This is a genomic window from Microbacterium sp. EB106-03-03-XG65, assembly GCF_058791955.1.
In genome coordinates, this window is sequence record NZ_JBYTEB010000001.1 from 1102324 (window position 1) to 1159631 (window position 57308).

The window sequence follows — 57308 nt, forward strand, 5'->3', positions numbered from 1 at the left end:
CGCCAGGTGCCAGGGGGCCGGCTCAACGGATCGCGCGTGGGTGCATCGCTGCCGGCGGCGCTCTGTGTCGGCACATTACCGTCCGCATGGTGCCCGAGACGCGCGCGCGGATACCGTGAGACCGCATCCCCGCAGAGTCCACGTCCATCCCGAATCGGACTGCTCCGGGTCGATCACAGCAGTGCCGAAGACCCCGCCCGCCTCGCCTCGCAGGAGCCAACGACATGTCAGAGCAGAGCCAGACCCAGAACGAGATCGACGCGCACCTGTCGAAGCAGAAGTCGCGGCGCAAGCTGTGGATCATCGGGGCGTCGGTCGCCGTCGTGGCGGTCGCCGCTGCGATCACCATCCCGATCGTCGTGCAGAACACGACGTCGCCCACGGCGGGCACGGGCGACGAGCTGATCCCGCTGACGATCGCCGACACCGCTCAGAGCGACTTCCAGGACGCCATCGTCGAGGTCGGTCGCGAGAACGGACTGGATCTGACGTTCGTGAACTTCGATGACCCGTACCTCCCCAACACCGCACTGATCGAGGGCGAGGTCGACGGGAACTCGTTCCAGCACGTCGCGTGGCTGAGCCAGTTCAACAAGGAGAACGAGGCGGACATCACTCCCGTCTTCTCGACCGTGATCTCTTCCTGGGGTCTCTTTTCCGACGACCTCGAGTCCGCTGACGATCTGCCGCAGGGCGCTCGTGTCGCCGTGCCGGATGATCCTGCCAACTTCTCGCGTGCGCTGTTCATCCTGCAGACCGCCGGAGTCATCGAGGTCGACGAGAACGCGGGTGTCTTCCCCACCGAAGAGGACATCACCTCCAACCCTCTCGACATCGAGCTGGTGCGACTGGCGCACGAGTCCGTGCAGACCGGGTACAGCGACCCGACGATCCAGGCGGTCGTGATCGCGACCGACGACTTCGATCCCGCGCTGGGCATCACGAGCGACGATGCGCTGGTCCTCGAGGACTCGCAGGCGACGACGTCGAGTCCCTACGTCATCGTCGTCGCGACCACGCCGGATCGTGCTGACGACCCGGCCTGGGGGCTTCTCGAGAAGACCTACCGCGACGAGCGCGTCGTGACCGCGCTCGAAGAGGAGAAGCGCGGCGAGGCCACGATCGTCGAGCTGCCCGTCGACGACCTGCGCGGCGCGCTCGAAGAGCTCACCGCCCAGTGATCGTGTGTCGCGCGGCGGAGTCCGCGCGCTCAGCGTGAGGTTCGAATGACAGATCGCATCCAGCTCGTCGGAGTGTCGAAGGACTATCCCACCGCGGGCAGGGGAGAGCCCGTCCGCGTACTGCGGGACGTGGACGTCTCTGTGCGCGCCGGTGAGGTGTACGGCCTCATCGGCCGTTCGGGAGCGGGCAAGTCGACGCTGCTGCGGATGATCAACGGGCTCGAGGCCCCGACCGAGGGGCGTGTGCTCGTCGACGGCGTCGACGTGCACGGGCTCGCGCCGGCCGAGCTGCGCACCCTGCGACACAGCGTGGGCATGGTGTTCCAGCAGTTCAACCTGTGGAACTCGCGGACGGTCTTCAGCAACATCGCGACACCGCTCAAACTGGCCGGCTGGGACGACGCCGCCATCTCGCGGCGCGTGGGTGAGCTGCTCGACTTCGTCGGACTCGGCGGCAAGGCGTTCGCGCGGCCCCGCCGGCTCTCCGGCGGGCAGAAGCAGCGGGTGGGCATCGCGCGGGCGATCGCGGCGAAGCCCTCGGTGCTCCTCGCCGATGAGGCGACGAGTGCTCTGGACCCCCAGACGACGACGGAGATCGTCGATCTGCTGAAGTCCGTGAACGCCGAGTTCGGCATCACGATCGTCGTCGTGACGCACGAGATGGACGTGATCAGCCGCCTCGCCGACCGCGTCTCGATCCTCAGTGACGGAGAGGTCGTGGAATCGGGTGACATCCATCAGATCCTCGCGCGCCCCGAGCACCCGGTGACCGCGGGACTCGTGGGCTCCTACACTCGCACTCGCCTGACCGATGTCGAGCGAGCGGCACTCGCGGCACGATTCACGGGACGACGCATCTCGGTGTCGATGGACGGAGAAGCGGCGGACGGGCCCCTTCTCTCGACGCTCGCCCGAGCGCACGAGGTCGACTTCTCGATCATCCAGGGAGGTGTGGCCCGGGTGAAAGACCTGCCGTACGGCCAGATCAGCCTCGCGCTGCACGGAGAGGATGCCGCTGTCGAGCGCTTCCTCCACGCGCTCGCACAGCGGACGGCGGTGTCGGAATGGTGACCTTCGACGTGCTCGAGCTGGATGTCGTGATCCCCAAGGTCGCACGAGCGCTGGGCGAGACCCTGTTCATGGTGACGGTCGCGTTCTTCCTCGCGTCGATCATCGGACTCATCCTCGGCATCTTCCTGTACGCGACGCGACCGGGCCAGCTGCTGCACAGCCGCGTCGTGCACACCGTGCTCAACATCATCGTGAACACCCTGCGGCCGATCCCGTTCATCATCCTCCTGATCGCGCTGACGCCACTCACGCGCGCACTGATCGGCACCAGCATCGGTCCCGCGGCGGCGATCCTGCCCCTCACGATCGCCGCGTCGGTCGGCATCGCGCGAGTGGCAGAGACCAATCTCGTGGCGGTGGATCCGGGGGTGATCGAGGCCGCGAAGGCCGTGGGCGCCCCACCCCTGCACATCCTGTTCGGATTCGTGGTCCGCGAGGCCTTCGGCCCGCTCCTGCTCTCACTCACCTTCATCTTCGTGGCGCTGATCGACGCGACGGCGGTGGCCGGCGCGGTCGGCGGCGGCGGCCTCGGAAACCTCGCGCTCACCTACGGGTACCAGAGGTTCGACTACGCCGTGATGATCCTGATCATCATCGTGCTGATCGGACTCGTGCAGCTCGTGCAGTTCATCGGCAACCGCATCGCGCGGCACTTCATCGACGGATGACGGCTCGATCTGCGGGGGCCGGTCGTCGCATCGCCGTGATCGGTGCGGGCGTCGTCGGCGTCGCGATCGCCGCACGGATCGCCGAGAGGGGCGACGACGTGGTGCTCGTGTCGGCGGACCCGCTCAACAGCACGCCGGTGTCTCGGGCGAGCTTCGCCTGGGCGAACGCGCACGACAAGACACCTGAGTCGTACCGGCGGTTCAGCGAGGAAGGGATCAGCCGCCACGCCGAGCTGTCGTCCCGGCATCCGACGCCGTGGTTCGTGCGCACAGGGGCCGAGACCGATCAGGCCCTGTACCGCGCGGACGGATATGTCGACGTCGAGGCCCTCATCGGCGCTCATCTGCAGGATCTCGTCCGCGCCGGTGCGCTCATCGAGGGACAGGTGCGCATCGCAAGCCTCGACGATGTGCGCAGGAGGTACGGACCGATCGACGTGATCGTGGTCGCCGCCGGCACCGCGACCGCAGAGCTCGTCGTCGCGGACGGCCATCGGCCCGCCCGGCTGCCGTCGTCGACCGGACCGGACGGCTTTCTCGTCCGCATCGACGTCGACGATCACCCCATCGACCGGGTGCGCTCGGTCGCAGGGCTGCAGGTGCGACCCGACGGTGACGGCCGGGTCGCGGCGCAGAGCCTCGACATCGAGGAGGCCCTCCGACGCGACGGCACCCCTGCCTCGCTCGAGAACGTCTGGCCCGCGCTGCGCGCCGAAATCGCGAGGCGCCTCGACTGGATCGTCCCCGACGACGCCGTCGTGCGGATCGACCACGCCCCGAGACCCCGCGCGCCTGACGGCCTGCCCGTCGTCGGACGTGTGGGCGAGGATGTCTATGTCGCCCTCACCCACAGCGGCGTGACGCTCTCGGTGCTGCTCGCCGAACTCGTCGCCCGGGACCTGCACGGCGACGCAGACCCTCGACTCCACCCCTTCCGCCCCGACCGATCGGACGAATCATGACGACCGCCACCGCCACCACGCCGAGCGCTCTGCTGGCCGGACTCCCGGCGCGGCAGGGGTTCGGCGACGCGACCCTCATCCGGCTCGCGCCCGGATCGATCGATCTCGGCGGAGGCAACCCCGCGACGGACCTGCTGCCGATCGACGTCTACCAGGACGCCTTCCGCGAGGTCACGCACGGGTCGGAGTTCCCCTCCCTGCTGAAGTACACCCCGGCCGCGGGGCTGCCTTCGCTGCGAGCCGCGATCGCGGCGCGGGAAGGCGTGTCGGCCGACCGCATCCTGATCACGAACGGAGGGGCGCACGGGCTGGCGCTGGCTGTGCTCGCGACTCTCGACCCCGGCGATGTCATCGTGGTCGACGACCCGGTGTACCCGCTCTTCCTGCGCGTGCTCGATCTGATCGGCGTCTCGGTGGAGGCGGTGTCGGTGGCCTCCGACGGCATCGACACCGACGACCTCGAACGCCGGCTGCGCGAGGGGCTGCGCCCGAAGGCCCTGTTCACGGTGCCCACGTTCCAGAACCCGTCGGGCGTCACGCTGAGCTCCGAGCGCGAGGCCGCTCTCGTGGCACTCGCCGAGAAGTACGGCTTCACGATCATCGCGGACGACCCGTATCGGGCGATCGCCTTTCCCGGCACCGTGGTCCCCGACCGTTCCGCCTTCCGAGGCTCGGATCATGTGCTCGCAGTCAACACGTTCTCCAAGACGCTCGGACCGGGGCTCCGCCTCGGGTGGATCGTGCTCCCGGCAGGCGCGTCGGAGGGGTACACCCGCCTGCGCAACCGCCTGGACGGCCAGACCAGCGGCATCGCGCAGGCCGTCGTCGAGCGGATGCTGCAGGACGAGCGCCTCGATCCGTCGATCGTCGCTGCCGGGGAGGCGTATGCGCTCAAGGCGGCTGCCCTCACCGGAGCCCTTCGAGACGAGTTCGGCGAGGCTGTGCAGGTCGCCGGCCCCGCGGGCGGCTTCTTCGCCTGGGCGCGCTTCGGAGGGGACGTCGATTTCGCGGCGCTGTTCGAGGCGGCACAGGATCGGGGCGTCACCTATCAGCGCGGCGAGTGGTTCGCCGCCGCCGGGGAAGGGTTCTCCGGCTTCGCTCGACTGTCGTTCTCGGAGGTGAGCGCGGAGGAGCTTCGCGAGGGCGTGTCGAGGCTCAGCCACGCGTGGCGCTCGCTGGTCGGACGCGGCTGACGCGCCCGGCGCGCACCATAGACTTGGTGGATGATCGACCTCGCACTCCTCCGCGACAATCCGGAGATCGTCCGCCGCTCTCAGGCCGCCCGTGGCAATGACCAGGGCACCGTCGACACCGCACTCGAGGCCGACCGATCGCGCAGAGCAGCGCTCGCCGCATTCGAAGAGCTAAGGGCCGAGCAGAACGCCTTCGGCAAGCAGGTCGCGAAGGCGCCCAAGGAGGAGAAGGCGGCCCTCGTCGCGCAGGTGAAGGACCTCGCCGAGCGGGTCAAGCAGGCGCAGCAGGTTGCGAACGAGGCCGCCGCCACGGCATCCGCCGCGCTCGCGCGCATCGAGAACGTCGTCGTCGACGGCGTGCCCGCGGGTGGCGAGGCGGACTTCGTCGAACTGCGGCGCGTGGGCGAGGTGCCCTCGTTCGGGTTCGAGCCGCGCGACCACCTCGAGATCGGCGAGATCCTCGGCGCGATCGACATGGAGCGCGGGGCGAAGGTGTCGGGTGCGCGCTTCTACTTCCTCCGCGGCATCGGAGCGCGCCTTGAGATCGCCCTCATGAACCTCGCGCTCGACAAGGCGCTGCAGAACGGCTTCGTCCCCCTGATCACGCCGACCCTGGTGCGGCCGGAGATCATGCAGGGCACCGGATTCCTCGGAGAGCACGCCGACGAGGTCTACCACCTCGACAAGGATGACGACCTGTACCTGGTCGGCACGAGCGAGGTCGCACTCGCCGGGTATCACAAGGACGAGATCCTCGATCTCGCAGGCGGTGCGCTGCGGTACGCCGGCTGGTCGACCTGCTACCGCCGCGAGGCCGGATCCCACGGCAAGGACACTCGGGGGATCATCCGGGTGCACCAGTTCAACAAGCTCGAGATGTTCGTGTACACGACGCCGGAGGATGCCGAGGCTGAGCACCTGCGCCTGGTGGCACTGCAGGAGGAGATGCTGACCTCGCTCGGTCTCGCCTACCGCGTGATCGACGTGGCCGCCGGAGACCTCGGATCCAGTGCCGCGCGCAAGTACGACATCGAGGCCTGGGTGCCCACGCAGGGTGCATTCCGCGAGCTGACGTCGACGTCGAACTGCACGACCTACCAGGCCCGTCGTCTCGACATCCGGCATCGTCCCGAGGCTCATGACGGTCAGACCGCCAAGACGCAGCCCGTGGCGACCCTGAACGGCACGCTCGCCACGACCCGCTGGATCGTGGCCCTGCTCGAGACGCACCAGCAGGCCGACGGCTCGGTGCGCGTGCCCGAGGTGCTGCGACCGTACCTGGGCGGCCTCGAGGTGCTGGAGCCGACGGCATGACCGAAGCCTGGCTCGTCGGCCTCGACGTCGACGGCACGATCCTGCTGCAGGACGAGACGATGAGCCCCGGCGTGCCGGAGGCCGTCGCGCGAGTGCGCGATGCGGGCCACGAGGTGACGATCGCCACCGGTCGCAGCTGGATGGCGACCCGGCGCTACGTCGAGCAGCTCGAGCTGACCGCGGAGTTCGTCGTGTGCTCGAACGGCGCCGTCACCATGCGTCGCGTCGGTGACGAGTGGGAGCGGTGGCACATCGAGACGTTCGATCCCTCACCCGTGCTCGCACTGCTGCGTGATCGGCTGCCCGACGCGCGGTACATGGTCGAGCTCGGAGACGGCAAGCGCCTCTACACCCAGCACCTGGACGACTGGACCCTCGACGGCGGACGCCAGGTCGACTTCGACGAGCTCTCCGCCGAACCGGTGTCGCGCATCGTCGTGGTCTCGCCCGGCCACGATGAGGAGGACTTCCATCGTCTCGTCGCGGACGCGGGTCTCAACGAGGTCTCGTACGCGATCGGCTGGACCGCGTGGCTCGACATCGCTCCTCAGGGCGTCGACAAGGGAACCGCTCTCGAGCGCGTGCGCAACGAACTCGGGTTCGAACGGGGCCGAGTGCTCGTGGCCGGAGACGGACGCAACGACATCGGCATGTTCGGGTGGGCACTCGGCCTCGATGGACGCGCCGTCGCGATGGGGCAGGCCCCGGACGAGGTCAAAGCCGCGGCGGGTGAGGTGACCGCGGATGTCGAGGCAGGCGGCCTCGCGATCGCGCTCGACACGCTTCCAGCAGCCGCCCAGGTCAGCGCGGGAGAATAGAACTCGGCTAGACTCACGGCTTGTCGGCAGATTCGTCTGTCGGGAGGGTTGTCCGAGCGGCCGATGGAGCTGGTCTTGAAAACCAGTGGGCAGAGATGTCTCGTGGGTTCGAATCCCACACCCTCCGCTTCTTGAGCACGGTGTCCCCACACCGGAACGCCGAACCGAAAGGCCCCGAGTGAGTCAGAACACCCGCCGCCGCCGCACCGTCGCCCGCCACGGGCAGCAGAAGACCCCCGGTGCCGTCAGCCAGCTTCTGAAATTCATCGCGATCGGCCTCGCGGTCGTGCTCGTGAGCGGATTCGGCGTCGCCGCGTACATCGTCTACGACCTGTCGAGCACGGTCTCGGCCAATGCCGTCGACCTCGACGGCCAGGAGGAGCTGCCGCCGGACATCAGCGCCTACGAGGGCGGATTCAATCTGCTGCTCACCGGTGTGGATGCCTGTGAAGAGGACTACGCGCAGTACTTCGGTGACCGTTGCAGCGACGGCGAGTCCGAGGCCACGCTCAACGACGTGAACCTGCTCATGCACGTCTCGGAGGAGCCGCGTCGCATCACCGTCGTGAGCTTCCCGCGCGACATGATGATCCCGATTCCGGAGTGCGAGGATGCCAAGGGCAACGTGCACTCGGCGATGAGCAAGCAGCAGCTGAACGTCGCCTACACCGACGGCGGCCTGAACTGCGTCGCGAAGACCATCACGGATCTCACCGACCAGGAGGTGCAGTTCGCGGCGTCGGTCACCTTCGGCGGAGTCATCGAGATCACCAATGCCATCGGCGGCGTCGAGGTCTGCCTCGCCTCTCCCATCAAGGACCGCCACACGAGTCTGGACCTGCCGGCGGGCAACCATGTCATCGAGGGCATCACCGCCCTGCAGTTCCTGCGCACCCGTCACGGTGTCGGCGACGGCAGCGACCTCGGCCGCATCGGCAACCAGCAGCAGTACATGTCGAGCCTGGCGCGCAAGCTGATCAGCGGCGAGACGCTGGGCAACGTGCCGATGATGCTCAAGCTCGCGACGACCGGTCTCGACAACGTCGAGGCGAGCACGTCGCTGGCCGATCCGATGAAGATCGTGCAGATCGCGCTCGCGGTGAAGTCCGTGCCGTTCGAGGACATCGTGTTCCTGCAGTACCCCACGTTCACGGATCCGGACAACCCCAACCGCGTGGTGCCCGACAAGGAGTCGGCCCAGACGATGTGGGACGCGATCAACGCGAACGCGCAGCTGGAGGTCACGCACGAGAACACCGCGAACGACGGCGTGATCCTGCTGGACCCGAACACGGGTGAGGCCGTCGAGACCCCGGCTGAGGGAACGCCGACCGAAGAGGTCCCGGATCCGGCCGCGACCACTCCCGGCGTCGTCGCGCTGCCGAACTCGATCAAGGGCAACTCGGCCGCGCAGCAGACGTGCTCCAACGGTCAGGTCGACCGCTGATCGGACGCGACGGCTGACACTCGCTCGCACCGCTGAACCGAGGTCAGGGGCGCTGCGGCGGGATGTCAGGGGCGCTGCGGCGGGTAGAGCACGTCGAGAAGAGCAGCGACGATCGCCGGCATGTCGACCGTGCGGTCGATCATCCACTGCAGTTGCAGGCCGTCGGCGACAGCCTGCACGATACGAGCAGTGGTGTCGGCATCGAGCGCAGAGCGACGCTGCGGATCGTCGTCGAAGTGCTGCCAGATCGTCTCGCGCAGCGTCTCGCTGCGCTCCAGGAAGAACTCGTGAGCGGGATGATCCGGGTCGACGGCATCCACCGACAGTCGCGCGAACAGCTCGACGAGCCCCGGCGTCTCGGTGTTGCGGCGCACCACATCGAGGAAGACGGACTTCGCGTCGCCCGGCTCGATGCTCCGCGGGCCCCGGCCCACGTTCTCGTCGCGCTTGCGCAGCACCTCGGTGAGCAGTTCTTCCTTCGAGCCGAAGTAGTGCAGCAGCGCGGCGGGGGTGACGCCGACGACCTCGGCGATCTGCTTGAGGGAGGCGTGCTGATAACCCCGCGTCGCGATCACCTCGAGTGCGCTCTGCAGGATCTCCTCACGCCTGGCGATGCCCTTCGCATATGAACCGCGTTGTGCCATGCCTCGACCCTAATCCTGAACGGCGTGAGACATCGACCGACGCGGACGGGGAGCCGATCAGGCGGGGAGCACGAGCACGCCGTTGCGCCGGTGCGGCAGACGCGCGAGGGCGTCATCGCGCAGAGCCTCCGGCAGCAGCGCCTCGGGCGCATCCTGGAACGCCAGGGGACGCAGGAACCGGCGGATCGCCGAGGCTCCGACCGAGGTGTGCAGCGAGGTCGTCGCCGGCCACGGGCCACCGTGCTGCTGCGACCACGTCACCGCGACCCCGGTCGGCCAGCCGGCGAACAGCACGCGGCCCGCACGCTCCTGCAACAGCTCGAGCGTCTCGCTCGGGTCCTCGTGCGGCTCGGCGTGCAGCGTGGCCGTCAGGCTTCCCGGAACGCGGGTGAGCGCGGTGCGCAGGTCGTCGTCGGAGTCGTAGCGCACGAGCAGGGTGACAGGACCGAAGCACTCCTCGAGGAGCACCTCGGGGCGATCTGCGACCGCGCGCGCATCGGTGAGCAGCGCGACAGGTCTCACGCCGGCGACCTCGACGCCTTCGGCCAGAACCTGCACCGACGGATCGCTCTCGAGATGGGCGAGACCCGCGGGGAAGGCATCGGTGATGCGTTCGGTGAGTAGCGGTCCTCCTGTGGCGGAGGGCACGTGCGCCGCCAGCAGATCTTCGAAGCCCGCGCCCGCCGGCACGAACACCACGCCCGGCTTCGTGCAGAACTGCCCGACGCCCATCGTGAACGACCCGGCGAGACCCTGGGCGAGAGCCTCGCCTCGGGCGGCGACCGCAGCCTCGGTGATCACCACCGGGTTGATGCTGCCCAGCTCTCCGTAGAACGGGATGGGATCGGGGCGCCCGGATGCGAGGTCGAACAGCGCCCGCCCGCCCGAGACGGATCCGGTGAAGCCGGCAGCGCGGATGAGCGGATGCTGCACGAGCGCGTTGCCCGCCTCGCGTCCTTCGACGAGGGCGAGGGAGCCCTTCGGAGCGCCGGCAGCGACGAGCGCGGCGGCGACGAGCTCGGCCGTACGCACCGAGAGCCGGGGATGGCCCGAGTGCGCCTTCACGATCACAGGGTTGCCGGCAGCGAGCGCCGAGGCGGTGTCGCCACCGGCCACGGAGAACGCGAACGGGAAGTTCGACGCTGAGAAGACCGCGACGGGTCCGAGCGCGGTCAGCAGCCGTCGCAGCTCAGGGCGTGGCGGAGTCGCGGCGGCATCCGCGTCGTCGACCGTGAGCTCGAGGTACGACCCCTCCTCGACGACCGTGGCGAACAGCCGCAACTGACCGCTGGTGCGTGCGACCTCGCCGGTCAGGCGAGGGACGCCGAGGCGTGTCTCGTCGTCGGCGATCGCGACCAGCTCGGCGACGTGGGCGTCGAGCGCGTCGGCAGCAGCACGCAGCCACCCCGCCCGATCCGTCGCTGACGAGCGCCGCCAGACCGGGGCGGCCGCGGCGGCGGCGTGAACGATCGACTCGAGGTCTGCGGGGGAGGTGGTCACGAGGGGTCCTTTCCGGCGGTGAGCAGGGGGGAGAAGCGGAGGCCGAGGCCGAGATGATCGTTCTCGGTCAGGTAGCCGTCGGCGATCGACACGGGAGACGGATCGGCGAGTGCGCCGAGTGCGCCGAATCCGGCATCCTCGACGTCCTCGACCAGCACCTCGTGCGCGGAGTCGGGGAGTGTGAGCGCAAGCTGCCCCGAGAGCTCGGGGAGCAGGTGCGGATGCAGCGCGGCATCGTGGGAGGCGGCCAGCTCGGCGATGCGCAGAAACGGTGTGATGCCGCCGACCCGCACGATGTTGGGCTGCACGATGTGCGCGGCGCCCGCACGGAGGAAGTCTGCGAATCGGTGCACGGTGTGGAGGTTCTCACCGAGTGCGATCGGCACGTCGATCCGCCGGGCGAGCTCGGCGTGACCTGCGAGATCGTCGGCACGCAGCGGTTCCTCGATCCAGGCGAGGCCGAAGCGCGACAGGGCATCCACCGAGGCCGTCGCACGGTCGAGACCCCATCGCTGGTTCGCGTCGATCATCAGCGCACGGTCCGGTCCGAGCAGTTCCCGCACCGCGCCGACGCGCTCGAGGTCTTCGTGGAGGTCGGGCTTGCCGACCTTGATCTTGACGGCGTCGAAGCCCGCATCGATCCAGCGCTGCACCTGCGCGAGCAGTTCGTCGAGCGAGTAGTGCAGGTTGACACCCGAGCCGTATCCGCGCACGCGCTCGCGCTGACGACCCCGCATCTGCGACACCGAGACACCGGCAGAGCGCGCCTCGGCATCCCACAGCGCCAGGTCGAGCCCCGCCAGCGCGATCGTCGTGATCCCGCCGCCGCCGGCTTCGTGGAGGTGCTCCCACAGCCCCTGCCATGCCTCGCCGGGTGCGGCGGGGCGGCCGACGCAGGCCGGTGCGATGTCATGTTCGAGGAGGGCGTGCACGGCGGGAGCGCCGATCTGCGGGCTCCACGAGAAGCCCCAGCCTTCTGCGCCGTCAGAGCGCACGACGTGGGTGGAGATGATGCCGACCGAGGTCACGTCGGCAGCCCACGGACGCGTCAGCGGCACACGCTGCAGACGCGTCGTCAGGCTCCGTATCGTCGTCACAGCAGTGCGCGGCCCGCCGCGAGGATCTCCGCCAGGCGGGACTCCTGCTCGGGCGTCGGGTCGACGAGTGGTGCGCGCACCGAGCCGACCGCGAGACCCGAGAGCCGGAGCCCGGCCTTGATCAGCGAGACTCCGAAGCCGGGCGTCTCGTCGCGCAGCTCGACGAGCGGGCGATAGAAGCCGTCGAGCAGGGCGAGGCGCCGCTCCTCATCGCCGTCGGCGTAGGCGCGGTAGTAGGCGTTCGCGATGTCGGGTGCCATGGCGAAAGCTGCCGACGAGTAGAGCGGCACTCCGATGCCGCGGTACGCGGCCTGCGTGAGCTCGGCCGTGAGCAGCCCGTTGAAGAACGCGAAGTCCGAGCGTCCCTCCTCGGCGACCGCACGTACGATCAGCTGGGTCGTGCCGATGTCGCCCGTGCCGTCCTTGAAGCCGACGACACGGGGGTTCGCGACGAGTCGACGCACGGTCTCGACCGAATACTGCGCGCTGCCGCGGTGGTACACGATCACCGGCAGGTCAGCGGCCTCGGCGATCTGCTCGACGTAGGCCGCGAGACCCTGCTGTGTGCCGCCGACGAGGTAGGGCGGCAGCACGAGGAGTCCGTCGGCCCCGGCATCCGCCGCTGCGCGTGCGACCGCGATCGCGTGTCCGAGCGGCCCGCCGGCACCGGCGATCACGGGCACCCGACCTGCCACCGCGGTCACGGCGGTGCGGACGACCGCCGCCGCTTCGCTCGCGGAGAGCGCGTGGAACTCGCCCGTGCCGCACGCGGGGAACACGCCGCCCGCACCGGCCTCGACGCCCGTGGCGACGTGGGCGGCGAGCATGTCGTGATCGATCGTGCCGCCGGAGGTGAACGGGGTCACCGGGAAGAAGAGGATTCCATCGAAGTCCATGTCGAGCCTTTCAGGAGACGGATGCAGAGGCGGGCGCGGCGACGAGTTCGTCGCGCCAGGTGCGGGTGGGACGCCAGCCGAGCAGGCGGGCGGCTTTGGCGGAGGAGAAGGCGGGAGTACGACCGGTGAGCGCGGCTGCCGCATGCGCGGTGCCCGGATGGAACTGCGGCAGCAGCTCGCTCAGGGGCTGGCGGGCGAGCGCGTCGTCGGCGCCGACGAAGAAGACCTCGCCGTTGGGGATGTCGTCGAGCGCGGCGAGCAGAGTGTCCGCGAAGCTCGCGACGTCGCGGGCATCGACATAGTTGAAGAGAGCCGGGGCGGACAGAGCCGGATCGTCGAGGCGTTCGAGCACGGTGTGGCCCTGCTGGGTGGGAGCGCCCGCCCACTCCTCGGGGGCGATGACGTAGCACGGTCGGAATGAGGCGAAGCGCACGTCATCGCCGGTCTGCCGCCGCAGCATGGCGACGGTCTGCTCGATCAGGAGCTTCGACAGCGCGTAGGCGTTCCACGGCTGTGTGGCCGAGTCCTCATCGAGGGGCAGCCGGTCGGGTGCCCATCCGCGCGGAGCGCCGTAGCCGATCACGGTCGGGCTCGACGCCGCCACGACGCGACGGATGCCCGCATGCACCGCGCCGCCGAGCACCGACTGCGCGAGCGCCGCGTTCGTGCGCAGAATGACGTCTTCCGGAGCGGCGAACGGCACGGCGATCGCGGCGAGGTGGATCAACGCATCGGCGCGCGTATCCCCGAGCGTCGCCGCCGTGGCATCCGCATCCGTGAGGTCGAGGGAGAGCTGCGTGATGCCGGGGCGCTCGAGATGCCCGCTCGGAGCCCGGTCGATCGACACGACCTCGTGCCCCGCCTCTGCGAGACCGGTCGCGAGGGTCCGGCCGAGGCGACCGGAGCCGCCGGTGACGGCGATCCTCATCGGCCCGACTCGAGCAGCTCGATGCCGAGGTCGGCGATGTTCACCGGCAGTCCGGTCTCGAGGGAGCGGTTGCCGGCGATGCCGACCGCGATCGAGCGGATGCCGTCGGTCCAATCCGCCGGGCGCGCGAGCGGATCGTCGCCTGGGCCCTCGAAGACATCCGACAGGAGCAGGGCGTCGCCGCCGCCATGACCGCCGTCACCGCCGTCGATCGGCACTTCGTACGCGGCCTCCCAGTGCCGCTGCACGAGGATGCGCTCTCCCTCGGGCCGGTGCTCGGTCGCACCGTCACCGCCTGAGAGACTGGGATCGATATGCGGGTGCAGCCCTTCGCCGGCCAACACGGCACCGCGTTCGACGACCTCGAGCTCGACGCGCCCGAGCGTGCCGTTGATCGCGACGCGGTACCCCTCCCAGGGGGAGTGCGCGTTCAGCGAGTACGACAGCGTGGCGCCCGAGGCGTAGTCGACGACGAGCGCGAGGTTGTCTTCGATCGTGATGCCCTCGCTGAACACGTCGAGGTCGCGCACGTAGCCGTCGTGCTGCTCGGCTTCGAGATACAGCGCGGTCAGGCGCTCGTCGGTGCGCAGGTCGAGTTCGAACAGATCGCCGCCGTCGTGCGTGCCGCGCGCGGGACGCTCGCCCAGACCGCGGCTCGCCGCATTCTCGGCTCCGTAGAAGCGGAGCCCGCCCGAGGCGTAGACGCGCGTGGGCTGCGAGCGGATCCACCAGTTGACGAGATCGAAGTGGTGGCTCGACTTGTGCACGAGCAGGCCGCCCGAGTTCGTCTTGTCGCGGTGCCAGCGCCGGAAGTAGTCGGCGCCGTGATTGGTGTCGAGCATCCACGAGAAGTCCACCGACGTGACCTGCCCGATCGTGCCGTCCTGGATGATCCGGCGCAGCGCGCTGTTGCGCGGGGAGTAGCGGTAGTTGAACGTCAGCACCACCTGGCGGCCCGTGCGCTCGACGGCCTCTTCGATGCGTGCGGCGCTCGCCGCATCGATCGTGAGGGGCTTCTCGACGACGACATCGGCGCCGGCCTCGAGGGAGCGGACGATCAGCTCGGCGTGCAGGTCGTCGCGCGAGCAGATGATCACCCTGTCGACGCGCTCGTCGCGGATGACCTGCTCGAGCGCGTCAGGGGTGGCCAGTCGGGGCGCGGGTGCGCCTGCGTCGGTGACGCGTGCGGCGTGGAACGCGGCACGCACGGGGTTGGGCTCGACGATCGCGACCAGCTCGGCGCGATCGCGGTGTGCGCCGGTGATCGCATCGACGTACATCTGGGCGCGGACTCCGGCACCGGCGAGGGCATATCGGGTCTTCGTCATCATGATCCTTCTTTGGACGTGAACGTCAGGAAACGTTTTCTCGACGATAGCAGCAATAATGCTGATCCGAAAGAATCGCGGCAGGATGAGCGCCCTGTCGTGTGGACGGGAACCGCTTTCCCCACTACGGTCGGTCGCATGACGGATGACCTTCAGCGGCTGCTCGACTGGTCGCATGCCTCCGACATCGCGATCCATTCGTTGGTGATCAGCGTCGACGGCGACGAGATCGTCAGCGCGGCGGTGTCGCCCTCGGGGTTCGATGTCCCGCATCGGATGTACTCGGTGTCGAAGACGGTGACCGCCGTCGCGATCCTGCTGCTCGCCGAGGAGGGGCGGCTGAGCCTCCGCGACCCGATCACGGACCATTTTCCGGAGATGCGACCAGTGCACCGGTGGCTCGCTGCCACGCTCATCGACGACATGCTCGCGATGACCGGGCCGCACAGCGGCACCACCTACGGTGCTCACGATGACGACTGGCTGGAATCGTACTTCCGAATAGCGCCGACGCATCGCCCGGGCACGCTGTTCACCTACGACACCAGCGCGAGCTACGTGCTCAGCGCTCTGGTCGAGCGACTGGCCGGGATGCCGATGCTCGAATACCTGCGGCCGCGGCTGCTCGAACCGCTGGGAGTCGGCCGCGGCATGCGGTTCCTCACCGGGCCCGAGGGGATCAGCCACGGCGGTTCGGGACTCATGGCTGCGCCGACGGACATGCTCAGGATCGCCGAAGCCGTGAACGGCACGGTCGCGGTGCTGCCGGAACCCGTACGCGTCGGGCTGCTCGAACGCCGCAGCGATCCGGGGACGCAGACCTGGGGTGCGCCGCTGCGCCACGGGTACGGGCGGCAGATCTGGCTGCCGGGTGTCGGCCAGTGGCTGATGTTCGGACTCGGCGGCCAGGTCGTCTACGGCGACCCGGCGCGACGGCTGGCAGCCGTGGTGACAGCGGACACGACGAGCCTGGACAGCGGGGACCAGCGATTCGTGGAGCGCGTGCTGACAGCGCTCGCCGGCGAGGTCGACGGCGACCTGCAGCTGCGCCCGCCTGCACCTCCGCACGACCCGGGGTCTGCCGCATCGCTGCGCGGAGTGGGAACCCTCGTTTCCGGTGAGGGTGCGCCGCCGCGCCTCCCCGTGGCGATCGATGCGTCCGGCGGTGAGATCGAGATCTCCGGACAGGTTCTGCGGTTCGAGACGGCATCGCCGACCGTGACGACGCTGCCGCTCGGCGACGCGGTCACGACCGCGGGCTGGTCATCGCCCGGAGTGCTCGACATCCGTGTGAGCGCAGCTGCCCACGACATCGCCTCCGTGCGGCTGCGGCTCGTCGCGACCGACGACGGCATCCTCACCGTCATGTCGCAGGGTTCGGGGCCCGAGATCGGCGCCGACTGGACCTGGCGTGGCAGCTACCGGATGCCGTGAGGGCGGGGATCCGACCAGAGGGACGGGTCATCCCTTGACCGATCCGATCAGGGCGCCCTTCACGAAATAGCGCTGTACGAACGGGTAGACGATCAGCATCGGCAGAGTCGCGACGAAGATGACCGCCATCCGGATCGATTGCGCGGGCGGCACGACGTCGACGGTGGCGCCATCGGCGTTCAGCCCACTGGCCACGATCACGATCTGGCGGAGCAGCACCTGCATCGGCCACAACTCGGAGCTGTTGATGTAGAGGATCGCACTCTGGTAGGTGTTCCAGTAGTACACCGCGTAGAACAGTCCGATGGTCGCGATCGAGGCCAGGGAGAGCGGCAGCACGATGCGCCAGAACACGCCGAGCTCGCTGCAGCCGTCGATGCGAGCAGCCTCCTCCAGGCTGTCCGGGATGCCCTGGAAGAAGCTGCGCATGATCACGAAGTTGAACGCGTTGATCGCGACAGGGATGATGAGCGACCAGAGCGAGTCGATCAGGCCGAGGTTCTTGACCACGATGAACGTCGGGATCATCCCGCCGGAGAACAGCATCGTGAACAGCACCAGGAAGTTGATGACCCGGCGGCCTTTCAGATGCTTCTTGGACAGCGCGTAGGCCATGAACGCCGTCAGGATGAGGCTGATCAGCGTGCCTCCGATCGTGACGATCGCCGAGACGCCCAGAGCACGGAAGATCGTCGGCGTCGACATGATGTATCGATAAGCGTCGAGGCTGAATGTCTCGGGCCACAGGATGAAGGGGCGGGTCGCGAGCTCGCCGGGCGTCGCCAGAGAGCTGGCCAGCACGTTGACGAAAGGCAGCAGGCAGGCCAGCGCGAACGCGATGAGGATCACCGCGTTGATCACCATGAACACGCGGCGGCCGGGCGTGACCGAGCGGCGCTTGCGCGCAGCTTCGCGGACGCGGATCGGAACAGTGGCGTCGTCGACGCGGGTCAGGGTGCTGGTCATGACGTACTCCGAGGGGTGGCAGTGCGCACTGCGAACAGAGCGGCGGCGATGAGGAAGAAGAAGGCGACCGGGTAGAGGATGAACTGCGTTCCGACCAGGCAGGCCAGCCCCGCAGCGAGGAAGCACAGTCCGGTCGCGCGGCGGCGTGGGCGCAGTCGAGCGAAGAAGAAGCCGATCGCCGTGCACAGTGCGACCACGATGAACGAGAATCCGAACCACGCGGCCATGGTGTTCAGCACGACATGCGCTTCGGCGTCAGCCAGAGCGAGGCCCGCGGCGCGCACGGCCGGGACGATGGCGGATCGCAGCGTCTCGTCGTCGCTGCGGGTGATCACGAGCGCGAAGCCGCCCTGCAGCACGGCGGCGGCGATCAGGCCGATTCCGGCGATGATGAGCTCCGCTCGGCGACGGAAGGGGGGAGCGACGGCCTCGGACTCGCGGATCGCGGTCGCGGTCATTGTGCCACCGCCACGGTGTCGCCGGCGATGAGGTCGGGCCCCATCACGCCGTCGAGACGCAGGCCCGAGATGCGCAGGCCCGTGATGAACTGCGCCTGGACACCTGCTGCGGCCATCGCGGGGACGCCGTCTGCCATCGCGGGAACCGCGGGCTCGGCATCCGGTGCGAACGAGATGCTCACGTGATCGAGCGTGACATCGTCGAGCGGAGCCTCCGGCAGGCCCGAGATGAACGCGGCGCAGGACTGCACATTCGTCGCAGTGATGTGCGACAGGTGGATGCCTCGGAACCGCGGTGTTCCCGCGTCGACCGGCTGCGGAGTGCGATCCGACACGAACGGCAGCTTGCCATCGGGGCCGCAGAAGTAGAACGGATTGATCACGAGTGGGCACATGACGTGATCCATCACGATGTTCGTCACCCGCACGTCGGCAACGGTTCCACCGCGACCGCGTCGCGACTTGATGCGGATGCCGCGGTCGGTGCCCTGGAAGACGCAGTTCGAGATCACGACTCCGCGCACGCCGCCCGACATCTCGCTGCCGATCACGACACCGCCGTGCCCGTGGATCATCGTGCAGTTCGTGATCACGATGTTCTCGCACGGCACGCGATCGGGCGAACCCTCGCTGCCCGCCTTGATCGCGATGCAGTCGTCGCCGACGTCGATGTGGCAGTCGCTGATGCGCACGTTCCGGCACGATTCGGGGTCGATGCCGTCGGTGTTGGGCGAGTCGGGTGGATTGATGATGCGGATACCGGTGATGCGCACGTCGTCGCAGAGCAGCGGATGCACGGTCCAGGCGGGGGAGTCGCGGAGTGTGACGCCCGAGATCTCGACTCGGGAGCATCCGTGCAGCCCGATCAGCGTGGGACGCGGGTGCGCGAGGTCGCCGGCGCGGAACGTCTCCCACCACCAGGCGCCCCCGCCGTCGATCTCGCCGCGGCCGGTGATCGCGACGTCGACGGCATCGCGCGCGTAGATGCACGGGGAGTGGATGACGGTGTCGGCGCCCTCCCAGCGCGCGTCGATCGGGGGATACAGGGCGGGGTCGGCCACGAATCGCAGCACGGCACCCGCTTGCAGATGCAGCTCCACATGGGAACGCAGACGCAGAGCCCCGGTCTCGTGCACGCCGGGGGTGACGCTGACGCGACCGCCGCCCGCGTCGGCCGCCCGATCGATGGCATCCTGGAGTGCGCGCGTGGTGCGCACGACACTGGTCTCGCTGCTCTGCACCTGCGTTCCGTTCATGTCACTTGCTCTCGGCGTACGAGGCGGTGAACTCCTCGATGATCGTGTCGAGCCCCTGGCCGCGGAGCTTGTCGATCGCCGCCTCGTAGTCGTCCATGTCGATCTGCCCGACCATGTACTTGTTGTACGCGTCGTTCGCCGCCTGCAGGATCGTCGACCAGCTCTGATCGAACGTCGCGGAAGTCAGCGGCAGCGTCGGGTCCACGACGGCGAACTCCGCGTTCTCCGCGATCTTGTCGTTGCCCTCGTCGGCGTACGGTGCGGAGCTCTTGTACGTCGTGACGATGTCGGACGGCCGTGAGGAGTTGTAGGGCTGCACCTCCTGCTCCCACTTGGCCTGATCCGTGATCGAGACGACGCCGTCGCCGTCGACCGTGTAGTGCTCGCCTTCGATGCCGTTGGTCATGAGTGCGAACGCCTCTTCGTCGAGCAGCTTGTCGATGAACGCGAGGATCGACTTGAGCTCGGCCTCGTCCTTCACCTGCGTCGTCGACAGCGCCAGCCAGCCGCCGAAGCCGCCCGCCGTGTCGGAGAGGGTGCGGCGAGGCACGTCCTCGAAGGTCAGGTCGTTGACCAGTGCCCATGCCATGGGCGTATTCGGATCGGCGCTCAGGGCGAGGTTCATGTAGTTCCTCGCCTCGAACAGACCCGTCACGACGATCCCGCCCTTGCCCTGCGCGATCGCATCCTGTTGATTCTGCTTCTGCATAGTCACGAACTCGCCGTTCACCGCACCCTGCTCGTACAGGCCCCGGTACCACTCCATGGCCTGCTTGAACTCGTCGGTCTGGAAGGACGGGATGACCTCGTCGTCGTCCGTGACCGTCCAGTTGTTGCCTGCGCCGAAGTGGCCGGCCAGCGACTTGAAGCCGAGTTTGAAGCTCTCTAGTCGATCGATGAAGCCGGTGGTGTCGTCCTTGCCGTTGCCGTCGGGATCCTGCGTCGTGAACGCCACCGCGACCTCGCTGAGCTCCTCGATGGTGTGCGGCGTCTCGAGGCCGAGGTTGTCGAGCCAGTCCTGGCGTATCAGCACTCCGTAACGGGCCTTCGGCTTCTGGAACGGCACGCCGTACAGGTGGCCGTCGACGCGGGCGGAGGCGATGGTCTGCTCGTCGATCTTCGAGAGGTTGGGGTAGTCCTTCAGGTACTTCTCGACGTCCCAGAACTGACCGGACTTGAGCGCCTGGCGCACCGACGTGTTCGTCAGGTTCCCGATCGTGGTGATGTCTGCGAGCGTGTCCGACGCCAGGGCCGCGTTGATCTTCTCGTCCTTCGATGCGTCTGGCACCCACTGGAAGGTGAGCTCGGTGCCGGTGTACTCCTCGAGTGCGGTGTGGATCGGACCGTCCGCTGCCGGCGTCGTCGGCGTGTGGAGCATCGACATCCATGTGACGCTCTCGGCGGGCTTCACTTCGCCACCGCTTTCTCCCGTGGTGTCGCCTGACGAGCCGCACGCGGTGAGCGCGAGCGCGGCGACGGTGACGGAAGCGACGGCGATTCCGAGCCTGGAGTTGTTCCTCATTGTGATCTTCCTCTCGCAAGGTGCAGATGAGTCGGCGAGGTCTCGCGCGACATAGGGGGTGAGGTCTGTGTGTCTTCGGCGGCGAGCCTGCCGAAGACGATGCGGGTGACTCCGCCGATCGCCGCTGCCGGGATGCCGATGCCGAACATCACGAGGATCGGCAGGGCGAAGGAGGCGAGCAGCCACACGATGGCTGCGACTGCGGCAGTGGCGACGATCGTCCAGTGCAGCGAGCCGAGACCGATCAGCAACGCGGCGACGATCTGTCGGTGGATGCCGCGGATGTCGGTGGCCGCCATCACCGGGAACACGTACGCAGTGATGATGCCGATCACCACGAGGGCCACGACGTTGACGAACTGCAGCAGCCAGCTCGCGCCGGTGAAGATGTTGGTGACGACGATCGCGCTCGCGGCGAGAAGGATCACTCCCATGCCGGTCGCAGGCCAGTAGCGCTCTCGCAGGTGTCCGATGAACGCGGCGGTGACCGGAGGGGTCTCGCCCCGGCGGAACCAGCCGTCGAGGTAGGCGGCGACGGCATATGAGGCGGGTCCGATGCCGAAGACGACGAGTCCGAGTGCGGTCGCGGCGAGCCAGAGGAGGTTCAGGTACGCGACCCGGTAGACGGCCCGGAGGAACAGGTTCAGGCGCATGAACGCCTCATACGAGAACATCAGTAGACGCCCTCCTCGCCGAGCTTCTTGGCGAGCTTGTTGGCGCCGATGACCAGGATGAGTCCCACGAGCCCCTTGAACAGGCCGACCGCCGTCGCGTAGCTGAGCTGGCCGTTCTGGATGCCGGCGGTATACACGTAGGTGTCGAAGATCTCGCCGACTTCGCGGTTGAGCGAGTTCAGAAGGAGGAACATGTGCTCGAATCCGAGCTCGAGGAAGTCGCCGATCGCGAGGATGAACATCACGATGATCGTCGGGCGGATCGCCGGAAGCGTGATGTGCCAGGTCTGCAGCCATCGTCCGGCGCCGTCGAGCTCGGAGGCCTCGTAGAGCTCCATGTCGACACCGGTCATCGCGGCGAGATAGATGATCGTGCCCCACCCGGCGGTCTTCCAGATCTCCTGGATCGTGTACAGCGGACGGAGCCAGTCGGGGTCGGTCAGGAACGGCACCGCCGGCATGCCCCATGACTTCAGCAGGGCGTTGATGCTGCCGCCGTCGGTCGTCAGCAGGACGTAGAAGAGCGAGACCACGATCACCCACGACATGAAGTGCGGCAGGTAGATCACTGTCTGGATGCTGCGCTGGAACAGCTTGGAACGCAGCTCGTTCAGCATCAGCGCGAGGATGATCGGGATCGGGAATGCGAAGATCAGGAGCAGCAGCGACACGGTCACCGTGTTGACCAGCAGCATCACGAACGTGCTCTCGCTGAAGAAGCGGATGAAGTGGTCGAAGCCCACCCACGGGCTTCCCGCGATGCCGCGGAACGGCGAGTAGTCCTGGAAGGCGATGACCAGGCCGCCCATCGGCACGTACTTGAAGACGATGAAGTACGCGATGCCCGGTATGGCCATCAGATAGAGTGCGCGCTGCCGCCAGATGCTGTACCACCATGGGCGCCTCCGGTACGTGGCGGGCTTCAATTCGGCCGTCGCGTCAACGCTCACCATTGGTGCGCCTTCCTGTTCTCGTCATCGAGTTCGGGGTGGGGATTCGCGAGAAAGCGTTTCCCCGAGGAAACGTTTTCCGAGGTTAGCACGGGTCGCAGGAGGCGACAACAGGGAGTTCTGAGCGCTCCCTGCGCGGGTGCCGTGCTCGATCGCGCGAGGCCTGCGTACTCGCGGTTCCGATCGCGCGCAGCCCGCCCGTCACGGGGAGATCGGGGTCAGTGCCTCACGGGACCCGTGCTCGCACGCACGACGACCTTCGGAGTGAACGTCGCCGAAGCAAGGGGCTCGCCCCCTGTGAGCAGCGCGTGCATGGCGTCCCAGGCCAGCCGCCCGATCTGGGCAGCGGGGACGGTCGCCGTCGTGAGGGGAGGTGTCGTGTACGCAGCGAACGGGATGTCGTCGAATCCCGCGATCGAGAGATCCTGCGGCACGCTGAGTCCCCGAGTCGTCACCGCCGACAGCAGCCCCATCGCGACCAGGTCGTTGAACGCCAATGCGGCCGTGGCGCCGCTGTCGATGACGGCTTCCGCTGCGGCCGCGCCGCTGTCGAAGTCGACGCCCGCGGAGATCTCGATGAACTCGAGCTCACCGAGCCGCTCGGCATCCGCGATCGCCAGGGCGCGCGCCTCGCCGGAAGCGCTCGCCACGGCTCCCGAGAGGAACGCGATCCGACGGTGTCCGAGTTCGCGCAGGTGGGAGATCAGCTCGGTCATCGCGGCGCCGTAGTCGGCAGCCACTGTCGGCACGTCGGTCTGCGGAAGGCGGTTGATCACCACGGCCGGTGCGACCGACGGCAGCAGCGCCGACAGCTCGCTCTGCGGGAGTCGGGGGGCACAGAGGATCACTCCGTCGGTGCGACGACGAGTCGTCGTGGCCAGAGCGATCTCGTCGCCCACCTGTTCGGCGGTGTCGGAGATGAGCACGTGATAGCCGTCGGCCGCCGCCGCGCGGCTGAGGCCGTGCAGGATCGCCTGGAATGTGGGGTTGGCGAGGTCGGGGATCATGACCGACACCGTCTGCGTCTGGCCGAGCACGAGGCTGCGGGCGAGGGGGTTCGCCGTGTAACCGAGTTCTGCCGCCGCGGCCTGCACGCGTGCGACGAGCAGCGGGTCGACGGTCGGGTTGCCGTTCATGGCGCGCGAGACGGTCGAGAGCGAGACGCCGGCCAGCTTCGCGACGTCGGTGATGCCTGCCCGTGCGGAGCGCGTCATCGGGGTCCCCTCTTCCGCGAAAGACCGCGGATGTGGTCATATGTGAGAAAACGTTTGCTAGGAGTTTTCATGGTCGGGTCATTCAAGGATCGTATCGAGAAGCAGGAGAGAGTGTCCCGAGTGCGCCACGGTGCGAGAGCGTCGATCCTGATGACGTCGCATGAAGCCGTGTCGTGGTATCTCGAGGGCGTGCGCACGCACGTGTCGCTGGCGGGCCCGCCGGTGCTCGCAGTGCGGGCCGACTCCGACGGCGACACTCTCTTCGTCGCGGACAACGAGGCGGATCGGCTCATCGCCGAGGAACTGCTGCCCACCGACGCCGATCGCATCGTGCGGGTGCCGTGGTGGACTCCGCCGGCGGTCGCGGCTGCGGAAGACCCGGGCTCGGCGTCGGCCGTCGGCGAGGCGTCGGTGGCAGCGGAGCTGCGCGCGGCGCGTGCGCGGATGCTGCCGGCCGAGGTCGCCCGCTATCGTTCGCTGGGCCGCGATGTCGCGTGCTCGGTGACCGACTCGTTGGCTGCCGGGGTGGGGCCGCAGTGGAGCGAGCGGGACGCGGCATCCGCCGTCGCCGCCGGGCTCGTGACGCGCGGGATCGATCCGCTGGTGGTGCTGGTGACCGGTGCGAGCCGCGTCGCGTATCGGCATCCGCTGCCGACCGATGCGTTGCTGGGCGAGCGGGCCATGATCGTGGTGTGCGGCCGCCGAGACGGGCTGATCGCGAACGCCACTCGCTGGATCGGAGCGGGGGTCGACGACGAGCCGATTCTCGCCGTCGAGCGCGCGTTCCTCGACGCTTCGGCGCCGGGAGCTCGACTCGACGAGGCCTTCGCGGCCGGATGCTCGGCTTACGAGCGCGCCGGATTCGATCCTGGGGAGTGGCGCCGGCACCACCAGGGTGGACCGGCCGGCTACGCGGGACGGGATCCGCGTGCCACATCGACCACCCACGACCTGCTGGTCGAGAACCAGGCTTTCGCGTGGAACCCGTCTGCGCCCGGCGTCAAGGTCGAGGACACGATGCTGCGCGGCGCTGAGGGGTGGGAGGTGCTCACGGTCGACGATCGCTGGCCCTCGATCGAGTTCGAGGGGATGCGGCGGCCGATCACGCGCGGGTACTGAGTCGCACGCGGTGACCGAGCCCTGACGAAGGCCCCCGCCCGGTGCAGATGGCTGCCGAAAACACGGATGGATGCCGAGAAAGGGTGTTCTCGGCCTGCATCCGTGATTCGGGCATGCAGGTGAACGGTTCGGCGAGAAATGGGGGCGGGTCGGTCAGCCGCCGGTCGAGCGGCGCACGATCAGCTCGGGCGGGAACACGGTCTGTCGCGGGATGCTCTCGGGATCGGCCGCCTCTTCGAGCACGATGCGCAGCGCGGTGCGGCCGATCATGCGGCTGGGCTGACGGATCGATGACAGCGGCACGGCTGCGGCGGCGGCGAACGGATTGTCGTCGAATCCGATCAGCGCGATCTCATCCGGCACGAGCACTCGTCCGCCCGACACCAGCGACTGCAGCAGCCCCAGCGCCAGCAGATCATTGGCGGCGAAGAGCGCATCGGGCCATTCGCGCCGTGGGCGGGTGAGCAGACGCGCGCCCGCGGCCACGCCCTCGTCGACCGTCATCGCCGCGGTCGGCACGACCTCGAGCTCGACGTGCACCGACGCGTTCTCCGCCGCGGCCCGCGCCCCCGCGAGGCGGTCGGTGACCTGACGCATGTCGAAGGGGCCGCCGACGAACGCGATCCGCCGACGGCCGCCCTCGATCAGGTGCTCGACCGCCAGCCGCCCGCCCGCGACGCTGTCGACCGACACCGAGGAGAACCCGCTGTCGGCGCTGAACCGGTCGACGAGAACCGTCGCAATCCCGCTCGCTCGGAACTTGCGCAGCTGCGTCATGACATCGCCGTACGGGGCGATGAGCAGCCCGCGCACCTGCTGCTCGCGGAACAGATCGAGATACACCTTCTCGCGGGAGGGGTCGTCGTCGGTGTTGCCGTAGAGGATCGCGATACCGTGACTGGATGCTTCGTCTTCGGCGCCGCGCACCACGTCGTTGTAGAACGGGTTCTGGCCATCGAGCACGACGAAGCCGACGGTGGTGCTGACGCCGGCGCGGAGCTTGCGAGCCGCGTCGTTTCGCACATAGCCCAGCTCATCGATCGCCTTCGTCACGCGCTCGACGGAGTCGCTCGACACCTCGTCCGGGCGGTTCAGCACGTTCGAGACCGTGCCCACCGAGACGCCCGCGAGGACGGCGACATCGCGGATGCTGACGGGCATTCTGCTGTCCTCTCGTCGTCGGGCGGATCACGCTTCGGCATCGGGGGTTGACCTGAGGCCGGCATCACATACACTAGCCTGAAACGAGCTTGAATCGATTCAGGTAAAGTTCATTCCGATCATCATCCCCCTCAACGGAGAGGAAAGCCAGTGGTAGACGCAGCCTCCGCCCGCAGCGCTCCCCCCACCGCGCTCGAGCTGCATCGGGTCGTGAAGTCCTTCGGCCCCGTCGTCGCACTCCGCTCCGGCAGCCTGACGCTCCGCCCCGGCTCGATCCATGCCCTCATCGGCGAGAACGGCGCAGGCAAGTCCACGCTCGTGAAGATCATGGCCGGTCTCTACCGCCGCGATTCCGGAGACTTCCGCCTGCACGGCGAAGACGTCGACTTCACCAGCACCGCCCAGTCGAAGGCCGCGGGCATCGCGGTCATCTACCAGGAGCCGACGCTGTTCCCCGACCTCTCGGTCACCGAGAACATCTTCATGGGTCGTCAGCCCACCGGCTTCCTCGGCCGCATCGACCGCAAGGCCATGCGCACCGAGGTCGACCAGATCTTCCGTCGCCTGGGTGTGACGCTCGACCCCGACCGCATCACCGAGGGGCTGTCGATCGCCGACCAGCAGATCATCGAGATCGCCAAGGCGATCTCGCTCGACGCGAGCGTGCTGATCATGGACGAGCCGACGGCTGCCCTCAGCGGCGTCGAGGTCGACCGGCTGTTCGCCGTCGCCCGGAGCCTGCGCGACGAGGGGCGCGCGATCCTCTTCATCTCGCACCGCTTCGACGAGGTGTTCGATCTGTGCGACACCGTCACCGTCATGCGCGACGGCGCCTACATCGACACCACCCCGATCGCCGAGACGACGGTCGACGAACTGGTGCGCCAGATGGTCGGCCGCGACGTCACCGAGCTGTTCCCGAAGCAGCAGGCGGTCGTCGGAGACCCTCTGCTCGAGGTCACCGCGCTCACCCGCCCCGGAGTCTTCCACGACATCTCGTTCACCGTTCGCTCGGGCGAGATCGTCGCGCTGGCGGGTCTCGTCGGAGCAGGCCGCTCAGAGGTCGCCCGGGCGATCTTCGGCGTCGACCCGTACGACGAGGGTGAGGTGCGGATGCTCGGTGCAGCCGTCGCCCGCCGCAGCCCGACTGCGGCGATGCGCAGCGGACTCGCGCTGGTGCCGGAGGACCGCCGCAAGCAGGGACTCGTCATCGAAGCGGGAGTCGGTGGCAACATCACGCTCGCGATCCGTCGACGTCTGTCGAAGTGGGGTCTGATCACCAGCGGCATCGAGAACCGTGCCGCCAAGGAGTGGGCATCCCGCCTCGAGGTCAAGACGCACGCGCTCGACACCGTGGCATCCACCCTCTCGGGAGGAAACCAGCAGAAGGTCGTGCTGGCCAAGTGGCTGGCCACCGACCCGCGCGTCCTCATCATCGACGAGCCGACGCGAGGCATCGACGTCGGCACGAAGTCCGAGGTGCACCGGCTGCTCTCGCAGCTTGCGGGCGAGGGGATGGGAATCCTGATGATCTCGTCAGAGCTGCCCGAGGTGCTCGGCATGGCCGATCGCGTGCTCGTGATGCGCGAAGGCCGCATCACCGCCGAGATCTCCCGCGACGAGGCGACCAGCGAGAACGTCATGTTCGCCGCCACCCACTCATCGGAGCTGCACGCATGAGCACCATCACCCCCACCGCGCCCGCGCCCGCCGCGGCGAAGAAGCCCTTCGGCGGCGTCGGACGCGCGCGCGAGTTCGGCATCCTGGCCGCTCTCGTGCTCGTCGTCATCGCGGCGACCGTCAAGAACCCCAACTTCCTGTTCAGCGCCGACGGCTGGCGCGACCTGCTGCTCACCCCGTCGATCCTGATGCTCGTGGCGGTCGGTCAGGCGATCGTGATCATCACGCGCAACGTCGATCTGTCGGTCGGCTCGGTGATGGGCCTCACGGCGTATCTGACCGGACGGCTCTTCGTCGACATGCCGGGCATCCCGATCATCCTGGTCGTGATCGCGGCCGTGCTGCTCGGTGCCTTCCTCGGGCTCGTGAACGGTGCGCTGGTCGCGTTCGCGAAGGTGCCGGCCATGGTGATCACGCTCGGCACGCTGTATGCCTATCGCGGCATCAACGTGCTGTGGACCGGCAGCGACCGCATCAACGCCTCCGACATGCCCAAGGACTTCCTCGGACTCGGCACGCAGCAGATCATGTTCATCCCGGTGCTCACGATCATCGCCGTGATCGTGCTGGCGATGGCCGCCTGGTACCTGCGCAACACCCGCGGCGGACGCGAGTACTACGCGATCGGCTCCGACCCCTCGGCGGCGGAGCTCTACGGCCTCAAGGTGACCCGTCGTGTGCTCTCGGCGTTCGTGCTCTCGGGAGCGCTGGCAGGTCTCGCCGGTGTCTTCTACGCCGCCCGATACGGCTCGATCAGCTCGCAGGCGGGAAGCGGCTGGGAGCTGGATGCCGTGGGTGCCGCCGTCATCGGCGGCATCGCGATCACGGGCGGGGTCGGAACGGTCTGGGGCGCCGCGATCGGCGCGATGCTGCTCATGACCATCAACCGCGCGCTGCCCATTCTCGGCATCCCGGACTTCTGGCAGCGTGCCGTGGTCGGCGTGCTGATCATCGGGGCCATCGTGCTCGACCGGGTGCTCGCGGTCAGACAGAGACGCCAGCTCATCGAGGCGAGGGACGAATCATGACCACCACGACGACCACCACCTCGACCCGCGTCATCCGCGACTACGATCGTCCGCTCTGGCGGCGCATCTTCATCAACCGCGAGTTCGCCATCATCGCGCTGCTCGTGCTGGTGACCGTCGTGGCAGCGGCGTCGATCCGCGGGTTCGCTCAGCCGATCACGGCGAACTACCTGCTGCTCGACGTCGCGCCGATCCTGTTGATCGCGCTGCCCATGACGCTGGTCATGATCACCGGGGAGATCGACCTCTCGGTCGGATCGATGGTGGGCCTCGCGAGTGTCGTGACCGGAGTCCTCACCGAATCGGGAGCGCCGTTCGAGGTCGCCGCCCTCGCCGCCCTCCTCGTCGGGGTCGTCGGAGGTGCGTTCAACGGGTTCCTCGTGACGACCGTCGGGCTTCCCTCGCTCGCGGTCACGATCGGCACGCTCGCGCTGTTCCGCGGACTCGCGGTGGGCCTGCTCGGCACCACCGCCGTGACCGACTTCCCCGAGACGTGGACCGCGCTCGCGAAGGCGAAGATCGCCGGCACCACCATCCCGTACATCGTGATCCCGTTCCTGATCCTGCTCGTGCTCTTCGTGGTGCTGCTGCATTTCACTCCGTTCGGTCGGGGAGTGTTCGCGATCGGGCTCTCGAAGGACGCCGCCCGATTCTCGGGGGTGAATGTCGAGAGAACGAAGTTCATCCTCTTCGTGCTCTCGGGAGTGGTCGCCGCCTTCGCCGGCATCTTCTACACGCTGCGGTTCGGCAGCGCCCGAGGCGACAATGCCACCGGGCTCGAGCTGCAGGTCATCGCCGCGGTCGTGCTCGGCGGAGTCTCGGTCTTCGGCGGGCGCGGACATCTGCACGGCGTCGTCGCCGCCGTGCTGCTGATCGGGGTGCTCGGCAGCAGCCTGCGCCTCGCGGGCGTCACCTCCGACGTCATCAACATCATCACCGGCGGGCTGCTGATCTTCTCGGTCGTCGCGGCCAGCGTCCTCGCCTGGGCGCAGCGCGTTCGAGCGAAGGCCGGCCCGCCACTGCGCGTAGCAGCCTCTCCCGCACCATGAGGCAGCCTCTCATCGTCGGCATCCGCCTGCGGTGATCATCACGAAAGGAAGAACAATGATGTTTGCACGCAAGAAGATCGCGGGGTTCGCGGCGGTCGCCGTGGCCGCAGCGCTCGTGCTGACCGGCTGCGCCGACACCAGCGGCGGCTCGGGCGACGCGGGCTCGGGATCCGAAGGCGGGTCCGACAACCTCGCGATCACGTTCCTGCCCAAGAACCTCGGCAACCCGTACTTCGACACCTCGAGCGAGGGCGGCAAGACCGCGGTCGACGAGTTCGGCGGCACGTTCGCCGAGGTCGGACCGGCCGAGGCCACCCCCGACGCACAGGTCAGCTACATCAACACCGCGACGCAGCAGGCCGTCGGCGCGCTGGTCGTCTCGGCGAACGACCCGAAGGCGATCTGCGACGCGCTGAACGAGGCACGCGACGCGGGCGTCAAGGTCGTCACCTTCGACTCCGACACGAACCCCGAGTGCCGCGACCTGTTCATCAACCAGGCCGACTCCGAGGGCATCGCGAAGGTGCAGGTCGACCTGATCGCCGACCAGATCGGCGGAGCGGGCGAGGTCGCGATCCTGTCGGCATCCGCCAACGCGACGAACCAGAACGCCTGGATCGACCTGATGAAGGAGTACGTCGCGAGCGACTACCCCGACATCACGATCGTCGAGACCGTCTACGGCGACGACGACGACCAGACGTCGTTCGACAAGACCGCAGCCCTGCTGCAGAGCCACCCGGACCTCAAGGGCATCATCTCGCCCACCACGGTCGGCATCGCTGCTGCCGCACGCTACGTCTCGACCTCGGACTACAAGGGCAAGGTCGCGATCACGGGTCTCGGCACCCCGAACCAGATGCGCGAGTACGTCGAAGACGGCACCGTCACGGCGTTCGCGCTGTGGAACCCGGCCGACCTCGGCTACCTGGCGGCGTTCGCCTCGAAGGCACTGATCGAGGGTGACATCACCGGCGAAGAGGGCGACACGTTCGAGGCGGGCGAGCTCGGCGAGTACACCGTCGGCGCTGACGGCGTCGTGCTGCTCGGCGACCCGTTCGAGTTCAACGCGGACAACATCGGCGACTTCGACTTCTGAGTCGGCTTCGTGGGGCGTCGGGGCTTCGGCCTCGGCGCCCCTTTGTGTGCGCTCCGGGCGTGGGGCTCCGGGGCGCGGCATCCGTCTCTTGTCGTTCGGTACGGATGCATGCTCGGATCACGGATGGATGCTCGGAAAGGGTGTTCTCGGCATGCATCCGTGATCTGGGCAGCCATGTGTGCCGCCGGGCCGCAGGGCGAGCCCACCCGAGGGTCAGCGCGGGGCGAAGCGCTCTGGCTCGTGGGTCGCGGCGACGAGGGCTCGCAGTTCTTCGAGAGAGGCCGGGGCGGCGCCGAGTGCACGTGCCTGCACGAGCACGTTGCCGAGAGCCGTCGCCTCGACGGGCCCAGCCAGCACCGGAAGGCCGGTGCGATCGGCCGTGGCCTGGCAGAGCAGGCGGTTCAACGAGCCGCCTCCCACGAGGTTGATGCTGTCGAGCTCGCGCCCCGACAGATCCGCGGCCGTCTGCACGGCCGCTGCGAAGGCCTTCGCGATCGACTCGACGATCGACCGGGCGAACGCAGGTCGCGTCGTGGGGGCCTCAGCGCCGAGAAGCGCTGCGATGCGCGCGGGCATGCCTCCGGGCGCGCTGAGCGACGGATCGTTCGCGTCGAAGAGCGGCACCTCCTCGGTCACGCCGGATGCCGCGGCGAGCAGCTCCGGCAGATCGATCGCCGATCCGTCCTCGGCCTCCCACGCGCGCACGGTCTCGCTCAGCAGCCAGAGCCCCGTCACGTTGTGCAGGAAGCGGTAGCGGCGGTCGACGCCGAGTTCGTGTGTGAAGTTCGCCGCGCGCGCGGCATCCGTCAGCACGGGCTCGGCCAGCTCGACGCCGACCAGGCCCCAGGTGCCGCACGAGATGTAGGCCGAGTGCGGCGTCGACAGGGGGGCGGCGACGACAGCGGATGCCGTGTCGTGCGACCCGACCGCGATCACGGGCAGCTCCTTGCCGATGCGCTCGGCAAGATCGGGTCGCAGCACGCCGATCGTCGCGCCGGGGTCGACGAGCGTCGGCAGCACGGTCGACGGGATGCCGAGGCGATGCGCCAGCTCGGTGTCCCACGCGCCCGACTCGACGCCGAGCAGACCCGTGGTCGACGCGTTCGTGCGCTCGGCCACCGCCTGGCCGGTGAGCAGGAACGCGATGAGGTCGGGGATCAGCAGCGCGGTGTCGGCGCAGGCGAGGTGGGCATCGACGCGGTACTGGTAGAGCGTGTTGAACGGCAGGAACTGCAGTCCGTTGCGGCCGTACAGCTCGGCGAAGGGCGCGATCGTGTGCACCTCGTCGACCCCGCGCGCCGTGCGCTCGTCGCGATAGTGGAACGGCTCGGCGAGAAGCGCACCGTCTTTCAGCAGGCCGTAGTCGACCGCCCACGAGTCGATGCCGATGCTCTCGATGCCCGGTTCGCGTCGCACGGCCTCGGCGAGCCCCGTCACGACGTGCTCGTACAGAGCGCGGAAGTCCCAGTGCAGACCGTCCTCCCGCTCGACGGGCCCGTTCGGGAACCGCGAGACGAGTTCGAGATCGAGCCGGCCGTCGCCGATCCGCCCGATCATGACGCGACCGCTGGTCGCTCCGAGGTCGACGGCGGCGACGGACCGGAGCGTCATCGCAGGAACGCCGCGGCGACGCCGGAGTCGACCGGAATGTGCAGGCCCGTGGTGCGGCTGAGCTCCGGCCCGGTGAGCACGTAGACGGCATCCGCCACGTTCTCGGGAACGACCTCGCGCTTGAGGATCGTGCGGTTGGCGTAGAACTGGCCGAGGTCCTCTTCGGCGACGCCGTAGGTCGCGGCGCGGTTCGCACCCCAGCCCGAGGCGAAGATGCCCGAGCCGCGCACGACGCCGTCGGGGTTGATGCCGTTGACGCGGATGCCGAACTCGCCGAGTTCGACGGCCAGCAGTCGCACCTGGTGTGCCTGGTCGGCCTTCGTCGCCGAGTAGGCGATGTTGTTCGGTCCGGCGAACACCGAGTTCTTCGACGAGATGTAGATGATGTCTCCGCCGAGCTTCTGGTCGATCAGCACGCGGGCAGCGGCCTTCGACACGAGGAACGAGCCCTTCGCCATCACGTCGTGCTGCAGATCCCAGTCCTTCTCGGTGGTCTCGAGCAGCGGCTTCGACAGCGAGAGACCGGCGTTGTTGACGACGAGGTCGACGCCGCCGAACGCGAGCACGGCGTCGTTCAGCGCGGCCTGGATGGCATCCGCGTCAGCGACGTTCGCCGCGACGCCGATCGCGACGTCGGTGTTGCCCAGCTCGGCAGCGGCCGCCTGCGCCTTCTCGAGATCGAGGTCGGCGATGACGACGCAGGCACCCTCCGCGGCGAGGCGGGTGGCGATGGCCTTTCCGATGCCGCTGGCTGCACCGGTCACGAACGCGATGCGTCCCTGGTGCGACTTCGGCTTCGGCATGCGCTGCAGCTTGGCCTCCTCCAACGCCCAGTACTCGATGTCGAACTTCTCGGCGTCGGAGATGGGGGAGTATGTCGACAGCGCCTCGGCACCGCGCATCACGTTGATCGCGTTGACGTAGAACTCGCCGGCGACACGGGCGGTCTGCTTGTTCGCGCCGTACGAGAACATCCCGACGCCGGGCACGAGCACGATGAGCGGGTCGGCGCCGCGGATCGCGGGCGACTCGGCGGTCGCGTGAGCGTCGTAGTAGGCCTGGTAGTCGGCGCGGTACTCGGCGTGCAGCTCGTGCAGGCGCGCGATCTGCTCCTCGGCAGAGGCCGTGACGGGCAGGTCGAGGATCAGCGGCTTGACCTTGGTGCGCAGGAAATGGTCGGGGCAGCTGGTGCCGAGAGCCGCGAGCTCGGGAGCGCGCTCCGAGGCCAGGAAGTCGAGCACGACATCGGAGTCGGTGAAGTGGCCGACCATCGGCTTGTCGGTCGATGCGATGCCGCGGACGGTTCCCGCGAGGGCCGCGGCGCGCTCGCGACGCTCGGCCTCGGGAAGCGCCTCGAAACCGGAACGGATGCCGCCGAAGGGGTCGGCCTTGCCGTTCGCCTCGATGTAGGCGGCGGCCGTGTCGATGATCCACAGCGAGTTCTTCTCGGACTCCTCGGAGGTGTCGCCCCACGCAGTGATGCCGTGACCGCCGAGGATCGTGCCGATCGCCTGCGGGTTCGCCTTCTTGATCGCAGCGATGTCGAGTCCGAGCTGGAATCCGGGGCGCCGCCACGGCACCCACACGACCTTGTCGCCGAAGATCTTCGCCGTGAGCTCTTCGCCGTCGGCGGCGGTCGCGATCGCGATGCCCGAGTCGGGGTGCAGGTGATCGACGTGTGCGGCGTCGACGAGACCGTGCATCGCCGTGTCGATCGACGGCGCGGCGCCGCCCTTGCCGTGCAGCGTGTAATCGAACGCGGCGACCATCTCGTCCTCACGGTCAAGACCCGGGTAGACGTCGACGAGCGCGCGCATGCGGTCGAGGCGCAGCACGGCGAGACCCTGCTCGGTGAGGGTTCCCAGGTCGCCACCGGATCCCTTGACCCACATCAGCTCGACCGGCTGGCCGGTGACGGGGTCGGTGTCGGTGCCCTTCGCCGAGGTGTTGCCGCCGGCGTAGTTGGTGTTCTTGGGGTCGGCGCCCAGGCGGTTCGACCGCTCGATGAGAGCGGCGGCGGTGGGGTTGGTCATGACTGTTCCTTGTTCTCGGGAGAAGTGGCGAAGATGCGGGCGGCGAAGCGGTCGATCGATGCTGTCGCCGCCGGGTGTTCCGGACGATTGAGGTGGCCATGGCGGGTGCCGGGCTCGGTGGAGATGTCGAGGTCGACGCCGGCTGCTCGCAGCGCGGCGCCGAACGCCTCACCCGAGACGCGCAGTTCGTCGACCTCGTCGTTGATCATGATCGTGGCGGGGAAACGGCGGAGCTGGTCGACGGATGCGGTGCCCGGGGCAGCATAGATGTCGGCCGCTTCCACGGGTCCGCCGAGATAGTTCTCGTACATGACACGCACCGGGTCCGGGCCGAACACGTCGGCATCCGGATCGTCGTCGAGTGCGGCGCGGAGGGTCGCGTCGGGCTGACCCTGAACGGGGTGCAGGGTCGGATAGGCGAGCACGGCGAGCGCGGGGACCGGGCCGTCGCCGTGGCTCAGGCGCAGGGCGGCACCGGTGGCGAGGTTGCCGCCCGCGCTCGCTCCGCCGATCGACCAGGGGCCTCCGGCGAGACCCGAATCGACCGCCCAGCGGAACGCATGCTCGACCTCCTCCGAGGCGACGGGATAGAGCACGCCGGGGCGCTCGGGCGACGCGGAGTCTGCGGCCCAGGTGCGGGGGAAGGGCGCGAGCGAGTAGTCGACCGACACCACGACGATGCCCCGGTCGGCGAGGTTCTGCGCGACCCAGTCGGCCTCGGGCATGTCGATCTCACCCGCGGCGAATCCGCCACCGTGCGCCCACACGAGTCCGGGTCCCGCAGGGCGTTCCGGTTCGTAGACGCGCACGCGCAGGGGGCCGTGCGGCCCGTCGATCTCATGGTCTCTCACAGCATCCGTCCTTCTGTCGATGGGGCGTCGGGATGCGGGGATCGGCTCCCGCATCCCGACGGGTCCAGGGTGTCAGACGAGAGCGGTCAGGCTCCCCAGCCGGCCTGCACGCCGCCCACGCGGTCGGCGGCGATCTTCTGCTGGTAGCCCGAGTCGGCGTACGCCTTCATCGGGTCGGCGGCGAGGCCGCGCGCTTCACGCCACTCCGCGAGCGCGGGCCGCACGTCGGTGTAGAACGCGTCCATGAAGACGGCGTTCGCCGCGAGCACGTCGCCCGACTTCTGCGCCGCGGTGAGTGCGTCGCGGTCGACGAGCAGTGCGCGCGCCGTCATCTCCTGCACGTTGAGCACCGAGCGGATCTGTCCGGGGATCTTGTCCTCGACGTTGTGGCACTGGTCGAGCATGAACGCCACGTCGGGGTTGTTGAGGCCGCCGCCGCGGATGACCTCGAACAGGATGCGGAACAGCTGGAACGGGTCGGCCGCGCCGACGATCAGGTCGTCGTCGGCGTAGAAGCGCGAGTTGAAGTCGAACGAGCCGAGCTTGCCGAGGCGCAGCAGCTGCATCACGATGAACTCGATGTTGGTGCCGGGCGCGTGGTGGCCGGTGTCGAGGCAGACGGACGCCTTGTCGCCGAGCGAGACGACCTGGGCGTACGAGGTTCCCCAGTCGGGAACATCGGTGTGGTAGAAAGCCGGCTCGAAGAACTTGTACTCGAGCACGAGGCGCTGGTCGTCGCCGAGGCGGGCGTAGATCGTCTGCAGCGACTCCTGCAGGCGGTCCTGACGACCGCGCAGGTCGGCCTGTCCCGGGTAGTTCGAGCCCTCGGCGAGCCAGATCTTCAGGTCACGGCTGCCGGTGGCATCCATCACGTCGATGCAGGCGAGGTGGTGGTCGATCGCCTTCTGACGGATCGAGGCATCTTCGTGCGTCAGGGCGCCGAACTTGTAGTCGTCGTCCTGGAACGTGTTGGAGTTGATGGTGCCGAGCGTCACGCCGAGGTCTTCGGCGTGTTTGCGCAGGTCGGAGAACGAGTCGACGAGATCCCACGGGATGTGCAGGGCGACCGAGGGCGCGAGCGCGGTGTACTTGTTGACCTGCGCGGCGTCGGCGATCTTCTCCCACGGGTCGCGAGGAGTGCCCGGCGTGCCGAACACCTTGAAGCGGGTGCCGGAGTTGCCGAACGCCCAGCTGGGGAGCTCGATGCCCTGCTGCTCGAGAGCGGCGAGGTTGTCGGACGAGAGGATGCTCATGAGGCGCTGCCTTCGGTTTCGGTGGGGGAGTCGATGTCGGTGCGGTGGTCTGTGTGAGATGAGGGGGAGCCGCCCGCGGCGAGCTGGTCTTCGAGGTTGAACACCTCGGCGAGAGGCGTGGCCGCCTGGTCGGGGCGCCCGTCGAGGCCGATGAAGAAGCGGCCCATCTCGGCTTCCCAGCGGGCAGCGATCGGGGAGGCCGCGAGGTACGCCTGCGCCGCGGCATCATCGTCGACCTCGTAATAGCCGATCAGCGTTCCGCCCTCGGCGAGGAAGAGCGAGTAGTTGCGGCGTCCGGCGGCGGCGATCTCGGCCAGCATCTCGGGCCAGACGGGCGAGTGGCGATCGAGATACTCGTCGAGCAGCTCGGGACGCACCTGCAGCCGGAAGCACACGCGTGTGGGTGTTGTCATCGTCGACGACTCCTGGGTTGGTTTGTGAATCGTTTCAAGTGTATGGATTCGCCAGTGGTCGCGCAAGCTCGAGAGCGCCCGACAGCGACAGCGCCTGATCCGACTCAGTAGAACTCGACGGTGTCGACGCGGTTGCGCAGTGGTTCGCCGTCGAGGAGTCGCGTCGCGTTGGCCGCGAACAGCTCGGCGATCCGGCGTTCCTCGTCCGTGTCCGTTCCGGCGTTGTGGGGACTCACGATCACGTTCGGCATCGACCACAGCGGGCTCGCCTCGGGGAGCGGCTCGACCGCGAACACATCGAGCGCCGCGAAACCGACCAGGCCACTCGCGAGAGCGTCGACGAGGGCGGGCTCGTCGACGGTCGACCCCCTCCCGACGTTCACGACCGTGATGCCCGGCTTGGCCTGCGCCAGTGCGGCTCGCGAGAGCATGTCGCGGGTCGCATCGGTGGCGGGAAGGGCGAGGACCACGGCATCCGCGGTCTCGAGGGCGTCGGCGAGTTCGGCCGGGGGGCGGATCTCGCTCACGCCGGGGGCGTCGACGATGCGTCGGTGGATGCCCGTGACGCGCGCTCCGAGAGAGTGCAGCTTGTGCGCGACGGTGCGGCCGATGCCGCCGAGTCCGACGACGATCACGTGACTGCCGTCGACCTGTGGCACGGGACGACGCGAGCCCCACTCGCGTCGGTGCTGATCGGCGAGCAGCCGGGCGAGGTTCTGCGCTCCTGCCAGAACGCCGAACACCGCGAACTCTGCCAGCGGCCCGCCGTGCACGCCGCCCGAGGTCGTGAAGGCGATGCGGCTCAACTGCTCGGGGGTGAGGGCGGCGTCCTTGATCTGCGCACCGCCGCCGGCCGGCGTGGTGTGCACCCAGCGCAGTGACGGGTTGGCTGCGGCCGTGCGCCGCAACTGCGCGGGTGATTGGTCGGGCACACCGTAGAGAGCCTCGGCCTCGTCGATCAGCTGCTCGAAACGCTGCTGCTGCGCGGCGGACCGACGGAAAGAGGGGTCGCCGAGATGGTCTCCCTGGTAGAGCTGAGGAGGCAGCAGTTCGGGGTCGCGGACAAGCTCGAGGCGCGGCTCGCGCTCTTCGATCAAAGCGCAGAGGTGGTCGGGAAGCGGGGTGGGCACGAATACCCGGAGGGCGGTCATGGGATCTCCGTTCGCCGCCGGTCAGAGACCGGTCACGATCGCGTTGTCGAGCTCGTCGGCATCCACGCCCGGGCGCACGGCGGCGTTCGTCAGCAGCACCCACGCGATACCCGCGCCCGGATGCACCCAGAATTCGGTGCCGGCCCAGCCGCCGTGGCCGTAGGTGTCACGGTCGATGAGCCCGGGCGCACGGGTGCGCAGGTTGAACGTGAACCCCCAGTCCTGGCCGCGCTCGCGGGGGTACGGATCGAGCCGGGGGATGTCGCCCGTCAGGGGCCGCCGCATCATCGCCAGGCCGGCGGGCGACAGGACGCCGTCACTGTCGCCGCGCCCGACCCTCAGCAGCTCCGCGCCCAGGTGCAGCAGGTCTTCGGCCCGGCCCAAGAGCCCGGCCCCCGGGGCGCGTGTGGCATGGAACCGTTCGAGATCGAGTCCGCCGGCCTCCGCATCCGGCACGCCGACCGACTGCGCGGTGTCGAGCGTCAGGCCGTCGGCGCCGATGCCGTGCGCCCAGTCGAGGGTGCCGGCATCCCATGTGGTGCCCGTCGCGTGCTCGATCAGGGCGGCGATGCCCTCGAAGGCGAGCGTCGAGTACCGCGACGCGGTGCCTGCCGCGAAGTCCCTCCCGCGGGTGAGCAGCTCGCGGCGCAGTGGCACGTCGGTGTCGAGGGGAGGTTCGGAGATGCCCGAGGTGTGCGAGGCGAGATGCCACAGTCGCACCGTGTCGTCGCGCGTCGCGCCGAAGTCGGGAAGGGCATCGGCGAGCGGGGTGTGCGGGGTGAGCAGACCCCGCTCGATCGCTCTCGCGGCGGTGATGCCGGTGAGCACCTTCGTGATCGAGAACAGCGGGTAGACGGCGTCGGTCGCCACGCCGAAGCCCTCGAGATCGACGATGCCGTCTGCCGTCGCCATGCCGAGCACGGCCGTGGGAAGGCGATCCGTCTGCACGTGGCGACGGGCCCAGTCGAATGCTGCGTGGAAGGTCATGGGGTGCTCCCGGCCGATTCGGGTCGCCGTGCTTCCCCGGCGACAGTTCGTGACTCTACGATAGGACCATGGCACAGAAAGCGCTTTCCCACCCGGCCGCGCTCATCGACGGCCAGCATCCGACCCGATCTGTGCTGCGCCTCGTCGCTCGGCGCCCGTGGAGACTCACCTTCGCGATCACCGCCTTCGCGATCAAAGAGATCCCGATGTGGTTCCTGCCGGTGATCACAGCCGCGATCATCGATGTCGTGGCCACCGACGGCGACGTGAGCGAGGTGCTGTGGTGGTTCGCGCTCGCCGCGGTGCTGCTGCTGCAGAACTATCCGAACCACATCATCTACACGCGCAACTTCATGACCGTGGTGCGCGACCTCGGTGCCGATCTGCGCAACGCCCTGACTGCGCGACTGCAGAGCCTGTCGATCGGATACCACACGCGCGTGAGCTCATCGATCGTGCAGACCAAGGTCGTGCGCGACGTCGAGAACGTCGAGCTCATGCTGCAGCAGGTCACGCACCCGCTGCTGTCGTCGACCATGGTCATGATCGGCGCCCTCTCCATGACGGCCATCACCGTGCCGCAGTTCCTTCCCGTCTACGCGCTCGCCGTGCCCATCGCCATCGGCATCCGCTACGGCATGCGCAACCGCTCCCAGACCCGCAATGAAGTCTTCCGCCGCGAGATCGAGACCCTGTCGGCGCGCGTCGGCGAGATGGCCTCGCTGATCCCCGTCACCCGTGCCCACGGCCTCGAGCAGACGGCGATCACGCGCGTCGCCGGAGGTGCAGACGGCGTGCGTCGCGCGGGTCTCGACCTCGATCTTCTGAACGGCCGTGTCGCTTCGATCTCGTGGGTCGCGATGCAGCTGCTGGGCGTCGCATGCCTCATGCTCGCCGCCGTGTGCGCCCTCACGGGCATCCTCCCCATCACGCCCGGCGAGGTCGTGATGCTCTCGAGCTATTTCACCCTGCTCACCGGTGGACTCACCCAGCTGCTCATGCTGATCCCGGTCGGTGCCCGCGGCCTCGAGTCGGTGCGCTCGATCGCCGAGGTTCTGCAGGAGCCCGACATCGAGCAGAACTCCGGCAAGCGCATCGTGTCGCGCGTGGAGGGCGAGATCGTGCTCGACGCCGCGTCTCATCGATACGCGGATGCCGACGACGACGCCCTGGTCGACATCGATCTGCGGATAGCCCCCGGAGAGACCGTCGCCTTCGTGGGCTCGTCGGGCTCGGGCAAGTCGACCCTCCTGAATCTCGTCCTCGGATTCGTCCGACCCTCGAGCGGCCGCATCCTGCTCGACGGCTCCGACATGCAGGAGCTCGATCTGCGAACGGTGCGTCGCTCGATCTCGGTCGTGCCGCAGGAGTCGGTGCTGTTCGAGGGGTCGGTGTTCGACAACATCGCCTACGGCATGCCCGACGTCACGCCCGATCGCGTCGAGCGGGCGCTGCGAGACGCCAACGCCTGGGAGTTCGTGAGCGAGCAGCCCGAGGGCTGGCACACCGTCGTCGGCGAGAGGGGAGCGCGCCTGTCGGGCGGCCAGCGCCAGCGACTGGCCATCGCGCGCGCACTCGTGCGCGACCCGAGGATCCTGCTGCTCGACGAGGCGACCAGCGCTCTCGATCCCGAATCGGAGGGTCTCGTCAAAGAGGCGCTCGAACGCCTCATGCGGGGCCGGACCACACTTGTGGTGGCGCACCGGCTCTCGACCATTCGCCAGGCCGACCGCATCGTGGTGCTGGAGCGCGGGCGGATCGTCGAACAGGGGTCGCACGAGGAGCTGCTCGCCGCCGACGGTCGATACGCTCGATTGCATCTGGTGCAGAACGGTATGAGATGACCCCGACTCACCGTCCTGAGGAGGACACATGACATCCGAGAAGATCCTTCGCGCAGCCCTGGTCGGCACCGGATCCGTCGCGAACTCGCACGCGCGGGCGGTCGCGGCGTATCCCCGAGCCGAGCTCGTCGCGGTCGCCGACCTGAGCCTCGAGAAGGCCGAGGAGTTCGCCGCTCGATACGGTGTCGAGGCCGCGTACGGCGACCTCGACGAGATGCTCGCGGCCGCGCACCCCGATGTGGTGCTGATCTGCACGCCGCCGGCGCCGCACCGCGCGCAGTCGCTCGCCGCCCTCGCAGCGGGTGCGCACGTCATCGTCGAGAAGCCACCGGCACCCTCGTTGCGCGAGCTCGACGACATGCGCGCCGCAGCGGCGACGGCGGGCCGGCAGCTCGCGGTCGTCTTCCAGCAGCGCACCGGCACGGCCGCCGCGCACGTGCGCGGCCTGCTGCAGAGCGGCGCGCTGGGACGCCCGCTCGTGGCGGTGTGCGAGACGCTGTGGTTCCGCGACGCCGACTACTTCGCCGTGCCGTGGCGCGGCAAGTGGCAGACCGAGGGCGGCGGGACGACTCTCGGTCACGGCATCCACCAGATCGATCTGCTCGCACACCTTCTGGGTGACTGGTCGGCGGTCAGAGGGGAACTGTGGCGGCTCGACCGCGAGACCGAGACCGAAGACGTCTCGACGGCGACCGTCGTCTTCCAGCAGGGCGTCGTTGCGCAGCTGGTCACGAGCGCGGTCTCGCCGCGCGAGGCGAGCTCGATCCGCATCGATACGCAGAAGGCCACGATCACGGTCGATCACCTGTACGGCCACGGCCACGAGAACTGGCGCATCACCCCTGCTCCCGGCTTCGAGTCGGAGGCCGACTCCTGGGCGTTCCCGGATGCCGAGGAGCGCAGCGACCACGAGCCGCTGCTGCGCGACGTGTTCGACGCTCTTCTCGCCGGGGAGCCGCTTCCGCCCACGGCGGATGCTCCTGCCCGTTCCCTCGAGATCGTGGCGGCGATCTACGCCTCGGCGGCTGCTGGCGGCGCCGTCGTGACTCCCGAGACGCTCGCGGCGCACCCCACGCACCGCGACGGCTTCGAGAGCCCTGTCGCCGACCTGCGCCGATGATCGAGCTGTATCGGGATCCGATCTACGACGGAGTGACCGATCCGCGCGTCGTGATCGACGGCAGTGGGCACTGGTGGATGTTCTACACGCAGCGGCGAGCGAACCTCGACGACCCGGGTCGCGGGGTGTCGTGGGTCCATGGCAGTCGGATCGGCGTCGCCACCTCGGTCGACGGGTTGAGCTGGAACTATGAAGGCACGCTCGAGCCGATGGCATCCGGTCTGGAGCTCGAACAGGGCCCTCCTCCGGCGGACGTGGATCGAACCCATTGGGCGCCCGAGGTCGTCTGGGACGGCACGCGCTGGCGCATGTATCTCACCGAGATCGACGGCATCCCCGATCGATGGCCCGGGTTCGCGCGGGAGATCGTGGAGTACTCCTCGGACGATCTGCGTCGGTGGACCCGGCGGGGCCCGCTGCAGCTGAGCAGCGATCGGGTGATCGACGCGGCCGTCGCGCAGACGTCCGACGGACTCTGGCGGCTCTGGTACAAAGACGAGGCCGCGGACTCGGTGACGATGGTCGCGTCGTCTCCCGACCTGCGCGAGTGGGCCCTCGACGGGGTGGCGATCGGAGGTCGCCCGCACGAGGGGCCCACGGTGTTCGAACTCGGCGGCTTCTGGTGGATGATCGTCGACGAGTGGCGGGGGATGGGCGTATACCGCTCGGATGACGGCACCGACTGGACGCGACAGGGCGGGGATGACGCCGTGATCCTCGACACGGCGGCCGGGGGAGGATGCGGCAGCCACGGCGCGCATGTGCAGCACGGCGAGGAGATGTGGTTCTACTTCTTCGGCTTCGCCGAGGACGCTCCGGTTCACGCGCAGACGGGGGAGCCCCGGCGGTCCGCGATATACCGGTTAGGTCTCGACGTCCAGGCCGGGAAGCTGATCGTGAAAGAATCGGAACCGCCGCGGTAATCGATGTAAAACATCCCGCGATTTCTCGCTTGCGAAACGTTTCAATTTCGATTAGCGTGCAGGTAAGCGTTTTCCCCGCACCGGGAGAACAGACCCGCAGCATATGGACACTGGCGTTCCGCGGCCCTGCCGAACGAGGACGTTCATCAGAGAGGACAACGATGTTCAGCAAGAAGCGTCTGGCGGCCGCAGCGGCCGTCGCCACCAGCGCAGCGCTGGTACTCGCCGGCTGCGCCGGCGGTGGCACCCCCGAGGGCGGGGCCACCTACGACCCCGACGAGAAGGTCACACTCGACCTCGCATTCTGGGGCAACGACGTGCGCGCCGATCTGTACAACCAGGCGATCGCGGCGTTCAACGAGGAGTACCCGAACATCACGGTCAACGCGACCTTCCTCGGGTTCCCCGAGTTCTGGGAGAAGCGTCAGACCGAGGCCGCCGGTGGTGGACTCCCCGACGTGATGCAGTTCGACTACTCATACCTGCGTCAGTACTCCGAGAACGGACTGCTGCTCGACCTCGAGCCGTACCTCGGATCCGTCATCGAGACCGACCCCCTGCCCGAGAACATCCTCGGCATCGGTGTCGTCGACGACACCACGTACGGCATCGCGACCTCCACCAACGCGTGGGGCATGTTCACGAACCCCGTCCTCCTCGAGACGGCGGGCGTCGAGCAGTTCGCCGGCGGCGACTGGGAAGACTACGACGAGTGGATCGGCGAGGTCACCGATGCGAGCGGCGGAGCATTCTGGGGCGGGTCCGACTGGACCGGCCGCATCCAGAACTTCGAGATCCAGCTGCGCAGCGAGGGCAAGAACCTCTTCGACGAAGACGGCACCCCCGGCTTCGACGAAGAGCGTCTGAAGGAGTTCTGGGAGGCCGGAGCCGACATCCGCGACGGTGCCGTCGTGCCGCAGCAGACCGTCGAGGAGCTCACCCCCCTCACGGCGTTCGACGCCGCGAAGAACGCCAGCGAACTGACCTGGGACAACTTCGGAGCCGGCTACCTCGCGAACCTCGGCGAGAGCTACACCGAGCTCGGCCTGGTCGCCCCTCCGGTCACGGAGGAGGGCGCCAAGGACCTCTACCTGAAGCCGTCGATGCTGCACACCATCTCGGCCAAGACCGAGCACCCGGAAGCGGCCGCGACGCTCGTCAACTTCCTGGTCAACTCGCCCGAGTCCGGTGAGATCTTCGGCACGAACCGCGGCCTGCCGGCATCCGAGACCGCTCTCGAAGCCGCCGACCTCGACCCGATGAGCCAGCTCGTCAAGGACTACGAGGAGTCCATCGCGGACCGTCTCGGCGACGCTCCTCCTGTGCCGATCGTCGGCTACGGCACGCTCGAAGAGAAGTTCCGCGTGCTGGGCACCGAGCTGAACTACGGCACGACCACGGTCGACGACGCGGTGACGCAGTTCTTCTCCGAGATGGACGTCGTCCTCAACCAGTGATTCCGTCGGTGGGCCGGGCGACACGTCCGGCCCACCGCATCCCACCCACTTCGGAAGGAGCTGTCATGAGCACGACGGCCACGAGGACGATCGTCACGGGCAAGAAGCCCGGGCGCGGGAAGGCGCTGCGCAGCGGCCGCCGTCCTGAGAACGAGCTCGAGCGGCCGGGCCAGAAGGCCCGCCTGCGTCGCGAGACGGCGACCGGATACGCGTTCCTGACGCCCTGGCTGATCGGATTCTTCGGTCTGACGGGTGTGCCGATGGTGTACTCGCTGTACCTGTCCTTCACGAAGTACAACATCTTCCAGCCGCCCAAGTGGATCGGGCTCGACAACTACATCCGGCTCTTCACGAGCGACCCGAACTTCATCCAGTCGGCGCAGATCACTCTGGTCTACGTGTTCATCGGAACACCGATCACGCTCGCGGCCGCGCTCGCCGTCGCGATGCTCCTGAACTACCGCGACAAGGGCGCGGGATTCTTCCGCTCCGCGTTCTACGCCCCCTCCCTGATCGGCGGCTCGGTCTCGGTCGCGATCGTGTGGCGGGCGATGTTCTCGTCCGACGGACCCGTCGACAGCGGTCTGCAGATCTTCGGCGTCGACCTCGGGGGGTGGATCGGCAACCCCAGCCTCGTGCTGCCGATGATGATCCTGCTCGCCGTGTGGCAGTTCGGCGCGACCATGGTGATCTTCCTCGCCGGTCTGAAGCAGATCCCCAAAGAGCTGTATGAGGCTGCCGAGATGGACGGCGCGAACGCGTTCCGCCGATTCCGTGCGGTCACGATCCCGATGCTCTCGCCGGTCATGTTCTTCAACCTGCTGCTGGGGCTGATCGGCGCCTTCCAGGTGTTCGCGTCGGCGTACATCATCTCCAACGGCACCGGCGGCCCCGCCGGCATGACGAACTTCATCACCGTGTACCTGTACAAGCGCGGATTCTCCGACGGACAGATGGGCTACGCGGCGGCGATCGCGTGGGTCCTCCTGGTGGTCGTCGCGATCATCGCCTTCATCCTCTTCCGCACCCAGAGGTCGTGGGTGCACTACTCGGGAGACGACAAATGAGCATCACCACCCCCACGACCGAGGCTGTCGTCACGGCATCCGCCTCGACTCCGCGTCGCCGCATCAAGCGCAAGACCTGGCAGACCGTCATCTGGTTCATCGGCCTGATCGTGCTCACCGCAGTGGTGCTCTACCCGCTGCTCTGGCTGTTCCTGTCGACGTTCAAGCCGAACTCCGAGTTCGGTCAGAACCCGGGCCTGCTCCCCAACGCGCCGACGATCGAGAACTACGGCAAGGTCATGGAGGGCATCGCCGGCGTGCCGATGTGGCGCTTCTTCCTGAACTCGCTGATCCTCGCCGCATCCGCGGTCGTGGGCACCGTGCTCTCGTCGGCTCTCGCCGCGTACGCGTTCGCCCGGGTGCAGTTCAAGGGCCTCGGAGTGCTGTTCGCAGCCATGATCGGCACGCTGCTGCTGCCGTTCCACGTCGTGATCATCCCGCAGTACATCATCTTCAATCAGCTCGGCTGGGTCGACACGTTCATCCCGCTGATCCTGCCGAAGTTCCTCGCCACCGAGGCGTTCTTCGTCTTCCTCCTCGTGCAGTTCATCCGTCAGATGCCGCGCGACATGGACGAGGCCGCGAAGATCGACGGTGCAGGTCACCTGCGGATCTTCTGGTCGATCATCCTCCCGCTGATCAAGCCGGCGCTGATCACCTGTGCGATCTTCTCGTTCATCTGGGCGTGGAACGACTTCCTCGGGCCGCTGCTCTACCTCACGAGCCCCGAGAACTACCCGCTCCCGATCGCACTGCGCCTCTACAACGACCAGACCTCGTCGTCTGACTACGGCGCCACGGTGACGGCCTCGTTCGTCGCCCTGCTCCCGGTGCTGCTGTTCTTCGTGGTCTTCCAGCGCTTCCTCGTCGACGGCGTCGCCACGCAGGGACTGAAGGGCTAACCATGTCGGTCATCAGCGGCGACCGTCGGGCTCATCGGGCAGCGAAGCGTGAGGCGCGCTCCGGCGCCGGCCCCACGGTCGCCGGCATCGAACCGGGAGCCAACCCCGGTGCGACCGCCAAGTTCGGCCTCTTCGGCGAGGTGCTCACGATCGGTCTGATGATGACGATCGTGGCTCTCGGCGTCGTCACGCTGCCGATCGCGCTGGCGGCCGGCATCCGCCACCTGCGTCGCTTCGTGGCCGCAGAGGACTCGCGGGCCGGACTGTTCTGGCAGGACGTGCGCGCAGGCATCCTGCCGTCGCTCGTCATCGGAGTCCCGGCCGTGCTGATCGCCACCGTGCTCGCGATCGATGTGGTGGTCGCAGGCTCCGGCGCGCTGCCCGGAGGCGAGACCATCGCGGTCGTCGGCTGGGTGGGTCTGCTGGCGCTGTGCGTCGGGGTGCTCTTCACGGCCGGTGCCTGGTCGCCCGAGCTCGGATGGAAGGCGGCGCTCCGCGCGGTTCCCGCGGCCATCAGGTCGGATGTCGCCGGCGCCGCCTACATCGCGGCTGCGGCGATCTTCACCGGGGTCGTGACGTGGGCGCTCGCGCCCCTGTTCATCGCGGGCATCGGCTGCGCGGCGCTGGCCGTCGTCGCCGTGCCGGGGCGTCGTCGGCATCGGGAGAACCGCGCGGGATGAGAGGGTAGTCGTTGGCGCTCGCGACGGCGCGAGCGCACACGGACGGAGGCACGCCATGGCTGTAGGGGTGAAAGACGTCGCTGCTGCCGCCGGCGTCTCGGTCGGCACCGTCTCGAACGTGCTGAATCAGCCGGAGCGGGTGTCGGCGCGCACTGTCGAGAAGGTGCAGCGCGTCATCCAGGAGCTCGGTTTCGTGCGCAACGACGCGGCCAGACAGCTGCGAGCCGGGCGCAGTCGCAGCATCGGACTCGTCGTGCCCGACATCGGCAACCCGTTCTTCGCGGAGGTCGTGCGTGGCGCGGAGGACCGTGCAGCGGATGCCGGCATGACCGTGCTTCTCGGCAACAGCGACGAGCGTGACGAGCGGCAGCTCGCGCATCTCGAACTCTTTCAGGAGCAGCGGGTCAACGGCGTGCTGCTGACGCCCGCTTCCGATGATCTCTCCGCCGTGCACCGCTTCGCGACGGGCGGCATGCCGGTGATCCTCGTCGACCGCGAGGTGGAGAAGGGGCTGCTGCCCTCGGTCTCGGTCGACGACGTCGAGGGCGGGCGTCTGGCCGCCGAGCATCTGCTGTCGGGGGGTCGCCGGCGGCTGGCGTTCATCGGTGGACCGCAGTCGGTGCAGCAGGTCGCCGATCGTCTGAGGGGTGTGCAGGCGGCGGTGGCCGCTCACCCCGACGCCGCTCTGGAGATCTTCGAGCAGTCCGCCCTCACGGTGCTGCAGGGCCGAGCAGCCGGCGAACTCATCGCCGCGCGTGCCGCGGATTCGAGGCCGGATGCCGTGTTCGCCGCGAACGATCTGCTGGCCGTCGGACTCCTGCAGGCGTTCAGCTTCGGTTCCGCGATCCGGGTGCCGGATGACATCGCGATGGTCGGTTACGACGACATCGACTTCGCTTCGGCCACCGTCGTGCCGCTGAGTTCGGTGCGCCAGCCGGCCAGGCTGCTCGGCTGGACCGGGGTCGACCTGCTGCTCAAGGAGCTCGATGGCGTCGAACACGATCGCCGCGTGCGATTCCAGCCCGAGCTCGTGGTGCGCGAGTCCAGCGCGTCTGCGAACCCGCCTCCCGGTCGTTGAGCGAAGACGACGGATCCGCGCTTCGTCCGTTGAGCGACGGACCCCGGACCCGCCTCTCGTTCGTTGAGCGAAGACGACGGAGTCGACTGAGACGAAACGTCGCGAGCCGTTCCGCGGAACTCGCCGCCTTTCGTCTCAGGCCGCTGCGCAGTCCGCACTCACCGATCGGTAGGGCGATTCGTGACTCCCGCTCGAACCCGTTATGATTGCAGGGTGCATCCGGTCTTCACGGAGCGGATGCCTGGAGACGTCGCATAGTCCGGCCGAGTGCACCACCCTGCTAAGGTGGAGTCCCCTCACGGGGACCAGGGGTTCAAATCCCCTCGTCTCCGCAGTATGAACCCCCGATCGGATCGAACTTTCTCGGGTGTGTGACTATCCGCCGTAGGACCCGTCGAGAACCTCGACGGTGGTCTCGGAATCGGGATACTTCACGCGGGTGTCCACGTCGTCATGACCGAGATCGGCGCAGATCGATGCGATCGTGTCGAGATGCTCGTTGAACGAGTCCAGGTCCTCGGGAAGGATGACCGTCTTCGCCTCGAGTTCGGGCGCCGCGTCTCCCGCGGCCGCGATCGCGTTCTCGAGGTCGCCCTCGGGCAGTGAGATCCCCTCGCGGAGGTGATCCCCGGCCGTCACCAGTGCTGTCGGATCCGCGGAGACCATGCTCATGTTGGCCTGGGTCGCCACGGTGTCGACCCACATGCACGCCGAACCGTTCAGAGCGGACTTCGTCTCGTCGTCCATCGGCGGACTGCAGGCCGAGAGCGCGAGGGTGAGCAGGGCGAGGGGCACAACCGAGACGGAGCGACGCATACAGACGAGGCTAGCGAACCCGGTGTCAGACACCGCTTCTGCGCTCCTGCGCCGCGATCGCTGCCGCGAGGTACGGCGCCGTCGTGCTGCCGCTCGCCGCGGCGACGGCCCGCGGAGTCCCCTCCGCCACGACCGTGCCACCGAGCTCTCCGGCGCCGGGACCCATGTCGATCACCCAGTCGGCCTGCGCGACCACACGCATGTCGTGTTCGACCATCACGACGGTGTTTCCGGCATCCACGAGGTGCTGCAGATGAACGAGAAGACGGTCGGCGTCGGAGGGATGCAGTCCCGAGGTGGGCTCGTCGAGCAGATAGAGGGTGTCGCCGTGCTGAGCACGTCGGAGCTCGGATGCCAGCTTGACGCGCTGTGCCTCGCCGCCCGAAAGCTCCGTCGCCGACTGGCCGAGGGGGAGGTATCCGAGACCGACGTCGAGGAGGGCGTCGAGATGCCGGGTGACTTCGGCATCGTCCGCGAAGATCGCACGCGCGTCGTTCACGCTGGTCGCGAGCACGTCGGCGATCGTGTGCCCTTCGAATTCGATCTCGAGGGTCTCGGGGTTGTACCGGGTGCCACCACAGGTGCCGCACGGGGCATGCACGGTGGGAAGGAAGAGCAGCTCCACCTCGACCGTGCCTTCGCCCTTGCAGGTGGGGCAGCGCCCGCTCGCCAGGTTGAACGAGAACCTGCTCGCGGCGTACCGCCGGCGGCGTGCTTCGGGCGTCGCGGCGAAGAGCGCGCGTACCCGGTCGAAGAGGCCCGTGTAGGTGGCCACGTTCGACCGCGACGTGCGTCCGATCGGCTTCTGACTCACCTGCACCACCCGCTTCACGCGGCCGGCGGGGCCGGAGGCCCGACCGGTCGTCTCCGTGGTCACGGCGGACATGAGGGGATCGGCGGTCGCGCGGCTCTGCTCGTCAGCGGATGCATCGATCGTCGCGCTGTCCAACTCGCTGGAGAGGCTCTTCTGCAGCAGATCGGGCAGCGCCTGGGTGACCAGCGACGACTTGCCCGAACCCGAGACGCCGGTGACGGCCGTGAGGCAGCCGAGGGGGATCGAGACCGAGACGCTGCGGAGGTTATTGCGCGAGACGTCGGCGAGTTCGAGCACGGCATCGGGTGTGCGGGGGCGGCGCGATGGTTCGTGCGGCGTCGCGTCACGCAGCTCATCGGCGAAGAGGTACCGCCGGGTCTGCGAGTCCTGCGCTTCGCGAAGCCCGTCGATCGGGCCGGAGTAGACGATCTCGCCCCCGGTCGAGCCCGCGCCGGGGCCGATGTCGACGATCCAGTCCGCATGTCGGATCACGTCGAGGGAGTGCTCGACGAAGAACACCGTGTTGCCCGAGTCTCGGAGCGAGCGGAGGATGCGCACGAGCGCTTCGCCGTCGGCGGGGTGGAGGCCGGCGGATGGCTCGTCGAGCACGAACATGACGCCGAAGAGCTGCGAGAGCACCTGGGTGGCGAGCCGCATGCGCTGAAGCTCGCCCGACGAGAGGGTGGGCGTCGACCGGTCCAGTGAGAGGTAGCCCAGACCGAGTTCGATGATGGGGGAGACCCTGTCGTGCAGCTCGTTCACCAGTCGGTGCGCCGCGAGACGCTTCTCGGGGGCGAGCGCACCGCCGGAGTGGTCGGAGCTCCCGCTTTCGAGTCGATCGAGTTCGCTCTCGAGGAGCGCCGCGAGGTCGGCGAGGGGGAGCGCGGCCATCTCGGTGATGTCGAGACCGGCGAACGTCACGGCGAGCGCCTCGGGCTTGAGACGACGACCGTCGCACAGCGGGCAGCGGACGCTGACCATGTAACCGGCCGCCTTCTCGCGCATCTTCGCGCTCTTCGAGTTGGCGAAGGTGTTGAGCACGTACTGCCGTACACCGACGAAGGTGCTCATGTACGACGGTTCGATGCCGGCGGCGACCGCCTTGCGCACCGCAGCGGGACCTCGGTCGGTGAACACCGGAACCTGCGGGGACTCCTCGGTGTACAGCACCCAGTCCCGCTGGTCCTCGGGGAGATCACGCCAGGGGATGTCGATGTCGTAGCCGAGCGAGATCAGGCTGTCGATGAGCTGCTTGCCGTGCCACGCCCTCGGCCAGGCGTCCAGAGCACGGTCGCGGATCGTCAGCGACTCGTCGGGCACCATGAGGTGCAGCGGCACGTCATACACCTGCCCGATTCCGTGGCACCGCGGGCAGGCTCCCTGCACGGTGTTCGCGGAGAAGTCCTCCGCGAACAGCGGCTCCGCCCCGGGCGGGTACGTGCCGACGCGAGAGAACAGCATCCGCACGACGTTGCCGATCGACGTGGCACTGCCCACGGTCGACCGAGCACTGCCCGCAGTGCGCTGCTGGGGGAGGGCGACCGCCGGAGGCAGGCCCTCGATGGCGTCGACGTCGGGGATGTCGACCTGGCTCATCAGGCGCCGGGCATAGGGCGCCACCGACTCGAAGTACCGACGCTGCGCCTCGGCGTAGAGGGTTCCGAAGGCCAGCGAGCTCTTGCCCGAGCCCGAGACTCCGGTGAAGGCGACGAGGGAATCGCGGGGGATCGCGACGTCGACATCGCGGAGATTGTGCACGCGGGCGCCGGTCACGACGATGGAGTTCGACGTGCCGGGATGCTTCGACGGTGTGGTCCCGTCCATCTTGGACCTCTTCTCGTATCCCGCGCACAGCGCGGATGGATGCGGCGATGGCCGGCTCCGCCCACGCTACCCGGCCCGTCCGACTTCGCCGGCGACCTTGACAGAGGGCGGTCGGGCGGCAAGTGGCCTCGGGTGATCAGTCGAGTCTGACGAACGCATCCTGAATGGCGACGGCCGCTGCGCCCCGCGCCCAGCCCGTGAATCCGCTGTCGTCGATGTGCAGACGAACCTCCGAGGCGCGGGGGTCGCGCGACTCGCGCACGGTGTTGCGCACGGTCTCCTCGGCGACGTCGAAGAGGCGCATCCCCTCACCCGCGAGCACGATGTCGGAGTAGAGGGTGAGGTTCGCCGAAAGGGCGATGAGCCGACCGAGGGCGCGGGCGCTGTCGTGCACGATGGCGGATGCCGCTGGGTCGCCCGACTCCGCGAGATCGAGGGCGGCGTCGTAGGTGAGCGGTCGGCCGAGCGCCATCGTGGCCTGGGCGGCGATGGACCCGGAGGTCAACATCGCCTGAGAGCATCCGCGGTGCCCCTCCTGGCAGATGGGGCCGTGCGGGTCGAGCGGGATGTGGCCACCGAGGCCGATCCCGGCATCGGGCGTACGCACGACCGCGCCGCCCGCGACGACGCCGTATCCGACGCCCGCGCCGATGGTGATCACGGCGAACCCGTCGAGGCCTCTGCCTGCGCCGAACCAGCGCTCGGCCTCGGTGAGCGCTATCAAGTCGTTCTCGACACGCACGGGGAGGCCGGTCGCCTGCGCGAGCGTGGCACCGAACGGCACATCGGTCCACTCGAGGAAGGATGCCCACTCCACGGTTGTGCCGTCGGTGATTCCACCGAGGCTCACGCCGATGCCCACAGGCGAGGGGTTCGATGCCGAGACTCGCTCGACGGCGGTAGCCACCGCGTCGAGCACGGCGTCGGGCTCGTGCGACTCGAGTGCGACGATGTGCTCGCCGATCAGACGGGCGCGGACGTCGGTCAGCACGGCGTACACATGCTCGCCCGTGATCTTCACGCCGACGAAGCTGCCGAGATCGGAGGAGATCTCCAGCGGCCGGGACGGTCTTCCGACGCCCTCGGCGACGTCGTCGAGTTCGATCAGGATGCCGCGGTCGACGAAAGGCCGTGTCAGGCGGGTGAGACTCGCCGGCGAGAGCCCGAGGCGGGTGGCCAAGGCGGTGCGAGAGATCGGGCCGTGGATCAGCACGGTCTTCGCGACCGCTGCCTCGCTCTCGGATAGCACGGGAACCCCCTTGTTTCTTTCATCATGGCATATATGGCAGGGCGGATGCGGCCGTCGGATGCTGTTGACCCGATAATTAGTTTCGTGATAGAAACAATCCATGCATTCCAATGACGTGATCCTCGAACCGTCGGCCGCCCGGGACGTCCGCGATGCCGACGTCCTCCACCTGCGTGCCGGAGGAACCAGCGTCGTGATGTCGATGGTCTCGCCGCCGTCGATCGTGCACTGGGGCGAGGACCTGGGCGATGCCGATCCGCAGACCCTGCACGGCCTCGCGGTGGCCGCCACGCCGCAGCGCGTCTCCGGCGGTCTCGACCTCACGCCGGTGCTCTCGGTCCTCCCGACCCCGGCCCACGGGTGGCTCGGAACTCCCGGGATCGAGGGCCACCGCGCCGGCAACGGCGTGAGCATCCGCTGGGCGGTCTCGGGCGTCGACGCCACGACCGATTCCGCGCGCATCTCGCTGACCGACGACGAAGAGCGCCTTGCTGCGACGCTCGAGCTGCGGGTCGGAGCGGGCGGTCTGTTCCACCAGCGGATCACCCTGCGAAACAGCGGCACGAGCCCGTACACGGTGCAGCGGCTCACCGCGGCCTTCCCACTCCCGTGGGATGCGACCGAGATCCTCGACACGACCGGGCGTCATCTGCGCGAGCGCTCGCCGCAGCGTCACGACTTCACGTTCGGCAGCTACAGCCGCGACAGCCGGCGCGGACGCCCGGGCGCCGATGCGACCCTGCTGCTCTGCGCCGGACGCCCGGGGTTCGGGTTCGAGACCGGGCGCGTGCACGGCATCCATGTCGCCTGGAGCGGCAACCACACCCTGCTGGCCGAGCGCATGGTCACGGGGGAGGCGTTCCTCGCCGGCGGAGAGCTCTACGGCTCGGGCGAGATCACGATCGAGCCCGGCTCGACTCTGACGACACCCTGGATCATCGGTTCCTGGGGAGACGGCCTCAATCAGCTCTCCTGGCGGTTCCACGACGAGCTGCGGGCCCGCCCGCAGCATCCGCAGCGACCGCGCCCCGTCACTCTCAACACGTGGGAGGCGGTGTACTTCGACCACGACCTCACCCGCCTGACCGACCTCGCGGACGCCGCGTCGGAGGTCGGGATCGAGCGCTTCGTGCTCGACGACGGCTGGTTCCGCGGGCGCCGCGACGACACCTCGGGCCTCGGCGACTGGCATGTCGACGAGACCGTCTGGCCCGAGGGGCTGCACCCGCTCGTCGACCACGTGCGGGCGCGCGGCATGGAGTTCGGCCTCTGGGTCGAGCCCGAGATGGTCAACCCCGACAGCGACATCGCGCGACAGCATCCGGACTGGATCCTGCGCTCGCGCGTCGAGCTGCCGCCGTCGGCACGGCAGCAGCAGGTGCTGAACCTCGCGCACCCCGACGCGTACGCGTACATCGCCGCCCGCCTGCACGCGCTGCTCGACGAGTACCCGATCGCCTACCTCAAGTGGGATCACAACCGCGACCTCGTCGATGCCGGACGCGGACCGGGCTCCGGCGCGCTCGTGCACGAGCACACGCTCGCCGCCTACCGCCTGTTCGACGAGCTCAAGGCCCAGCACCCCGGACTCGAGATCGAGAGCTGCGCATCCGGGGGCGCGCGCGTCGACCTCGGCATCCTCGAGCGCACGGATCGCATCTGGACGAGCGACTGTCTCGACCCGCTCGAGCGCCTCTCGATCCAGCGCTACACTGGTCTGCTGCTGCCGCCCGAGCTCATGGGGGCGCACATCACGAGCGAGACCGTGCACTCCACCGGTCGCGTCACCGACCTCGATCTCAGCGCCTCGATCGCCCTTCTCGGACACTTCGGCATCGAACGCGACATATCGGTCGCCGACGCCGACGACCGCACGCGCATCGCCGCCTGGGTCGCCTACGCCAAGCGCATCCGTCCGCTCGTGGCCACGGGGCACGTCGTGCATGTCGACGGCACGGATGACGGCATCGATGTGCGCGGGGTCGTGGCCGCCGACGCGTCGGAGGCCGTCTTCACGATCACGCAGGAGGCGACCTCGGTCGCGTATCCCGCCGGCCGCGTGCGGTTCCCGGGTCTCGACCCGAACCGCGCCTACCGCGTCTCGGTCGTCGCTCCCGCCGGAGCGCGCCCCGACGCAGGACAGTCCGAGCTGCTCTGGGCGCAGCAGGGCGTCGTCGTCACCGGGCGCCAGCTCGCCGTGGCCGGCATCCGTCCCCCCGTCCAGTACCCCGGTCGCGCGACCGTGGTCGAGATCACCACCCATAACTGACCCTGGCCGGTCTCGACCGGTTCACTCTCGCGCAAGGAGGCGCAGCACATGAAGATCATCCATCCGCTCCGAGGGGTCGCCGCGGCTGTCGCCGTGGTCGCTCTCGCCGGAGCTCTGGGAGGGTGCGCATCGAGCGCGGACTCCGAGGTCACGACCCTGGACTTCTTCCAGTTCAAGGGGGAGGCGCTCGAGGACTTCGACCAGATCATCGCCGAGTTCGAGGCCGAGAACCCCGACATCCGTGTGGTGCAGAACCAGGTCGCCGACTCGGAGACGCTGATCCGCACTCTCCTCGTCAAAGACCGCACCCCTGACGTGATCACCCTGAACGGCAACGGGAACTTCGGCGACCTCGCCGAAGCCGGGGTCTTCTACGACTTCTCCGACGAGCCGGTGCTCGACGCGATCAATCCCGGCGTGCAGGAGATCCTCGCGCAGCTCGGCAACGCCGACGGGGAGGTGAACAGCCTCGGCTATGTGAACAACGCCAACGGCATCATCTACAACCGCGAGATCTTCGAGGAGCAGGGGCTCGAGGTGCCCGAGACGTGGGACGAGCTTATCGCCCTCTGCGACACGCTCGTCGACCGGGGGATCACCCCGTTCTCGACGTCGCTCGCCGAGAACTGGACTGCGATGCCGTCGTGGAACGGCATCGGCGCGTATTACAGCCAGGATGGATTCTTCGACGAGATGCGCGCTGAGGGGGACTCGGTCGGACCGGATTCGCCCGTGTCGTTCGAGAGCGACTTCCCCGAGGCGATGGAGCGTCAGGCCCAGCTGTTCCAGTACTCGCAGGAAGGGTATCGCGGAGCCTCCTACGACGACAGCACCTCGCTGTTCGCGCAGGGCGGCGCAGCCATGATGCTCCAGGGCATCTGGGCGCTCAGCCCGGTCAAGGCCGTCAACCCCGACATCGACGCGGCGATCTTCCCGTACCCGGTGCCCGAGGATCCCGCCGATCGCATGCTGGTGTCGGGAGTCGACGTCGCCGTCACGATGGCCCGCGACACCCCTCACCGCGCGGAGGCCCTGCGCTTCATCGAGTTCCTCTTCCAGCCCGAGATCATCGAGCGCTTCGCCGCCTCGCAGACCATGGTCCCGTCGGTCATCGATGCCGAGCTGAGCGACGACCCGGCACTGCAGTCGATCGCCCCGTACTTCGACGACGGACAGATCACCGGATTCATCGATCATCAGGTCCCCGCTGCGATCCCGCTCGTCGGCGTCGTGCAGCAGTTCCTCTACGACGAAGACGCGGATGCCGCTCTTCGCACCCTCGACAACGAGTGGCGCAAGGTCGCCGCCCGCACGATCACCCCCGAGGAGGACTGAGATGGCCATTCTCACGACATCCACCGTGAAGACGGAACAGGCGGCGGGCGACGCGGCGCCGTCGCGTCAGCGCAGGAAGCTCGCACCCCGCGCGTTCTACTGGTTCGTCTGGCCGGCGGTCATCGCCTTCGCGCTGTTCCACACCCTGCCGGTGATCATCGGCATCTTCTTCAGCTTCACGAACTACGCCGGATACGGCACGTGGGACTTCGTGGGCATCGCCAACTACGTCAACATCTTCCGCGACGACCGGGTGCTCAGGGCCTACGGATTCTCGTTCCTGTTCGCGATCGTCGCCACGGTGATCACCAATGCGATCTCGCTGGCGATCGCGATGGGACTCAACGCGAAGATCAAGGCGCGCAACTTCTGGCGCGGCGTCTACTTCGTGCCCTACATCCTCGCAGTGCTGGTGGTCGGCTACGTCTTCCAGTTCCTGTTCTCGAACTCGCTGCCGAAGATCCTCTCCGGCATCCCGCTGTTCCGAGACAACATCCTGACGAGTCCCGAATGGGCGTGGACGGCTGTCGTGGCGCTGGCGGTCTGGCAGGCCTGTGCGTTCTCGATCATCATCTATCTCGCCGGTCTCCAGACCATCCCCGCAGACATCTACGAGGCCGCGTCGATCGACGGAGCCACCGCCGCCCGGCAGTTCCGCTCCATCACCTTCCCGCTCATCAGCGCCTTCTTCACGATCAACGTGGTGCTGAGCCTGAAGGGGTTCCTGCAGGTGTTCGACCCGATCATCGCCCTCACCAACGGCGGGCCAGGCACCAGCACCGAATCCGTGACGATGCTCATCTTCCGCGGTGGTTTCTCGGGTGGCGAGTTCGCCTACCAGACCGCCAACGCCGTGATCTTCTTCATCGTGATCACGATCGTCTCGCTCCTCCAATTCCGGGTCCTTCAGCGCAGAGAGGCCGACTTCTGATGTCCAGCTCCGTCACCACACCGATCGAAGAGGCGCCGGCCAC

Annotated in this window: 50 protein-coding genes and 2 tRNA genes (1 of these 52 running past the window's edge); 28 read left to right on the forward strand and 24 right to left on the reverse strand. The window is 68.3% G+C overall.

What is annotated here, in order from left to right; translation table 11 throughout:
• The first annotated feature begins 224 nt into the window (after positions 1–224).
• The 9 genes from AC3WS6_RS05165 (at position 225) to AC3WS6_RS05205 (ending at position 8654) form a co-directional block, all read left to right on the forward strand.
• Positions 225–1181 (forward strand): MetQ/NlpA family ABC transporter substrate-binding protein, encoded by a 957-nt coding sequence (locus tag AC3WS6_RS05165; protein ID WP_492499991.1) that lies wholly within the window; start codon positions 225–227, stop codon positions 1179–1181.
• Between the two features lie 45 nt (positions 1182–1226).
• Positions 1227–2252, forward strand: coding sequence for a methionine ABC transporter ATP-binding protein (locus tag AC3WS6_RS05170; RefSeq protein WP_492499993.1), 1026 nt, complete (start codon positions 1227–1229; stop codon positions 2250–2252).
• Positions 2246–2920 (forward strand): methionine ABC transporter permease, encoded by a 675-nt coding sequence (locus AC3WS6_RS05175; protein ID WP_492499994.1) that lies wholly within the window; start codon positions 2246–2248, stop codon positions 2918–2920. Before AC3WS6_RS05170 ends, AC3WS6_RS05175 begins: the two co-directional genes overlap by 7 nt.
• A complete protein-coding gene (locus AC3WS6_RS05180; RefSeq protein ID WP_492499995.1) occupies positions 2917–3882 on the forward strand; it encodes an NAD(P)/FAD-dependent oxidoreductase in 966 nt (321 codons plus the stop codon). The genes AC3WS6_RS05175 and AC3WS6_RS05180 overlap by 4 nt, the downstream gene beginning before the upstream one ends.
• Positions 3879–5075 (forward strand): aminotransferase-like domain-containing protein, encoded by a 1197-nt coding sequence (locus AC3WS6_RS05185; protein ID WP_492499996.1) that lies wholly within the window; start codon positions 3879–3881, stop codon positions 5073–5075. The genes AC3WS6_RS05180 and AC3WS6_RS05185 overlap by 4 nt, the downstream gene beginning before the upstream one ends.
• 30 nt (positions 5076–5105) lie before the next feature.
• Positions 5106–6389 carry a serine--tRNA ligase gene (gene serS / locus AC3WS6_RS05190; protein ID WP_492499997.1) on the forward strand — a complete coding sequence of 428 codons (1284 nt, stop codon included), beginning with the start codon at positions 5106–5108 and terminating at the stop codon, positions 6387–6389.
• Positions 6386–7207: an HAD family hydrolase gene (locus tag AC3WS6_RS05195; protein WP_492499998.1), complete on the forward strand. Its 822-nt coding sequence runs from the start codon at positions 6386–6388 to the stop codon at positions 7205–7207. The genes serS and AC3WS6_RS05195 overlap by 4 nt, the downstream gene beginning before the upstream one ends.
• Before the next feature lie 42 nt (positions 7208–7249).
• A tRNA-Ser gene (locus AC3WS6_RS05200) sits at positions 7250–7334 on the forward strand.
• A gap of 51 nt (positions 7335–7385) precedes the next feature.
• Positions 7386–8654, forward strand: a complete 1269-nt coding sequence (locus AC3WS6_RS05205; protein ID WP_492499999.1) for an LCP family protein — start codon at positions 7386–7388, stop codon at positions 8652–8654.
• Positions 8655–8719: 65 nt separating this feature from the next.
• Here AC3WS6_RS05205 and AC3WS6_RS05210 read toward each other — a convergent pair whose 3' ends face one another.
• The 6 genes from AC3WS6_RS05210 to AC3WS6_RS05235 are packed head-to-tail and all read right to left on the reverse strand — an operon-like array spanning position 8720 to position 15047.
• Positions 8720–9298, reverse strand: a complete 579-nt coding sequence (locus AC3WS6_RS05210) for a TetR/AcrR family transcriptional regulator (protein WP_492500000.1) — start codon at positions 9296–9298, stop codon at positions 8720–8722.
• Positions 9299–9355: 57 nt separating this feature from the next.
• A complete protein-coding gene (locus AC3WS6_RS05215; RefSeq protein ID WP_492500001.1) occupies positions 9356–10798 on the reverse strand; it encodes an aldehyde dehydrogenase (NADP(+)) in 1443 nt (480 codons plus the stop codon).
• Positions 10795–11895, reverse strand: a complete 1101-nt coding sequence (locus AC3WS6_RS05220) for a mandelate racemase/muconate lactonizing enzyme family protein (protein WP_492500002.1) — start codon at positions 11893–11895, stop codon at positions 10795–10797. Before AC3WS6_RS05220 ends, AC3WS6_RS05215 begins: the two co-directional genes overlap by 4 nt.
• Positions 11892–12791 (reverse strand): 5-dehydro-4-deoxyglucarate dehydratase, encoded by a 900-nt coding sequence (locus AC3WS6_RS05225; protein ID WP_492500003.1) that lies wholly within the window; start codon positions 12789–12791, stop codon positions 11892–11894. The genes AC3WS6_RS05220 and AC3WS6_RS05225 overlap by 4 nt, the downstream gene beginning before the upstream one ends.
• 10 nt (positions 12792–12801) lie before the next feature.
• Positions 12802–13719: an NAD-dependent epimerase/dehydratase family protein gene (locus tag AC3WS6_RS05230; protein ID WP_492500004.1), complete on the reverse strand. Its 918-nt coding sequence runs from the start codon at positions 13717–13719 to the stop codon at positions 12802–12804.
• Entirely contained in the window at positions 13716–15047 is a 1332-nt protein-coding gene (locus tag AC3WS6_RS05235) for a Gfo/Idh/MocA family protein (protein WP_492500005.1), read from the reverse strand. The genes AC3WS6_RS05230 and AC3WS6_RS05235 overlap by 4 nt, the downstream gene beginning before the upstream one ends.
• Before the next feature lie 138 nt (positions 15048–15185).
• On the opposite strand from AC3WS6_RS05235, the gene AC3WS6_RS05240 reads away from it, so the two are divergent.
• Entirely contained in the window at positions 15186–16481 is a 1296-nt protein-coding gene (locus AC3WS6_RS05240; protein WP_492500006.1) for a serine hydrolase domain-containing protein, read from the forward strand.
• A 27-nt stretch (positions 16482–16508) separates the two neighbouring features.
• Here the strand turns inward: AC3WS6_RS05240 and AC3WS6_RS05245 are convergent, their stop codons facing one another.
• From AC3WS6_RS05245 to AC3WS6_RS05275, 7 genes are all read right to left on the reverse strand, one after another.
• Positions 16509–17447, reverse strand: a complete 939-nt coding sequence (locus tag AC3WS6_RS05245) for a carbohydrate ABC transporter permease (protein ID WP_492500007.1) — start codon at positions 17445–17447, stop codon at positions 16509–16511.
• Positions 17444–17905 (reverse strand): hypothetical protein, encoded by a 462-nt coding sequence (locus tag AC3WS6_RS05250; protein WP_492500008.1) that lies wholly within the window; start codon positions 17903–17905, stop codon positions 17444–17446. The genes AC3WS6_RS05245 and AC3WS6_RS05250 overlap by 4 nt, the downstream gene beginning before the upstream one ends.
• On the reverse strand, positions 17902–19161 hold the full coding sequence (locus tag AC3WS6_RS05255; protein WP_492500009.1) for a glycoside hydrolase family 28 protein: 1260 nt from the start codon (positions 19159–19161) through the stop codon (positions 17902–17904). The genes AC3WS6_RS05250 and AC3WS6_RS05255 overlap by 4 nt, the downstream gene beginning before the upstream one ends.
• A 1-nt stretch (position 19162) precedes the next feature.
• A complete protein-coding gene (locus AC3WS6_RS05260; protein ID WP_492500010.1) occupies positions 19163–20683 on the reverse strand; it encodes an extracellular solute-binding protein in 1521 nt (506 codons plus the stop codon).
• Entirely contained in the window at positions 20680–21336 is a 657-nt protein-coding gene (locus tag AC3WS6_RS05265) for a YesL family protein (protein WP_492500011.1), read from the reverse strand. The genes AC3WS6_RS05260 and AC3WS6_RS05265 overlap by 4 nt, the downstream gene beginning before the upstream one ends.
• 20 nt (positions 21337–21356) lie before the next feature.
• A complete protein-coding gene (locus AC3WS6_RS05270; protein ID WP_492500012.1) occupies positions 21357–22310 on the reverse strand; it encodes an ABC transporter permease in 954 nt (317 codons plus the stop codon).
• Between the two features lie 215 nt (positions 22311–22525).
• Positions 22526–23521: a LacI family DNA-binding transcriptional regulator gene (locus AC3WS6_RS05275; protein WP_492500013.1), complete on the reverse strand. Its 996-nt coding sequence runs from the start codon at positions 23519–23521 to the stop codon at positions 22526–22528.
• Positions 23522–23590: 69 nt separating this feature from the next.
• Between AC3WS6_RS05275 and AC3WS6_RS05280 the strand changes: the two genes are divergently transcribed.
• The gene (locus AC3WS6_RS05280) at positions 23591–24640 is read left to right on the forward strand and encodes a M24 family metallopeptidase (protein ID WP_492500014.1); all 1050 of its coding nucleotides are present in this window, start codon (positions 23591–23593) and stop codon (positions 24638–24640) included.
• A 153-nt stretch (positions 24641–24793) separates the two neighbouring features.
• On the opposite strand, the gene AC3WS6_RS05285 is transcribed toward AC3WS6_RS05280, so the two are convergent.
• Entirely contained in the window at positions 24794–25801 is a 1008-nt protein-coding gene (locus tag AC3WS6_RS05285) for a LacI family DNA-binding transcriptional regulator (protein WP_492500015.1), read from the reverse strand.
• 150 nt (positions 25802–25951) lie between these two features.
• On the opposite strand from AC3WS6_RS05285, the gene AC3WS6_RS05290 reads away from it, so the two are divergent.
• The 4 genes from AC3WS6_RS05290 to rhaS are packed head-to-tail and all read left to right on the forward strand — an operon-like array spanning position 25952 to position 30657.
• On the forward strand, positions 25952–27481 hold the full coding sequence (locus AC3WS6_RS05290) for a sugar ABC transporter ATP-binding protein (protein WP_492500016.1): 1530 nt from the start codon (positions 25952–25954) through the stop codon (positions 27479–27481).
• The gene (locus AC3WS6_RS05295; RefSeq protein ID WP_492500017.1) at positions 27478–28509 is read left to right on the forward strand and encodes an ABC transporter permease; all 1032 of its coding nucleotides are present in this window, start codon (positions 27478–27480) and stop codon (positions 28507–28509) included. Before AC3WS6_RS05290 ends, AC3WS6_RS05295 begins: the two co-directional genes overlap by 4 nt.
• Complete coding sequence (locus AC3WS6_RS05300) at positions 28506–29558, forward strand: ABC transporter permease (RefSeq protein ID WP_492500018.1); 1053 nt, start codon at positions 28506–28508, stop codon at positions 29556–29558. Before AC3WS6_RS05295 ends, AC3WS6_RS05300 begins: the two co-directional genes overlap by 4 nt.
• A gap of 55 nt (positions 29559–29613) precedes the next feature.
• Entirely contained in the window at positions 29614–30657 is a 1044-nt protein-coding gene (rhaS, locus tag AC3WS6_RS05305) for a rhamnose ABC transporter substrate-binding protein (protein WP_492500019.1), read from the forward strand.
• Between the two features lie 213 nt (positions 30658–30870).
• Here rhaS and AC3WS6_RS05310 read toward each other — a convergent pair whose 3' ends face one another.
• The 7 genes from AC3WS6_RS05310 to AC3WS6_RS05340 form a co-directional block, all read right to left on the reverse strand.
• The gene (locus tag AC3WS6_RS05310; RefSeq protein WP_492500020.1) at positions 30871–32268 is read right to left on the reverse strand and encodes a rhamnulokinase; all 1398 of its coding nucleotides are present in this window, start codon (positions 32266–32268) and stop codon (positions 30871–30873) included.
• Complete coding sequence (locus AC3WS6_RS05315; protein WP_492500022.1) at positions 32265–34301, reverse strand: bifunctional aldolase/short-chain dehydrogenase; 2037 nt, start codon at positions 34299–34301, stop codon at positions 32265–32267. The genes AC3WS6_RS05310 and AC3WS6_RS05315 overlap by 4 nt, the downstream gene beginning before the upstream one ends.
• Positions 34298–35152, reverse strand: a complete 855-nt coding sequence (locus tag AC3WS6_RS05320) for an alpha/beta hydrolase (RefSeq protein WP_492500023.1) — start codon at positions 35150–35152, stop codon at positions 34298–34300. Before AC3WS6_RS05320 ends, AC3WS6_RS05315 begins: the two co-directional genes overlap by 4 nt.
• A gap of 86 nt (positions 35153–35238) precedes the next feature.
• The gene (rhaI, locus tag AC3WS6_RS05325; protein WP_492500024.1) at positions 35239–36405 is read right to left on the reverse strand and encodes an L-rhamnose isomerase; all 1167 of its coding nucleotides are present in this window, start codon (positions 36403–36405) and stop codon (positions 35239–35241) included.
• Positions 36402–36818, reverse strand: coding sequence for an L-rhamnose mutarotase (locus AC3WS6_RS05330; protein ID WP_492500025.1), 417 nt, complete (start codon positions 36816–36818; stop codon positions 36402–36404). The genes rhaI and AC3WS6_RS05330 overlap by 4 nt, the downstream gene beginning before the upstream one ends.
• 104 nt (positions 36819–36922) lie before the next feature.
• Positions 36923–37969 carry a D-2-hydroxyacid dehydrogenase gene (locus AC3WS6_RS05335; protein ID WP_492500026.1) on the reverse strand — a complete coding sequence of 349 codons (1047 nt, stop codon included), beginning with the start codon at positions 37967–37969 and terminating at the stop codon, positions 36923–36925.
• A gap of 21 nt (positions 37970–37990) precedes the next feature.
• A complete protein-coding gene (locus AC3WS6_RS05340; protein ID WP_492500027.1) occupies positions 37991–38956 on the reverse strand; it encodes a serine hydrolase domain-containing protein in 966 nt (321 codons plus the stop codon).
• Between the two features lie 68 nt (positions 38957–39024).
• Here AC3WS6_RS05340 and AC3WS6_RS05345 point away from each other — a divergent pair, with 68 nt between their 5' ends.
• The 9 genes from AC3WS6_RS05345 (at position 39025) to AC3WS6_RS05385 (ending at position 48359) form a co-directional block, all read left to right on the forward strand.
• Positions 39025–40800 (forward strand): ABC transporter ATP-binding protein, encoded by a 1776-nt coding sequence (locus AC3WS6_RS05345; RefSeq protein ID WP_492500028.1) that lies wholly within the window; start codon positions 39025–39027, stop codon positions 40798–40800.
• A 28-nt stretch (positions 40801–40828) separates the two neighbouring features.
• The gene (locus AC3WS6_RS05350; RefSeq protein WP_492500029.1) at positions 40829–41920 is read left to right on the forward strand and encodes a Gfo/Idh/MocA family protein; all 1092 of its coding nucleotides are present in this window, start codon (positions 40829–40831) and stop codon (positions 41918–41920) included.
• Entirely contained in the window at positions 41917–42843 is a 927-nt protein-coding gene (locus tag AC3WS6_RS05355) for a glycoside hydrolase family protein (RefSeq protein WP_492500030.1), read from the forward strand. The genes AC3WS6_RS05350 and AC3WS6_RS05355 overlap by 4 nt, the downstream gene beginning before the upstream one ends.
• Positions 42844–43004: 161 nt before the next feature.
• Entirely contained in the window at positions 43005–44300 is a 1296-nt protein-coding gene (locus AC3WS6_RS05360; protein WP_492500031.1) for an ABC transporter substrate-binding protein, read from the forward strand.
• 65 nt (positions 44301–44365) lie between these two features.
• A complete protein-coding gene (locus AC3WS6_RS05365) occupies positions 44366–45367 on the forward strand; it encodes a carbohydrate ABC transporter permease (RefSeq protein WP_492500032.1) in 1002 nt (333 codons plus the stop codon).
• Positions 45364–46269 carry a carbohydrate ABC transporter permease gene (locus tag AC3WS6_RS05370; protein WP_492500033.1) on the forward strand — a complete coding sequence of 302 codons (906 nt, stop codon included), beginning with the start codon at positions 45364–45366 and terminating at the stop codon, positions 46267–46269. The genes AC3WS6_RS05365 and AC3WS6_RS05370 overlap by 4 nt, the downstream gene beginning before the upstream one ends.
• Before the next feature lie 2 nt (positions 46270–46271).
• Complete coding sequence (locus AC3WS6_RS05375) at positions 46272–46949, forward strand: hypothetical protein (protein WP_492500034.1); 678 nt, start codon at positions 46272–46274, stop codon at positions 46947–46949.
• 55 nt (positions 46950–47004) lie between these two features.
• Complete coding sequence (locus AC3WS6_RS05380) at positions 47005–48027, forward strand: LacI family DNA-binding transcriptional regulator (protein WP_492500035.1); 1023 nt, start codon at positions 47005–47007, stop codon at positions 48025–48027.
• A 243-nt stretch (positions 48028–48270) separates the two neighbouring features.
• Positions 48271–48359 (forward strand) — tRNA-Ser (locus AC3WS6_RS05385).
• A gap of 43 nt (positions 48360–48402) precedes the next feature.
• Here the strand turns inward: AC3WS6_RS05385 and AC3WS6_RS05390 are convergent.
• From AC3WS6_RS05390 to AC3WS6_RS05400, 3 genes are all read right to left on the reverse strand, one after another.
• Entirely contained in the window at positions 48403–48843 is a 441-nt protein-coding gene (locus AC3WS6_RS05390; RefSeq protein WP_492500036.1) for a hypothetical protein, read from the reverse strand.
• Between the two features lie 25 nt (positions 48844–48868).
• Positions 48869–51481, reverse strand: coding sequence for an excinuclease ABC subunit UvrA (locus tag AC3WS6_RS05395; RefSeq protein WP_492500037.1), 2613 nt, complete (start codon positions 51479–51481; stop codon positions 48869–48871).
• A 136-nt stretch (positions 51482–51617) separates the two neighbouring features.
• Entirely contained in the window at positions 51618–52730 is a 1113-nt protein-coding gene (locus AC3WS6_RS05400) for an ROK family protein (protein WP_492500038.1), read from the reverse strand.
• 100 nt (positions 52731–52830) lie between these two features.
• On the opposite strand from AC3WS6_RS05400, the gene AC3WS6_RS05405 reads away from it, so the two are divergent.
• The 4 genes in view from AC3WS6_RS05405 to AC3WS6_RS05420 are tightly spaced (at most 48 nt apart) and all read left to right on the forward strand, a layout consistent with a single transcriptional unit that may run on beyond the window.
• Positions 52831–54999, forward strand: a complete 2169-nt coding sequence (locus AC3WS6_RS05405; RefSeq protein WP_492500039.1) for an alpha-galactosidase — start codon at positions 52831–52833, stop codon at positions 54997–54999.
• Between the two features lie 48 nt (positions 55000–55047).
• Positions 55048–56334: an ABC transporter substrate-binding protein gene (locus AC3WS6_RS05410; RefSeq protein WP_492500040.1), complete on the forward strand. Its 1287-nt coding sequence runs from the start codon at positions 55048–55050 to the stop codon at positions 56332–56334.
• Position 56335: 1 nt separating this feature from the next.
• Complete coding sequence (locus AC3WS6_RS05415; protein ID WP_492500041.1) at positions 56336–57265, forward strand: carbohydrate ABC transporter permease; 930 nt, start codon at positions 56336–56338, stop codon at positions 57263–57265.
• Positions 57265–57308 carry the 5' portion of a carbohydrate ABC transporter permease gene (locus AC3WS6_RS05420; RefSeq protein ID WP_492500042.1) on the forward strand. 883 nt of this gene lie beyond the right edge of the window, so the window shows 44 of its 927 coding nt (coding positions 1–44); the start codon lies at positions 57265–57267; its stop codon lies beyond the right edge, outside the window. Before AC3WS6_RS05415 ends, AC3WS6_RS05420 begins: the two co-directional genes overlap by 1 nt.

Coding starts and splice junctions, on each gene's coding strand:
- AC3WS6_RS05260 (WP_492500010.1), bottom strand. CDS start 20,683: ATGAGGAACAACTCCAGGCTCGGAATCGCCGTCGCTTCCGTCACCGTC.
- AC3WS6_RS05180 (WP_492499995.1), top strand. CDS start 2,917: ATGACGGCTCGATCTGCGGGGGCCGGTCGTCGCATCGCCGTGATCGGT.
- AC3WS6_RS05285 (WP_492500015.1), bottom strand. CDS start 25,801: ATGCCCGTCAGCATCCGCGATGTCGCCGTCCTCGCGGGCGTCTCGGTG.
- AC3WS6_RS05345 (WP_492500028.1), top strand. CDS start 39,025: ATGGCACAGAAAGCGCTTTCCCACCCGGCCGCGCTCATCGACGGCCAG.
- AC3WS6_RS05335 (WP_492500026.1), bottom strand. CDS start 37,969: ATGACCGCCCTCCGGGTATTCGTGCCCACCCCGCTTCCCGACCACCTC.
- AC3WS6_RS05390 (WP_492500036.1), bottom strand. CDS start 48,843: ATGCGTCGCTCCGTCTCGGTTGTGCCCCTCGCCCTGCTCACCCTCGCG.
- AC3WS6_RS05365 (WP_492500032.1), top strand. CDS start 44,366: ATGAGCACGACGGCCACGAGGACGATCGTCACGGGCAAGAAGCCCGGG.
- AC3WS6_RS05230 (WP_492500004.1), bottom strand. CDS start 13,719: ATGAGGATCGCCGTCACCGGCGGCTCCGGTCGCCTCGGCCGGACCCTC.
- AC3WS6_RS05270 (WP_492500012.1), bottom strand. CDS start 22,310: ATGGTGAGCGTTGACGCGACGGCCGAATTGAAGCCCGCCACGTACCGG.
- AC3WS6_RS05235 (WP_492500005.1), bottom strand. CDS start 15,047: ATGACGAAGACCCGATATGCCCTCGCCGGTGCCGGAGTCCGCGCCCAG.
- AC3WS6_RS05410 (WP_492500040.1), top strand. CDS start 55,048: ATGAAGATCATCCATCCGCTCCGAGGGGTCGCCGCGGCTGTCGCCGTG.
- rhaS (WP_492500019.1), top strand. CDS start 29,614: ATGATGTTTGCACGCAAGAAGATCGCGGGGTTCGCGGCGGTCGCCGTG.
- AC3WS6_RS05405 (WP_492500039.1), top strand. CDS start 52,831: ATGCATTCCAATGACGTGATCCTCGAACCGTCGGCCGCCCGGGACGTC.
- AC3WS6_RS05170 (WP_492499993.1), top strand. CDS start 1,227: ATGACAGATCGCATCCAGCTCGTCGGAGTGTCGAAGGACTATCCCACC.
- AC3WS6_RS05295 (WP_492500017.1), top strand. CDS start 27,478: ATGAGCACCATCACCCCCACCGCGCCCGCGCCCGCCGCGGCGAAGAAG.
- AC3WS6_RS05280 (WP_492500014.1), top strand. CDS start 23,591: ATGGTCGGGTCATTCAAGGATCGTATCGAGAAGCAGGAGAGAGTGTCC.
- AC3WS6_RS05395 (WP_492500037.1), bottom strand. CDS start 51,481: ATGGACGGGACCACACCGTCGAAGCATCCCGGCACGTCGAACTCCATC.
- AC3WS6_RS05210 (WP_492500000.1), bottom strand. CDS start 9,298: ATGGCACAACGCGGTTCATATGCGAAGGGCATCGCCAGGCGTGAGGAG.
- AC3WS6_RS05240 (WP_492500006.1), top strand. CDS start 15,186: ATGACGGATGACCTTCAGCGGCTGCTCGACTGGTCGCATGCCTCCGAC.
- AC3WS6_RS05350 (WP_492500029.1), top strand. CDS start 40,829: ATGACATCCGAGAAGATCCTTCGCGCAGCCCTGGTCGGCACCGGATCC.
- AC3WS6_RS05195 (WP_492499998.1), top strand. CDS start 6,386: ATGACCGAAGCCTGGCTCGTCGGCCTCGACGTCGACGGCACGATCCTG.
- AC3WS6_RS05245 (WP_492500007.1), bottom strand. CDS start 17,447: ATGACCAGCACCCTGACCCGCGTCGACGACGCCACTGTTCCGATCCGC.
- AC3WS6_RS05315 (WP_492500022.1), bottom strand. CDS start 34,301: ATGACCAACCCCACCGCCGCCGCTCTCATCGAGCGGTCGAACCGCCTG.
- AC3WS6_RS05165 (WP_492499991.1), top strand. CDS start 225: ATGTCAGAGCAGAGCCAGACCCAGAACGAGATCGACGCGCACCTGTCG.
- AC3WS6_RS05255 (WP_492500009.1), bottom strand. CDS start 19,161: ATGAACGGAACGCAGGTGCAGAGCAGCGAGACCAGTGTCGTGCGCACC.
- serS (WP_492499997.1), top strand. CDS start 5,106: ATGATCGACCTCGCACTCCTCCGCGACAATCCGGAGATCGTCCGCCGC.
- AC3WS6_RS05175 (WP_492499994.1), top strand. CDS start 2,246: ATGGTGACCTTCGACGTGCTCGAGCTGGATGTCGTGATCCCCAAGGTC.
- AC3WS6_RS05265 (WP_492500011.1), bottom strand. CDS start 21,336: ATGCGCCTGAACCTGTTCCTCCGGGCCGTCTACCGGGTCGCGTACCTG.
- AC3WS6_RS05340 (WP_492500027.1), bottom strand. CDS start 38,956: ATGACCTTCCACGCAGCATTCGACTGGGCCCGTCGCCACGTGCAGACG.
- AC3WS6_RS05275 (WP_492500013.1), bottom strand. CDS start 23,521: ATGACGCGCTCCGCACGGGCAGGCATCACCGACGTCGCGAAGCTGGCC.
- AC3WS6_RS05375 (WP_492500034.1), top strand. CDS start 46,272: ATGTCGGTCATCAGCGGCGACCGTCGGGCTCATCGGGCAGCGAAGCGT.
- AC3WS6_RS05250 (WP_492500008.1), bottom strand. CDS start 17,905: ATGACCGCGACCGCGATCCGCGAGTCCGAGGCCGTCGCTCCCCCCTTC.
- AC3WS6_RS05355 (WP_492500030.1), top strand. CDS start 41,917: ATGATCGAGCTGTATCGGGATCCGATCTACGACGGAGTGACCGATCCG.
- AC3WS6_RS05360 (WP_492500031.1), top strand. CDS start 43,005: ATGTTCAGCAAGAAGCGTCTGGCGGCCGCAGCGGCCGTCGCCACCAGC.
- AC3WS6_RS05380 (WP_492500035.1), top strand. CDS start 47,005: ATGGCTGTAGGGGTGAAAGACGTCGCTGCTGCCGCCGGCGTCTCGGTC.
- AC3WS6_RS05300 (WP_492500018.1), top strand. CDS start 28,506: ATGACCACCACGACGACCACCACCTCGACCCGCGTCATCCGCGACTAC.
- AC3WS6_RS05330 (WP_492500025.1), bottom strand. CDS start 36,818: ATGACAACACCCACACGCGTGTGCTTCCGGCTGCAGGTGCGTCCCGAG.
- AC3WS6_RS05185 (WP_492499996.1), top strand. CDS start 3,879: ATGACGACCGCCACCGCCACCACGCCGAGCGCTCTGCTGGCCGGACTC.
- AC3WS6_RS05225 (WP_492500003.1), bottom strand. CDS start 12,791: ATGGACTTCGATGGAATCCTCTTCTTCCCGGTGACCCCGTTCACCTCC.
- rhaI (WP_492500024.1), bottom strand. CDS start 36,405: ATGAGCATCCTCTCGTCCGACAACCTCGCCGCTCTCGAGCAGCAGGGC.
- AC3WS6_RS05415 (WP_492500041.1), top strand. CDS start 56,336: ATGGCCATTCTCACGACATCCACCGTGAAGACGGAACAGGCGGCGGGC.
- AC3WS6_RS05310 (WP_492500020.1), bottom strand. CDS start 32,268: ATGACGCTCCGGTCCGTCGCCGCCGTCGACCTCGGAGCGACCAGCGGT.
- AC3WS6_RS05370 (WP_492500033.1), top strand. CDS start 45,364: ATGAGCATCACCACCCCCACGACCGAGGCTGTCGTCACGGCATCCGCC.